This window comes from Streptomyces sp. NRRL F-6676 (assembly GCF_000725625.1).
Taxonomy (GTDB): Bacteria; Actinomycetota; Actinomycetes; order Streptomycetales; family Streptomycetaceae; genus Streptomyces.
The window spans coordinates 1-57,307 of sequence record NZ_JOHS01000042.1 but is presented as its reverse complement, the minus strand read 5'-3'; the positions used below and the strand labels follow the sequence as shown (position 1 = coordinate 57,307).

Genomic DNA, 57,307 nt, shown 5'->3' with positions numbered 1-57,307 from the left:
TACGCATGCTCTAGCCGGGATGAACGTTTCAGCCTGGCCTTCGGCAGTTCAGGGCCACAGCCGCTCACCGTCGAAGTAGGTACCTCGGGGCAAGCTCGTGTTGGGGAGAATGCCCGAGACGACCGGAGAGGAAAGACCGGGGACATCGACGAGTGCGGTGTACCGGTCCAGAGCCCGGGCGGCCACTCGCGTGTCGCCCCACTGCTGCTGTACCGGATTCAGAGGACCGAGGGACACGTTCAGGTCGTCCATGATCGTGAAGCCCAAGCCCTGGTAGTAGCTTTCCAGCTCAGGGAAGCAGTTGAGGGTCAGCAGTCCGTAGCCGGCGCGCGTGAAACGGCGCACCGAGTGCCGGACAAGTTCGGCTCCGATGCCGCGCCCGCGCTGCTGGGGCAGCACGGCCACTGCCGTGATGGTCGCGATTCGTTCCGCCAGGCGGTGTGCCAGGACGGGATCGACACCGATGTGGCTGAAGAGCCAGAGCGGGACGCCTCCGATGAGGACGCCGAGGATCTCGCCTGCATCGCTTAGTGCCACGACCATCAGGTTCCGGAAGTGCGAGAGGGGTCCCTCCTGCGGCAAAGACAGGTTCGGCTGGACGTCCTCGAAGGCGTCGGGATCGCCGGGGTTCACGTCGGCGAGGAGTCGCATAACGGCGTCCGCGTCGGTGGGCGCCACGTCGCGGAGCGTGATGCCGGGCAGACGGGTACGGGTGGTGCCCATGATGGCTCCTGGGTGTATGAGACGCGGTGCGTCGCCTTTGGGATGGCGGAAGGGAAGAGCTGTGGAGGGGTTCCAGCGGCGGCCTTGGCCAGGCTGGATTGCGTTCGGGCTTGGGACCGGGCCGACCGGAGTTGAGACAACTGTCGGGCGGCCCGGTGTCCTGTGCTGAGGCGTCAGTAGATGTGGCGGCCGTCGGGCACTGTCCGGCCGATCAGGCGCCAGGGCGGACCGTCATTCAGCACGCCCATCGGGCACTGATCGGGTCGGTGCGTCGCCAGGTCGGCCTCGATAGCCGTGTACCAGTGCTGCGCGAGCGGGCACCGCGTCCCGTGTGCGCACGCGGGACGTTCCGCTGCGAACACGTGGTACACGTCCGATGTAGCGGGGAGAGAGAGACGGAACCTGGCCGAGAAGCGCTTACCCTTGGCCGACTGGCTCCGACCCCATGTCCAGAACCCGTAGACGAACTGGGTCTGGCCGTCGCGGTCGAGCCGCCAGCGCAATATAGAGCCGTCGTAACGCGGGTCGTCGGGGGACGATTCGTCAGCGCCCGCGGGCACGGCTCCGGTCATGTCGAGGACGGTCTGGCTGGTCCCGACGAACGCCTGAGGCACGGCCAGCACCCAGTGGCCAGTGGACCTTACCTGCCACCGGTACGGCCTCCGCCGCATGTACTGCGTTCCCGCCTTGCGGCGCTTTATGAGCGGCTTGTTCCGCTTCATCTGTATCAGTCCCCGGATGCGCTGAGACGCCGCGACGCCTGGAGCGGCGCTCGTCAAGCGGTTTGGCGAGGCGGGGCGTTGGCCCGACCTGAGAATGACAGTACACATTGAAACGGGAATACGCAACATCTAGGCGGTGTCGCCTCCGTCGCGCCGCGCGAGGTCCGCACCCGCTTGGAACCGGTCCCAGGCCAGCCGGCTGTCGACCGCTTCCTCGATCGCTCTCCAGACCAGCCCTTGCGCGGGGTCCTCTGGAATGTGCGGCTCCCCGCGGTTGCCCCGGACCACCGTGACCGTGTCGCCGACCGGCGGACGGGCTCGGTGAACGAGGATGCAGGTGGGCGTCCCGTGACCGGGGATGTAGGCCCCGGAGGTGTCGATGATCCAGCGCGCGTCGAAGCGGGGAAGGAACTCGGTGACGTACCGCCTGCCGAACTCCCGCTTCATGAACGAGTTCGCGGTCAGCTGCGCCACGAAGCCGTCCGGGACGGCCAGGTGCTCGAGCATCAGCGCGGTAAAGGGCAGAGCCAGTGAGTATTTGCCGGCCGCAACCTGCGGGTACGCGGCGCGGACCTGGTCGCGGACGACGGGGTCCTTCGGGGTGATGTAAGGCGGGTTGGCTACGCACGCGTGGTACGTGCCAGCGGCCAGCAGGGGCTCGGTGCGGTCCAGCAGGGAGTCGGCGGCGGTCACGTTGACGGGCCACGACGCCGGGACGCGGTCCAGGCTCACGCCGAGGACGGACGCCGAGCTGGCCAGAAGGCGGTAGGCGGTCAGCGCCACGGCGTACGCGTCGAGGTCCACGCCCGTCACCGCTGCCAGAGCACGCTCGACTGCCTGCGGCCCGTGCCCAACCGGGGCGGGCCGGCGGCCGCGGACTGGCGGAACGCGGGTCATGTGGAACGCGGCGACGGCGATGTGCCCGGTCCCGCAGGCGGGGTCGATCATCCGGACGTTGGCCGGCCCCCACTCCTCCATGGCAGGCTCCAGCGACAGACGCAGCAGGAGTCGGGCGACCCAAGGCGGCGTCTGGCACAGGGCCCGCCCCTTGCGGGCCTCCTCGGACAGCAGCTGGTAGGTGTCGCCGAGGGCGTAGCCGTCCGCGCGGTGCTCGTCTTCGAGGGCGGGGTGCCGATCCCAGAACTCCTCGATGGCGGCCCAGGCGGTGGCGCCGAGCGGCTGCTCCCACAGCGGCAGTACGGCCGGATCGGCGAGCGGGGCCAGGGAGGGGTGGCAGTCGGCGAGGCTCTCCAGGGACTTGAGCAGGCCGTCCGGGCCCGCCGGGCGGTCGTCGGTCGGGGCCAGGCCGTGGTCATGAGCGTGCCGGACGAGGGCCGCAGCATGGGTCCAGAGGGTCGCCGTGCGCTGCTCGCCAGTGTCGCGCCCGACCGTGGCGGTGACCTTGTCGTAGGCGGCGGGGGGCAGGGTGCGCGTGGTCATCTCTCCTCGCAGGGGCGGTGGTCTACTGGCCGGCGGTCATCGCGGCCCACACTTTGGCGAAGCCGTCGCGGGCCTTGTCCTGCACGCCAGCCGGGGCGGTCACGTAGAAGTCCTCGACCGTGCCGTAGACCTTGGGGTCCGGGCGGACGCGAGTGCGGACGCGGTCGATGCCGACGCCGTGGGCCTTCGTGGAGTGCTCAACCGGTCGGTTGAGGGCCGTGGCGGCGTTGTGCAGGAAGGTGCCGACTTCGGCGCGGCTGCCGGTGCGGACGGTTTTCACCGACCGGTAGACGGTGCCCTTGAAGCTGCTGTCGCGGCACTCCGGCTTGGCGCAGCGGTTGCCGTGTGCGGTCTTGCACTCGGGTCGACGGCCAGCGGTGTAGGCGCGCTGCAACCGGTAGACCGCCCACGGCTCCTCGTCCAGCCGAGCCTTGAACCGACCGATCGCCTCGGTGTTCTGGTCGTCGGTGACCCGCCTGAACAGGGTGTCGTCCTTGTAGAGGGACATGTTGTCGTTCAGGGCCATCGACAGGTACTCCAGACGCAGCACGCGCGCCGCGAGGCCGGGGTACTTCCGCAGCCGCTTCAGGTGATCCGGCTGAGGTGAGCACACCCCAGAAAAAGGGCATACCGGACAGTATGACTTGGCCATGTCAATCCCGAGGCGGTTCTTCACGTAGCCCTGCACGTCCTGACGAGACCAGCCGAGCCTGAGCAGCGGGTAGTCCAGGGCGAAGGTCTCGTAGCCCGCCGTCTGGTTGCGCTCGGCCTGGAACTTGTTGGCCTTGACCGCGCGCTTGTGCTCGTCGGCGTTGTAACCGAAGAGCTTGCCGACGGTCTGCCCGCCCGACCGCTTGAGCTGGAGGCGGTCGATCGGGAAGGCCTTGTGCTTCTGGCTGCATACGTGACCGCCGGCGTACTGGGGGACCGTGCCGTTCTCCTCCAGCTCGTCCATGAGCGTCCACGGGCCCTTGCCGAACACCTTGCCGGGGTTCGTGGTGTCGGAGAGGACCTCGACGCCTGCCGAGTCGTGACGCCCGGCCCGCGCGACCTGCGTGTACCGGATGCCCTTACTCCGGAGCAGCGGGAGAACGTGGCTCTCGACGTCGGCGATCGTGTCGGGAAACTCGAACCCGGTCATCGCCGTCACGATCGAGAAGTCGGAGAAGTCCTCGGCGATCCCGAAGGCGGTTGGATCGTCGATGATCGCCAGGACCAGGGCCGTCGAGTCGACGCCGAGACCGAAGTTCAGCGACTTGTGCTTCGTCGCGCGGAAGGATTGCAGAGCCTCCGCGGAGGCAACCTCGGCCGGAGCCGCCCCGCCGGGCGACGTTGTGAGGCTGGCCTCGTCGAGGTCGGGATCGAACAGGGTGAGGGAAGTCATGGGCGCGTACCTGCGGAGACCAGGGCGGGTGCGGCGGGGAGGCCGCACCCACCGGGGGAGCGGGGGATCAGGGCTGGGGTTTCGAGGCGCGTGCGGCCTCGACGCCCGCCGGGGTGAGGAAAGGCCGGTGCTTCGGGCCAGTGCGGCCGTCGTCGCCGTCGGTGGGCTGCGGGGTGCCGGTGGCGTCCCGGTACTCGACGAGGGCGAGGCGGGCGAGGGCGGCGGCGGTGGGCCAGCTGACGTTCCGCAGCGCGCCGTCCTCGTCAGCGGAATCGATGGCCGCCAACTGCGATTCGTTCAGGATCGCCCGCCGCCCGGCGCCGGTGATGACGTACGGTCCGACGCCGTGCGCCTGCGCCGTCTCCGCTGGCAGCCGGTAGCCGTCGGCGTCGTTGCGGTAGACCAGGCCGTCGTCCAGGTAGGCCTGGAGCGTTGCACGGCTGCCGTGTGACGTGAGGTGCCCCTGAGGGTGAGCGCACGCGGCCCGGAGGTGCTTGGGTGCCGGCGGATAGGTCTTGACGGTCATCGCGGTCCCTCCAGCGTGAGAGTCGGCGCCGGGAGTGCGGCTGCCTGCGAATCGATCGCCACCGCCTTGGCCTTGCGTCCGCAGCCGGGGCGTGCGCACCGTTCCGTCGCCCGCGGGTTGGGCCACCGGCACCTCGGGCAGCTCCACATCAGCCCCGCCGAGACCGCCAGCGAGTAGACCACCGCTTCCTGCTCCGGGTCGGCCGCGTCCAGGAGCTGCTCCAGCACAGGGGGGTGCGGGGCGTGGTGGTTGCTGTCGTCGAAGACGACGGTGTCGTCGACGACGACGCGCAGCGGCACGGTCCCGTCCGGCCGGACGACGTGCTCGGGGTCGGCGCTGTCGGTGTGGACCGAGACCCGCACGACGCCGTCCTTGGCGTCCAGGTAGCCGAAGACGAGTACGCCAGCCACCTCGCTGCACGACGGTCCGTCGTCGTCGGCGGCGTAGAAGACCGCGCGGCGGTTGAGGGCCTCGGCTGTCACGTCGTCGGGAAAGTGGAAGTTCAGGGGTACTGTCCGCGAGCGCTGCTGCCGTCTGATCTCGTCGGGATACAGCTCGTAGCCCTGATCGGGCACCGCGTCGCCGTCGGGGCCGTAGTAGAGGTCGATGGCCTCAGCGTCGTCGGCCGGAGGCTCTTCCGGCACGTCGCCCTGGCCGCCTACGTTGTCCCAGCTGCTGCGCACGTGCGCGGCGAGCTCCGCGAGCGCGGCGCCCTTCGTGGCGTACGGCTCCGTGGTGTCTTCGTGGCGGGTCCAGATGCGCAGCATCCAGACCTGCTCGCCCGGGCGGGGCCCCAGGAGTGCGGAGGAGGCCGGGGACCGGCGGCCGGCGGCTTCGGCGACGATCTCGGCGTGAACGCGCTGGGCGAGCTCACGGTAGTGCGGCGGCAGTTCAGCCGCGGACGGTGAGTGGGCCAGGGTGCCGGCGATGCGCACCAGGCTTTCGATGTCGGAGGGGCGGAAGCGCTCAGCAAGCATGGTCATCCTCGTTGGTGCAGCGCCCGGCGGGCATGGGCGGGCCCGCCGGGCATGGAAGGGGGAGGGCTACGCGCCCAGTTCCAGGAGCGCTGTGATCAGGGCAAGGCCGCGCTCGCGCTCGGGGGAGATCCGCACGCGGCGGATGCGCTTGGGGTCGGAAGGAAGCTGGATGCCCACGGCGGTGCTGTGGGCGTCTCGGCGCAGCTCGTACTGGTCTGCTGAGAGCATCCAGGCGTCCCAGTCGTCGGCCTTGCGCCCGGCCCGCACCTGGGATTCCGCTGTGGGGGCCGTCGCTGGGCAGGAACAGGCCGGGTCGTCGCACGGGCGGCCCGCCGGGTGCTGGGCGATGACGCCGCCCGGCCGGTAGGTGGCGCTGGTGCCGTTGAGCATCGGGCACGCCTTCTCCGAATACATCAGGCACGGCGGGTGGAGTCCCGGTTCTGGCGCGTGCCCAACGCTCACGTCCATTGGACGGACCAGCACGTAGAACCACCGCCCGAGAGGGCTTTCGCAGATCTGGCACAGGCCGTTCTCGAAGGCCCGGGCTCGCTTGCCCGGGTCGAGGCCGCCGAAGACCGGCAGTCCGTTGTGCTCGAACGAGACGTACGGGACCACCAGACCCCCGTGGGTGGGGCGGTGCGCGCACGTTGCGGGGATCGCCGGGGCGCTCACTGGGAATCACCGCCGGAGAGCTCCCAAGAGGGGCGGGCGAGTTCGACGAGGAAGGTGTAGGCGGCGGCGCTGGCTTGGAGTACACGCACGACGGGGAGTTGCCGGTACCGGCTGAGGAACTCGCCGATGGTCAGTGCGGTGTGGTGCGAGTCGTCGGGGTAGGCGCCGTGTTCGAGGGGGACCAGGCGGTCGCCCTGGTGCTGCGGCCAGGTGTACGCGGCGAGGAGCATGGCCTGGTCCCAGTTGTTGGGGTTGGCGCGGACCTTGATGAGCTCGGCGCCCGGCACCAGTTCTCTGAGGGTGTCGAGGGGCGGCGTCCGGCGCGGGTGGGGGCTGCTCATACCCATGGCGGTCTCCCAGTACGAGGCGGGCGATTCGGCGGCCCGGGGCGGTGAGATGAGGCTGCGGGATTCGCCGCGCGCCTGTGTGGTGGCCTGGCGGCCGCCCTCATGGCGCCGGCGAGGACCGACGTACGGGCTGTGAGGGATGATCGGCTGATCAACCAGACAACACCACACTACACATTGAAAACTAGATACGCAACACGATGGGGCGGGGTGCCCTTCCATTTCGTTCGGACACGGTGAACCTGGCTGACAGCAGCGCCGCGCAGAGCGCCCGGATTCCGCCCCGCTCCCACAGCTCCTGAGACTCGGGCAGCGACGCCGGCCACCACTGCACCGACACTTCTCCGTTCACCACGTCGACGGCGACTCCGTAACCGTCGTTCTTGCTCCAGTCGGCCATGCGTACGTGCGGTCGCAGCGTCTCAACTGCACTTTCGTAGAGGCGGATCGCCTCCTCTTTGGCGCTCCGCGCTGCCTGCCGCAGTGCATTCGCCTCCGCTGCGGACACCGGTCGGTAGACGGTGCTGGTCTCCTCGTCCTCGGCGAGGAGAACCAGTGCTCCGCCCTGCGCCGCGAGCACGCGGTCACGGCCGGCCCCGGTGATCAGCTCAAGCAGTTGCTCCGCTGAGACGGTTGTGGCGGGTCCGCTCTCGGGAACGGTGGTAGCTCGGTAATGCCCGTGCCGCACAAGGTCTATGGCGTGTTTGACGTCCAGCATGGCGCGGGCCAGCTCGGTGGCGCCGGGCTGCCCGTTCGCGGCGTCGCGGGTCAGCCGCTGCTGGACTTGGGTCGCTTCGCGCTCGTCGGGTTCGTCGAACTGGCTACGGACCACCTCCCGTACGGCAAGATCGATCACTTGCGCCAGGTACCCAGCCCTGAAGGACCTGCGGCGGAGCAGGCGAAGTGCCAGCTGCTTGGGCGAGTTGGTGCGCACGGCGGCTGAATCCTCGGACACGAAGGGAGTCCTCCTCGCTTCGCCGGTCACGAGCCGGACTGGTGGATATACGCGGTCCACGCCTCGTACTCGGCGGCGGTGAGAACCGGGGGCGGGTCGATGGGGGCGCGCCCGAAGCACTGGTCACAGGCGTGTGCGTTCAGTTCGGCGCCGGTGGCGTCAGTGCCACGGCCCGACAAGACGGTGCCGCAGATGGGAAGGTCCGCTGAGAACGGGTCAAGTCGCAGGTGCAGGTCCTGGCCGTGGAGGACCGGCCGGACAACAACGGACTCCAGTTCGGGCGCGGGGCCGAAGTGCCCCGCCAGGAACCGTACGACAAGGGCGTGAGCTGCCTGGGCCCGCTCGTCCAGGGTTCGGGTGTCGGCCGGCAACAACTCGACGACCCGCAGGGATTCCTGCATCTCCGCGGTCAGGCGGTCGATGAGGGCCCAGCCCTCGGCGAGGAACTGCGGGGCGTCGCCGCGAGGGTCGTCGCTGCGCTTGCCGACCCAGATCCACGACAGGGGCACGAACGCGGCGAGCTTGCTGAGCAGCTCGTAGCAGCGGCTCACGGCCCACGTGGTGTAGGTGCCGCATGGGCTATGACGGCAAGAGCCGGCCGGGGCCTGGCAGGCGCGCAGTTCGAAGCGGAAGCCGAGCTCGGTCGCGTCGCTCCGAAGGATGCCGAGCTCAGCGACACCGCCGTTGCGCCGAGTCCGCGACCACCAGGCCGGTTCGCCGTCCAGCAGTGGGCCGGGTTCGGTGCTGGACCCGAGCTCCTGCTGCTCCGATGAGCGGGCAGAGGCCAGAGTACGGTGAGCAGAGACGACGCGGGCGCCGTCGATCACGAGGTAGTTCATCAGGATCTCTCCGGTCCGGCCGGGCGCATCAGCGCCCGGCCGTCGAGCAGGAACGCCGGGAGGGTGGGACCCGGCAACGGCTGATCAGGCGAGCGCCTTCTTGGAGAAGGTCTTGACGGGCTTCTTCACCCCGGCCTTCATGGCCGGGCCCGTCTTCTTGGCCGCTGCTCCGGCGTTCTTCGGGGTGGCCTTCTTGACCGTTTCCTTCTTCATCACGGCGGGGGCGCCGCCGGTGAGGCTTCCCTTGGGGGCCTTCTTGACGGAGACCTCGCCCTTGGGGAGCTTCTTGGCGCCGCTGACCAGGTCCTTGAAGCCCTGCCCGGCCCGGAAGCGGGGGATGGAGGTCTTCTTGACCAGCACCCTCTCGCCGGTCTGGGGGTTGCGGGCGTAGCGGGCCGGCCGGTTGACCTTCTCGAACGAGCCGAATCCGGTAACGGAGACGCGATCTCCGGCAACGACAGCGCGGACGATGGCGTCGAGCACGTGGTCGACAGCGTCGGCGGCCTGCTGGCGGCCGCCCATCTTGTCCGCGATCGCGTCGATGAGCTGGGCCTTGTTCATGGCGTAACTCCTGTGAGTTGGCGTGCACTTCGATGCCGGACATAGGGCCGCTGACATTCAGGGCGCGGTGCCGACGAAAGGAATGGGGGCGCGTCACCCAGGACGGTCTGAGCGCCTCCGACAGCAATCACAGTACACATTGAAAAGAGAACACGCAACGCTAATCGTCATGTTGACGAAAGCTGTTCGGCCGTGCCATTCTGACGTAGCGACAGCGGGTTTGAGCGCGAAGCGAGTTGACGCCGCACTCCCCGCCCCCGCCCTTCTCAGACCACGCACGCAGCACATGACCTCGGGAGAACACCCGTGAAGACGAAGCCCGTTGACTCCATGACCCCCACCCTGGCCCCGGCGTCGCACCCGCTCAACGTCCACGCCACCGACCGCGCAGCCGGCGTCCTCCTCGGTGCTGCGTGCGGTGACGCCCTCGGCGTGCCCTACGAGTTCGCCCGCCGACTGGGCGCCGAGGAACGGCCCGCCATGATCGGCGGCGGCCTGGGTCCCTACAAGCCCGGCGAGTACTCCGACGACACCCAGATGCACGTGTGCATCGCCGCCGTCGCCTCCACCGGCACCGACCTCACCAGCCAGACCGCACTCGACCAGATCGCCCGCAACTTCCACCTCTGGCGCGACGGGGGCGCCACCGACATCGGAAACCAGACCAGCAGCGTCCTTCGCGCCGCGAAAACCCACAAGACGGGCACGCCCGCCCAGGCCATGACGGCGGAAGCTGACGCCTACACCGCCCGCACCCGGTTCAGCGCGGGCAACGGCTCGCTCATGCGGACCGGCGTCGTCGCCCTCGCCTACCTGGACGACGTGGACGGAATGGTCAGGGCCGCCACCATGATCAGCTCCCTCACCCACAGCGACCCCGAGTGCATCGAGGCGTGCATCCTGTGGTGCTCAGGCATCCGGGTCGCCGTGCTGGAAGGAACCTTCGACGGCGTCCGTGACGGCATCGCGCTGCTTCCCGGGGACCGGCAGGAGATCTGGCACGCGAGGCTGGACGAGGCGGAGGCGAACCCGCCGCACCACTGGGACCGCAACGGGTACGTCGTCACCGCCCTCCAGGCCGCGTGGTCCGCCATCACCCGCACGCCCGTTCCCGAGCTGGCACCGGAGCGTGGATCGTTCCCCGCCCAGCACTTCCAGCTCGCCACCGAAGCGGCCGTCCGGGCGGGCAACGACACGGACACCGTAGCCGCGATCGCAGGCGCCCTCCTGGGCGCGCGCTGGGGCGTCTCGGCCATCCCCCTCGCCTGGCAGCAGGCCGTGAACGGCTGGCCCACGATGTCCGGCCCCGATCTCGTCCGCCTGGCCGTCCTGACCGCCCGCAAGGGCATGGACGACGGTGACGGCTGGCCCTCGGCCCCGCGCGTCAAGATCCCCGGATACGCCGGAAAGGGCTACGTCGCGCGGCACCCCGCCGACCCTGGCGTCCTGATCGGCAACCTCCCCATGACCGAGACCGAGTTCGCTGGCGCACCGCCCGTCGATGCGGTCGTGTCGCTGTGCCGCGTCGGACAGGGGCCGATCTTCTCCCACGCCGCCGTCGAGCACGTCCGCGTCTGGCTGGTCGACAAGGAAGGCGAGAACCCCAACCTTCACTACGCCCTCGACCAGGCGGCACGCCAGATTCTCCGCCTCCGCAAGGAGGGCAAGCGGGTCTTCGTCCACTGCGTTGCGGGCCGCTCGCGCACCCCCGCCGTGGCGGCCGCCTACAGCACGCTTCTGGGAACCGACCCCCGCACCGCCCTGACGGAAGTCTGGGAGGCCCTGGGCAAGCACTGGTCCCTCCTGGCGCACCCGCAGCTCCACAACGCCGTCTACGAGCTGGCAGGGCAGCCGCCGAACACGCCGAAGCCCCGCCCTCGCCGCCGCTTCTTCCGGAAGCGCACCTGACCCGGGGCGCCATACCGCTGGGCGTGGCCTCCACCCGGAGACCGCGCCCAGCGGTGCCCTATGGGCGACGTCCCTGCCAAGGACAGAAACTGGCGACGGTCACCCCGAGCGGACGGGGACGACGCATGAGGCAGGCCGCGAATGGATCCACCGCATCACGGCTCTTGCCGAGCCCCCGTCGGTACGCACGACATCGCAGCCGTGTCCCCGATCGGACCTCACCTTGGCACGGCCGCATGCAGCAGTACGCGAAAGCCGAGAGCCCGCCAGTCGTCTGACTGGCGGGCTCTCGCGCTTCCAGTGGCCGTCTGCCCTGCCGGCCGGGTTGCCAGGCCGGCTCAGCGACCCGGTCACGAGCAGGTAGACGCTCCACGGGACAAGGCCATGGAGGCTTCCTAGCTCCTGGGGCCGAAGCGGCCGGGCCCCCTGCGGCTGAGGACGAACCTGTAGACCGTCTCCCGGTACCAATGATCTTGAAAGACCCGAGGCTTCTTGCCGTCTCCCGCAGTCCGGTCGGCGAACGGGATTTGTCCCCGGGAGTGGTAAGCGTGGACCGTCTCGCGTACGAGGGCCTCGCCACGGGTGGCCATGCCCAGCACCTCGGCGAAGTCGTCGATGTCCAGCAGGTCCCGTGGATCCCCTTCGGGCAGTTCATGGACCAGCGCCGGCCCGGTTCCCTTGAAAGCCGCCCAGACATGCGGACGGTGCTTCTCGACCCACGCGTCGACCTCGCGCGGGTCGTACATACGCGGCTGCGTACGCCGCGGCGCCGGGAAGGCCTGGCGAACGACCTTGCCTCCCTCGCGCTTCTCCTTGACGTTGGTCCATTGGAGGCCGGTGTACTCGGAAACGCCATACCGCGGACCGATCATCTCTGCGGTGAGGTGCGCCTGCTCGCCCTGCGCCGCGGCGGCCGGCTCCGCCGAGGCCGTCGGCTCGGCGAGCTCCCTCGAGACGGCGGCGTCCTCGTCGGTTGCCGATGATCCGGCCCACGCATGGCCGGACAGCTCTGCGCGGCGCTGGGCCTTGGCCCAAGTCCGCTGGCGGTTCTCGCGCATCCACTCGTCCACCTCGGCCGCGCTGTAGCCGAGTTCGTCGGCCTTGGGGAATCCTGCAGCGCGGATCCACCCCCGGGCCGTCTGCCCGCTGACGCCGTACGTGGTCGCGATGGCATGGGCGTCCAGGTGCCCCGTGCGCGCGGTGGCTGAACGGCTGGGCAGCGCGCTGCCGGCTGCAGGGGTCTGCTCGCCGGCCGGCGGTTCCTCGGCCTTCGTCTGCCGGCGCATGCGCCGCGGGCGGTTCACGAACGCGTAGGCCGTCTCGCGAAACCACATCCGCTCCGTGACCTCCGGCGTTTTCCCGTCTCCGGGCACGCGGTCAGGGCCGGGCATCTTCGGCGGCTTCTTGGACATGTAACTGCGCAGGGTGCCTTCCGGCACTGGCTCCGTCCGCCCGAGGGCCTTGCCCTCCCAGGCACAGATGTCCGACAGAGTCACCAGGTCCTTCGGGCCGCCGGCGGGCAGGCCGAACGGGTTGTCCGAGTCTTGCCCTTTCGCCCAGTGGACCGGAAGGTTTTCCTTCAACCAGGCGTCCACCTCAGCCGCTTCGCGCACGAGGGTCCGCCCAGGGCCGGCGGGCCAGCCCTCTGGGAAGCCCGGGAGCGTCGTCCAGTAGGTCACCGTGGCCTCGTTGGCCTGGTACTTCTCCGCGATGTCCTGTGTAGTCACCAGTTCATCTGCGTCGGCGGGAATCACCGTTACTCCTTGTCGGACCGGCAGTGGACCCGCAGGCCGTGGTCATGGTCCCGCACGTGGGGACCTGGTCGGTCGAACTCGAGGTGGAGCCAGCATCATCGGTTCGAAGACGGCGCCGGCCTCGATCGCGCAGGGGGAGGCACTAAAGTACATCCCGAGAGAACAATACGCAACGTGCCCGCGTGCCGCCGCACGCCGACGGGGGTGTCGTCGGGGCCGGGCGTATGTCCACCCGGCCCCGAAGACACCCCCGCGGGATTTAGTGCGCCAGCGTGAACCTCTGGCCCGCACGTTCGTTCTTCGCGCGCAGCTTCTCGTCGCGCGCTCGCTGAAGACTGCCGAAGGTCTCCCGCCCCTGTTTCTTGAGAAGGTGAGGAATCCGGTTCGCCGGGATTCCGACGAGAGGGGACTCGCTGAGGACCGACAAAAGGTCCGACTCTGTCTGGTCGGTGTATTCGGCGGCGATCAGCGCTTCTACGTCGGGGAAGACGTCCGCATGTCTTTCGGTATTCAGGTCGATAAGGTGATCTTCCTTCCCTCCGAGGCTGTAGCACCAGAGGAAGTTATCCGGCGCGTCGTTCACGACGAGCCGCTTGAAACGGCTGATCTCCTTGGTGTAGCAGTAGAAGCGCACGCCCGGTGAGTTGCGCATGATGCGCATCCAGGTGAGAAGGTAATCGTCGGAAAAGAACTCGCCTGAATCGTGTACACGAATCCACTTGCCGGTGTACCGCTTGTGTCTCAGCTCCTCCGTCATCTGCCTCTCGAACTCCTCCGGAGTGTCCCGACAGAGAAGGAGATTCCGAATGTGTGCTGCGCGTACGTTCTTGAACCTGTACGTGCCGACTCTGGCGTAGCACAGCTGAGCGCATACACCTGCCTGAGGGCAGACGTTGAAGTGGCTCCCGTCGGGCAATTCGATGACGAATGCGGGAAGCGTCCAGTTGAAGACGCCGATCCTCCTCAAATCGGAGTTTTGAGTGAGGAGCCATTTGCGTGTGGTGCGGCCGGTCGCGCTCGTGCTCTCAGGCATTGTGATCATTCCTCGTGGGCAGAGTGGGGTGGGCGGGTGAATGGCCGGGGCAGTCGAGGTGCGGGCGGACGCACGCGTGGATCCCGAGCGCGGTCACTCCGCCGTCGGCCCGCGCGAGCACAGCGAGCCCCTGAGCAATGGCCGTGCGCGCGCTGCGCTGGTGGTGGCCGCCGTACTGGGCGTCGTCACCGTGGCTGGAAATCAGGTCGACCGCCCGCGCCGCGAGGCGCTCGATGTCGGGTTCCGAGACCTCTCGCAACTCGGCGATGCACAGCGGGACCATGAACAGCAGCCACGTCACCCACGTCGATGACGCCCCCGTCGCGGCGTTTCCGGGGGCGGTGACCACCCGGCCGAAGGGGCCGTGCGAGTCAGGGACGGGCTTTGGGCCCGGTTCGGCCCGCCCGGGCTCATCGTCGGCGCCGGCGGGAGGAATGGTTGTCGTCATGGTGAGGGACCGCTCCATGCAGGGCGCCCCCGGCTGATACAGCCGGGGGCGCCAGGGATAGGGGAAACGCGGTCAGTTGCCGCGCGCGAGGCAGTCGGTGGCGTGCGCCGGGGAGGTGCGGAGGCGGGGGGATCCTCCGAGCGTGTCGCGCGCCTGGAGGAGGTAGTCGCCCAAGTCCTCCAGGGAGTTGATCTCCTCGGTGGGCACCGGCTTGCCGCACTGGGCGCACGGGGCGATGACGTCGAAGGTGAGGCGGCCGCGGTCGTTGTAGGTCGCGAGAAAGTCCAGCGTCCTGTCCGCGAAGGGGATGGTGAGCGCGACCGCGGGGAAGTGCCGGCCATTCGCGACGAGCGGATGGGTGTCGTCGTTCTGAGCGCGGATGCCGACCGGGCGGTCGAGGGAGTGGAGCGAGAGGCGGTGGCGGAGCACTGCCTCCACCCAGCGCAGCTCGGCGTCCTCGCTGTGGAGGGCCGGGTCCGGGCCGACCTGGCCGGCCTGACCGGTCCGTGCGCGCTTCATTGCGGCCTGTACGGCCGCGGTCTCGACGTAGTTGAACGGCTTCCTCATGGTGCTCGGCATGGGGTCTCCGAGAAGGATTGGGCCCGTGGATTGCACGCTGGTACGTGCGTCGTGGTCACAGGGGCTTGATTCGAAGGCCGCGAACAGCGGCTCCGGTCGGCGGCATCGCCCGCCCAACAGGAATGACACTACACATCGAAATGCGAATAAGCAACACTCGGGGGGAAGGGGTGGCCGGCCAGTCGCTGCGCCTAGGGGGAGTCGTACAGGTAGGCAGCGGCATGGCCGGCCGGCTCGGTGCGGACGTGACCTACGCGGGCGCGGCGGCGAGCTGTCCGACCTTGTCGAGCAGGAGCTGAGCACGGGCGAAGGCGGCCGTCTTGTGTCCGTACGAAGGAACGACCAGGTGCATGGTCTCGTGCGCCAGCGCGCGATCGGCCTCCTCGCGCGTGGTCACCAGCCCGAGGTTCATGGCCATCAACGGAACCTTCAACCGTGCGGACTTCGGGCCCAGGTACACCTGGGCGGCATAGTGCGAGAGGTAGGGCATGCCGCTGACCGAGGCGTACGCCGCGAGGTCAGTGACGAGGTGGAACTCGCGCCCGGACACGGCCGAGAACATCTTGGCGCGCCGACGCAGCCAGTGCACGTCGACGGGAAGGTCGCGCTCGTGTTCAGGCAGCGGGCTCCGCAGGGCAGCGTGCCGCTGTTCAGTCACCGGATGTGCTCGATCTGCCATGGTTCTCCTCCTCTCGAGTGCGGTCCGGCACATGCGTCTACATCGTCCAGCCGGCCATCCCGGCACCGGGGCCGGCCGGTCATCTCTCGGCTGTCGGGCCGCGAGGACATCATGCCAACACGCCCCCCGGCCGCCCTTCGGCAGCGGCGACGAGGCCGCTCACGCATAACGTCCGTGCCAGGAGTCGGCGTCCAGCCGCTCGAGTGCGGCCTCCTCCTCGGGGGTGAGACGGTTGGTGAAGTCGTCCCAGCGAATCAGCTCCTGAAGCTCAGGGCCGTCGGCCGGCTCTATCCGCGCCTTCTGCCCCGAGGCCAGGTCTATCTCCACCCCGTCGGCCACGAGATCGGCCCGCACCACCGGAAGAGATCGCCGCCGAGTCAGGCCGAGGTTGAACAGGTATCCGCCCCCGGTGTCCTGGCCGCCGACCAGAGGCCTGATCCACACGACCTGGTCGCCGTCGTCCTCGAAGCGGTGGTGGCGAGCGAGAGCGGCGCGGAAGACCTCCGTCCCGTCGGGGTCCGACACGACCAGGCGCGCGCCGGCGTCTACCGGGTCACCAGTAGGACTGTGGTTGCCGGCGATGAGGTCCGAGAACCGCTGGCGCCACTGCTGCTGCGTTGCTGTCATCAAGTCGCTCCTGATCAGCTGTAGTAGTCGGCTTCCGTGCACAGGACATCCTCGACGGGCTTCCCGCCCAGCTGTGTGATACCCCGAGAGGTGAGGGAGGCGAGGATGCTGCTGCGCTCCGCGGCGGTGTGGCACACGATCCGGCTGGGGGCCTCAGCCCCGAGCAGGTCGATCCCGTTGCGGAACATGATCTCGTTGCTGCTGCCGGTGAACTTGGCGATCTTCATCGGGTCCCGGGTGATCGCCCCCGCGTTGTAGTGGCCGTGCGCGGGGTTGATGGCGCCGTAGTGGTCGCCGTTGTAGGCGTAGTAGTCGCTGCGCTGCATGAGCACGCTCGGGTCGTCCCAGATCAGCCGTCCGCCGCCCGGCTTGGAGGGCGTCTTCTTGACGCGCAGGAACACCGAGTTGGCGCCACCGGTCATCTTGTCGGCCTGCTCACTCATGCCGAGCCCGCCGCCGATGCCCATCACGGCCCGCTTCTCAGTGGAGGCCAGGACCCCGGTTCCGAGGAGGCTGGCGAGATCGCCGCCGTTGAGATTGTGGGTCAGAGACCGGCCCTTGAACGCCTCCTGGACTTCGGCCTTCTTACCGGTCACGTCGAAGCGCGACCAGGTCAGCCACTTCCCTCCGGTCGAGGGCGTCGGCTCGTAGCCCGGGCTGGCCGCCAGTTCGGCTCCGCTGGCGAATCCGGAGGCCTTAGCGACGGCGTCCCGGACGACCTCGACCTTCATCGGCAGCACCTTGTGGGACGCCTCCAGGTGGATCCTCTTCATGGCCGTCTGCAGAGCGTCGCTGTCGAGACCCATGAGGGACTCCATGCGCTGGTGCACGATTTCCTGAACCTGGAGATCCTGGAGACCCTGAGCCGTTTCCATGGCGGCCTTCATGCCGGGGGCACCCTCCAGCCCCTGGGCCTTGATGTTGTTGGCCAGGTACGTCCACTCGCCCTCGGCTGCGGTCATCGGCTTGTTCATCAGGTGCAGCTGTTCCAGCCGCTCCACGAGGTCCTTGCCGTGGCCGGCGCCCGCAGGGGCATGGACCTCGAGCTGCCCCCGTAGCGAGTACTCCGTGGTCTTGGGATCGTTCTCCTTGTAGGGGCGATAGACAGCCTTCCAGCCATCGCCCATGTCGATCTCGTACTCCGTGCCGTTGGCGGAGGAGCGGGTGACGCCGTCCCACGAGGTCTGCCCGGTTTCCGGGTTCAGGTTCGCTTTGATCCGGCTGGCCTTGCGGACCGTCGCGGCGAGCGTGCCGGGTTCCGGGTCCCCGTTGGGCACGGGTATCTGCTTGGTGACCATCTTGGTCGCGGTCACCTCGTACGCGTCCATCCACGGCATGGGCGCCCCGCCGTTGTCGATCTTGTCCTTTACGACGTTCAGCTGGTCCATGTAGTGCTGGGCCATGGCCTTCTCGTCGTCGCTGATCGACGGATCGTTGAGGACGGCGGAAACAGCGTCGACGGCGGCCTGGTGCTTGGCGATCGACGCGTCCGACATCGGAGAGCCGGTCTTCAGCTTGTGCTGCACCGAGCTGACCGCGGTCTTGGTCAGCTCGGCCAGCTTCTTCTCTTTGTCGAGGTCGAGGCGCTCCTTGACCTCCTCCTCCACCTGGATCTCCTCCATGTGCGTGCCGGGGATGCTCAGCGCGTCGAGGAGCTTCTCTTCGGCCTCCTCGGAGATGTGCGTGAGCAGCACCTCCCGCGGCCCGTCCGGAGAGTCGTAGGCGACCAGGGTCGCTTCGGAGTTGATGAAGTCGTCGCCGCCCACCAGGATCGGCGTGCCGGTGGGCTCGCCGACCGGAGGCGCCGCTGGCACCGGTGTCAGCGGAGGGTCCGTTTCCTCCTCTTCCTCCTGGACCTCCTCGATGTCCTCGGCCTGGAGCAGCACAGCCTGGTCGGCCGGCGGCTCCTCACCGCTGCTCTGCAGCTCCTCTTCGGCCACGACACCCTCTGCCTCGGCAGACGCCTCCTCCACTTCGTCCTCAGGCGGCGGCGCGGACACGACAGGCTCGGGAGCAGATTCAGCGCCGCCCAGGAGCGCGTCGAGATTCGCCGGCGGAGTCTCGTCGACCGGAAGTTCCGCAGGGGGAGCCGACTCGACCTCGGGGAGCTCGGGCACCTCGAACGCCTGGCCCCCCGCGGCCGCGCCCGTGAGGTCAGTCCCCTCGCCCGTAGCCGGCGCGCTGGTGATGTCCAACGGGGCGGCAGGGGCCTCGGCGAGCGCGGTGGGGCTGACCGCGTAGCTCTGGTGGCTCGACTTGGATCCGGTTCCCATCAGTTACCACCGCCGTGCTTGAGGGAGGCGCCTGAGGGGAGGCCCAGCTGCTTGACGAAGAAGTCGGAGAAGTTCTGGCGCAAGTTGTTCTTCCTCTCTACGGCGTGGTCGAGGAACGCCGTGGCGATCTGGTCGTGCGTGACCTGGGACTGCGGGATCTTCAGGGCCTTGGCCGCTCGGCTGCGCATGTGCGGCACCCACGCCACGCCGGCCTTGGCGCCCTCGTGGGCGGTGGAATGCAGGATGGAGCGCAGCTGCGCGTCCGGCATGGACTCGAATTTCTTGATCACCGGGTGTGCGGCAGCCGGGTTGATCTTGACCCCGTTGGCGAGACCACCGCCCAGGGCCGCCTGGTAGAGCTTCTGGTGGACGGGGGTGAACCCGCCTCCGCCGCTGGGGGCGTAGTCGACCGACAGCTTGTCGGCGCCGAAGTGCTTGAAGGCCTGGCCGCGGTCGATCTGCACGAGCCCGCCGGAGGGCGTGGCCAGCCAGTTGTCCTGGTGACCGTCGTGCTCGCCGACGAGCCACGACCCGACGTGCGACCGGACGATCGCGTCGACCTGGAACTGAGTCCACTGGCTCGGGCTGGACGTGAACGGCTTGGCATCCTTGAGTAGCGGCTGGATGGAGCCAGCCGTGCCGTCGGCCTTCTTGTGGTGGTACACCGGCACTGCCGGTACGCCGCCCAGCGACAGGACGTGAGACGCGGCGGCTTCGGTGTGCCCCAGAGCACCGCCGTGGTTGTGGTCGGCCTTGAACATCCACTGCGAGCCGTCAGGGCCAACATGGACGGTTTTGGCGTACGTGCCGCCCAGGTTCGACGCCTTGGTGCCAGACCCGAAGTTCCAGCTCGCGACCTCCTTGGCGTCGACACGGGCCGGCAGGTCCTGACTGGTCGCCTTGGCGTGCTGTACCGCTGCCATCATGGCCTGGACGTTGGCGTTGAACGACCCCGGCTTTGGGGCCTTCGCTGGCTTCGCCTTGGCGCCGGTGCTGTTCGATGGCAGTTTGCTCGCCAGGGCTTGGACCGCCTCGTCGGAGGCCAAACCCGCATCGGGCTTCGCCGCAGGCGCCGCCGCGCCCGCTGCCTTGGCGGCCTTGGCCGCCTCCTTCTTGGCGACGTCCGCGGTGACCTTGTCCTTGATGGCCTGCTGGTCGTACTTCTTGTTGAAGCTCGCGGCGATGTAGTTCTGGACCTGGGCCCGTGTGGCCTTGGCGTTGTTGTCCATGCCCAGCTCGGCCGCGACGGCGCGCAGGTCGGAGAGCTTCTGCTTCGCGGCCCACGCCTTGAAGTCGCTCGTCAGATCGCCAGAGTGGAGGTGCTTCCCCGGTCCCAGGGCCGGGTGCTCGGCGTACGGGGTGTCGCTGGCGCCCCCCTGCTGGGTGTAGGCGTACCAGCCCTTCACGTCCATCTGCATGTCCTGGACGTCGCCGGCGTTCTTCGCCCACGCGGCGATCGCCTGCGGCGCGCCCGGGTCGCCAGCCGACGGCAGGTTCAACGGCTGCCCGCCCTCGGGAGCCATCGCAATGTGAGCGGCGTAGCCGGCGTCGAGGTTCGCCAGCTGCTCCTGCCGCTTGACCGCCAGGGCCTTCAGCGACTCCACTTCGCTCTCGGGCGTGTTCGGCCGCATCAGAGCCACAAGCTGGTGGCCGCCGAGATGCATCGCCTCGGTCTCGCTCAGCTGGCCCGAGGCGAGAGCCTCCTGCACCGAGGGCTGGACCACCTTCGGGTGCATGTACGTGTGCGTGAGAACCTCATCGACCGCCAACTTGGCCTCGGCCTTGGTCTTCGCCAGGTCCTCGCCGAGCTCAGGACAGTCGGCTGAGGCCAGCTTCTGCTCGGCCGCGAGCATCGTTTGCAGGGCCTCGGCCCGCTGTTCCTGCCACTGGGGCCCGTAGGTCTTCGACGCCTCGTTCCAGGCGTCGATCGACGCGGTTACTGCCTGGGCGGAGGCCGCGACGTCGTCCGGCGTGGCCTTCCACGCGCCGCCACTGAGGGGCGGCTCGGTGCCCTCGATCTCGTGCAGGTCGGCGAGCGTCATTCCGCCGACCGTCTTGCCCGCGAGCAACTCGTTGTACCGGTTGAGCGCCGCGGCCTGGATCTTCTCCTTGGACGGGATGTCGCCCGGGTACGCGGGGTCGAGCCAGTGGACCAGGGGATGCTGGCCCTTGCCGGACAGGCCCACCAGCGCAGGGTGCTCGAAGCCCTTGGCCTCGGCGATCTCGCGCAGGTCATCCTCGTCGAGCGAGTTCAGGTACGCGAGCGTCTGCGCCTTGAGCGCCTTGGTGTGGGCCTCGATCTCCTCCTCGGAGGCGCCTGCTTCCTTCAGCTTCTCGATGGCTTCCTGAGCCTGCTCGACCTGGCCGACGAAGAGGTCGTACCGCTCCACCGGGTCGGTCGGGACTGCGTCCTCGAAGTCGATGGCGAATGGAGGGTCGGCGATCTCCTCCATGAGGTTCATTGCCATCAGGAGGTCGGCCTTGGCTTGGACTTCTTCCTCGGACATCGCCTGCGCTGGCGCTTCGGCCACTACGTCGTCTGCTTCGGACGCCGTGGTGGGGCCCACCGCGTAGGAGGCGTGGGAGGACTTGCTGCCCGTGCCCATCAGCCGTCACCCCGCGGCGGGAGCGCAGGGATGACCTCGGCGAGCAGTTCGTCAAGAACGAGGTCGGCTGCGTGTGTGAGGTCGAGCGCGCCTTCCGGGACGTCGGCCGGCTCGAGCGAGCACGCGCCGCCGGAGTGCGCGATCCAGCGCTCGATGTCCTCGCTGGTGGTGGTCTGGCCCAGGCGCTCGCGCCAGGGGTCGGCCTGTTCGTAGACGAGGGGCACCCAGCGCACGACACGCTCGGCCGGCTGTCGGCTCTCGTCGAGGCCGAGCACGGCGACGGGATCGACGGGGAGGCCGAGGGTGGGGTGCCAAACGAGCAGAATCCACAGTCGCCAGGCCGGAGCGGCCGTCGACAGCTCCGCGGTCTCGGCGATGGTGGGGTTGGGTTCGGTGTTCACGGGGGCTCCTCCCAAAGGTCGCTTCACCTGCTACAGGTGTGGGAGGAGCCGCCGGTGTGACAGTGCGGGCGAAGAAGTTTCAGCGGCTCGGCAGGAGCGAGGCCATGTACTGGACCGTCGCGGCGAAGGCATCCTCGGTCCGGGCATGGACGTCCTCGCGGCCGTTGGGGGTCATGATCGCGCCGTGCAGGGCGTACTGGTGCGGGTTCTGGGAGATCAGCGTCAGCCGGGAGCCGAAGATCTGGACCATCTCGGCGATCCGGTTGGCCCGGGACAGGCCGGTGAGGATGACCGGCAGGTCCTCGGGAAGGTTCTCGGCAAGCCAGTGCAGGCCGGGCCGCTCCCAGCTGTCCCAGTCGGCGTTGTCACGGACGGTCTGCACGTTGATGGCAATGGCGGCCGGCTGGGTGTCCTCGATCCACGAGAGGTAGCGCTGGAGATCCTCGAGCCGGAACCAGTACACGTTCGGCACGACGTTCACACCGGCCTCGGCGAACTCCTGCGCGAGCAGGAGAGATCGGCGCATGTTGAGCAGGTGCTCCGTCCGCGGCCAGTCGCCATAGATCGAGTAGTTGCAGGAGAGCACCAGGTCCCATTCCTGCTCCGCGATGCGTTCGACGAGCCTGTCGCGTCCGCGGCGAGTCCAGAAGGCTTCGACGAGCGGGTCCTCGCCGTAGCCGACCAGCACGGCCTTCTGGTGGTCCCCGAGCGCCAGGGCCTGGCGGGCGGTCTGCTCGGTGAAGCGCTTGTAGAGCGTGTGGGTGTCGGGCGAGAACACGCGTCGCAGTCCGACGCCGTAGGCCGGCCAGTTCAGGCTGGCGTCGAGCTTGGTGACCGCGGAGCCGTCGGTCATGGGGATGAAGGATGGCAGGCCGTCGGGCAGCGTGCTGTCGACGCTGATGTCGTCGAACGTCAGGGTGCCGCCCACGTCGGCCATCCACCCGGCTATGTCGGTACGGCTCCCGCACCGGATTGGGCACTTGCGGGTCACGCACGCGTTCGCCGGCGCGTCCGCCTCGGCCGCCGAGCACCCGCAGAACCGGCAGTCCGAGTTCTGGCCGGTGCACAGGGGCTCAACGGTCGCCGGGCCTCCCCGGCCGTCGGGTCCGGCGTAGAAGGCGCAGCTGTTGCAGTCGCAGCCGCGGCCCGGAAGGGGCACGCCGACGGTCGGGATGGGCAGGGAGACACTGGTCATGCTGCTTCGCTTCCTTCGCTGATTGCATCGTGGTCCGTCGCGCCGTCGATGGGGGCGTCGTCGAGGTGGGTACTGAGTTCGCGCAGGGCGAGGAGCAGCGAGCCACGGTCGTACCGCGCGATCTCCTTGCCGGCCCGGACCTCGGCCAGCAGCCCCCGGATCCCGTCCAGCGCGGTGCGGATCGTGTTCGACTCCACAGCCGGTCGACGCGGGGGCCCGTCGGCGGGCATCGCATCTGCGGCCGCTGCTGGCGCCGCGGGCGCCAACGGATCGCCGGGCTGTGTGACCTCTGGCACCGTGCTTGGGCCGAGTGCCGAGGGATCTCCAACGCCCTCGCCGTCTTCGGGTTCCGCCTGGTCCTCCGTCTGCGTGGGCACCCGGGTGAGCTTGGCCCGGCGGCCGGCGTTCGCCGTGTCCTGCCGCTCTTCAGCTTCGGCGATGATCTCTTCTGGTCCGAGGTCGGGGTCCTCCAGGCCGACGTTCACGGCGGTCGGCAGCAGGTGGAGCCGCTTGGAGGACTTCAAGGCGGCCCAGATGCCCTCTGCAGCCTGTGCCCGGCCGTTGCGGAGCTCGGCGAACCGGATCCGGGTGTTCAGACGGATCGCGGCTTCGTCCATCGCCTCGGTGAGGTCCCGGGGCAGCGCGCGGAAGGCACGTACGAGCTCGCTGGCCTTGCGTTCGTTGAGCTGCAGCCCGAGGCGGTCCAGCACCTCGCTCCAGGGGGCGGCGCAGGAACTGTCGGTGCCGCGAATCTTCTCCAGGGCAAGGAACCGCTCGGCCGGGTCGGGGATCGCGTAAACCTCCTGTGGCACGGGCTTGCCGGCCTTGAGGAGCTTGCCGACGAGAATGGCGCACCGCTGGTACAGCAACGCGGCGGCCTGCTCCCCGGGGCGGAGGGGCTCGCGGGCGAAGTTCTCGACGAAGCGCCACATGTGGCGCTCCTCCTCGGACAACGGGCCCGGGCAGACCACAGCCGGCAGGGCCTGGAAGTGCGGGTTGTCCGGTCTGTTAACGGCGCCCCAGCGCATGGCGCGCAGGCGGCGCTCCCCGGTGACCAGGCGGATCGTCGGCGCCTTGCCGTCGACGACGATCTCCTCGGCCAGGACCGGCTCCAAGAGGCCGATGACGGACATGGAGGAGATCAAGTCGGCGAGTTCGGACGGCGGCAAGGAGTCGGAGGGGTTGCGGGCGTGGGGCTCGGTGAAGGGCGCGCCCTGGCCGCGCAGCGGCAGCATCTCGAATCGCCGCTGCCGCAGCTTGACGCTGCGGTGCAGGATCTCGGTGAGCCGGATCATGCTCCCGCCGTCGGGCGGGACCTCGAGCGAGGTACTGGTCATGGCGCTGCTTCCTTCAAGACCGCGGGGAGCGGCCGGTCACTTCGAGGCGAGGTAGAGGTCGGTGGGGGCGGGGCGGGCGGACGGCGTGCCACGCAGCAACGGGGTGAAGATCGGGGCGAGCGGCCCGTGCTCCTGGAGCTGCTGCAGGGTGGTGACGCCGATGTTGATGTCGCCCTTCAGCCGGCTGAGACGGACGTCCGCGCCGGCGCGCGCGTACAGGTCTTCGGTACGGGCGGCAAGGCGCTGGGCCCGCCGGTCCGGCTCCCCGGCCTTCGGGGGCGCCGCGTCGAGGACCACCAGGACGCGGGGAAAGACCGGATAGTTGTACATCCACGCTGGCCGGGTCGCGTTCGAGGTCCGGCGAGCGCGGTCCGCGCTCTGTGGAACGTACTCGTACAGCCGGCCGTACGCTTCGAGCTTCGCGGCGAGCCGCGCGGAGGTCATCGTGGCACGGTCGAACTCGACGAAGAAGCTGAGCATCGTCCGGCGGCCGCCACGCTCTACGTGTACGTAGTTGAGGACGGCGTCGCTGATGACGTGGTCGTCCTCGAATCGACGCTGACCGTCGCGGATCCGGTTGGCGACCTCAGGGGTCCAGTCCAGCGGCCCACACTCGTGCCCCAGTCGGCGAGCCCACTCGACGAAAGCGATGCCGACTTCGTTCACACCCAGCGTGTGCGCCTGGCGAGCACCGGCGACGGACTCGGGCGTCACCCGGTATGGCCGCGGGGGCAGCTCACCGGCCTCCTCCACGGACTCGGCACCGGCTTCGGTCAGAAACCACAGGAACGGCTGGCTCTGTAGCCGCCCGCGGCCACCGGGCCCCTTCGCCCGGATCCGCCCGACCAACCCTGCCTTGTGGAGCTCGCCGAGCTGCCGACGCAGGTACACGGGGCGGGCCGGTCGCTTCTCGGGCGGGGTGAGCAGCACGTGCAGTTGCTGAGTGGAGAGCACCCGGTGCTGGTACAGCAGCTCCAAAACCTCGCCGCTGATCGCGTGGAAACTGCGCGTGAGCGCTGCCGCGGCGGTCGCTTCGACAGGGGGCAGGTTCATCCGATCCTCGACTGGTTCTGGTGGGGGTTGATCGGGTGGACGTTGTCGTGGGCTTCATCGGCCGGGTCCGGCCCACCGCTGATGACGGTGCCTTCGCTGTCGTGGACGCGCGGCTTGGCCTCCCCGCCACCGGACGCAGTGCCGCCGGCCGGTCCGTCCGGCCCTTCGGGGTCGCGCGGTGCGGTCTCGTCGGATTCGGGCTCGTCGGCCGGCAGATCGGCGGCGGCGGGCTCGTCGTCGTCCGGCGGGACGGGGAGGGTGACGAGGAACCGGCGCAGCCGCGGGTCCAGTCGGCGCAGGTCGGTGAGGATGTCGCGGACTGAGCGGCGCTGGAGGTTCTCGTCGATGGCCTGCGTCAGGAGTTTCTCGTTCTGCGGCCGGTAGTAGTCGCCGTAAAGGTCCTCCACCGAGGCACCGCGGACGCGGAACGGGTCGGTCGTGCCGCCTTCGAGGGTCACGGACATCACGTAGCTGTACCGGTTGAGCTGGACGATCGTGTCGGGGGCAACCTTCTTGCCCCAGCGGCGGGTGACCAGCGTCGCCTCGTCGACGTCGGACGCGGTCGTCGACAGGATGGACAGGTTCTGCAGCAGTCCCTGCCGGGTGGTGGCGCTCAGCCGCTGCGCCATCTGCGTCATGGCGAGCAGCTTCACGTTGTACTTGCGCAGTTGCTCGGTGATCTGGGCGAGCGTGCCCTTGGAGGCGCCGTCCACGCTGGTCAGCTCGTCGATGAAGGTATAGAAGTCGCGGCGCTGGTCGGGCGGGGTGTCCCGCCGTGACAGGCCGGCCCGGAAGAGGTCGTAGATCAGCAGGGAGCTGATGATGCGGTCGACATCGCCGGTGCCGGCGGGGCAGACGAAAACGATCTTCCCGGTGTCCATGGCGTGCCGGATGTCGTACGTCGACCGGCTTGACCCGAGGAACGCCTTGATCGCGTTGCTGGACGAGAGCCGTTCGATGATGTTGGTGACGACCGGGATGGCTTCCTTGCTGTAGCCCGGGAAGACGTTTTCCCAGAAGTCCCGGATGTCCTTGGGCAGGTACGGCAAGACGCTGGTGCGCCAGACGGCATCGGTGAGGATCGTGCGGATCTGGAAGACGGTGGGGGCCAGGTCGGGCCGGCCGGCGCGGCAGACATGCCAGGAGAGGTACACCAGTGACTCGACCGCACGCGTGAGGATGGTCTTCGCACGTCCGGCGGAGTCGGACCAGTTCAGGGCCGCGGCGAAGCCGGTGACGATGTACTGGACGATGTCGGGGATCTCGGACTCGCGCCGGCGTTCCATGGACAGCGGGTTCCAGGAGCCGACCATCTTGTCGAGCTCGGGGCTCGTGAGGTCGATCTCCCAGATCCGGTCGGCCAGTTCTTTGTGGGCCAGGTAGGGGCGAGCGCGTACCCAGCCGTCACCATGAGGGTCGAGAAAGAGCACGCCGTACCCGCCGTGGGCGATCGCGATCGCCTGCACGAGCGACATCTCGGTCTTGCCGAAGCCGGACTTGCCGAGGAACAGGGCGAAGAGCAGGTACTTCAGCGGGACGCCGGCGAGGCGCTCCCCGCCGCCGGACTTGGCCACCCACCCCAGGGGCAGCAGGCCTCGCTGTCCTGTCCACGTCGGGAGCGCTGCGGGCGGCGGTGGGACGACTCCGCCCGAGCGGGCGATGTTCGGGGCCATGTTGTGCTTGGTGGGCGGCTTGAGCAGCCCGGCAATCTCCTGGGCGGTCACCCAGGAATGCCGACGCGGCATGAAGAGCCCGCTCTCGAAACGGCGGTCGAACTTGCGCCGGTGGAGCCAGTGGTCCGCCCGGAGGCGGGTGACGCCGAGGTGGAGCCCGACGGGACGCAGGTGGTTGTCGCCGGACCACGGCTCCAGGGCAGCGAGGACCTGGTCCAGCAGCATCCGGGCCCGGTACTCGTCGCGCGCGCGGGTGCGGACGAGCAACTGCATGGAGAAGACGGGCTCGGCGCCGGGGGCGAGCTTGCCCATGGCGGCCTTCATGTCCGTGACGCGGTGAGCGCGCTGCTGGTGCTGCCGTTGCCGGGCACCGCCGCCCTGGTTGCCCTTCATCTCGGTGGCAATCTCGGACAGCACCTGGCCGAGGTCGAAGCCGAACCGGTTGCCGCGCTGCTGCGGCATGCCGGGTATGGCCGGCCCGTCGGTGGGGTTGCGGCGGGCCTGGGCCAGCAGGCGCCGGCGGCGGCTGCTGACACGGTTCGGGGCGACGGGAACGAGGTCCAGGACGACGTCGGCGCTCTCGCCGAGGTCCTCGCGGACGTCGGCTACCGCGTTGGCCAGGGCCTCGAGCGGATCCGGGGTGAGCGGCACTTCGCGCAGGGCGAGGTGGTCAGGAAGGGCCAGGGCGAGCTCGGCGCGGGCGTAGTGCATCTCCTGGGTGGCCGGCTTGCCGTGGTCATCAGCTTCCGGCTTGGCGAGATCGACCGGCGGGGCGGCGGTCGGGTGTGGTGCGGTGGTCATGATCTACCTGTCTGTGGTGTCCGGCGGTGCGTCAGGAGCCGAGCCGGATCTGTGGACGTTCGCGCGCGGCACGCCCGTCGGCCTCGATAGGCCGCATCTCGACCTGGGCGTAGCCCTGGTGGCGCAGAACCGACATCGCTCGATCCGGGCCCTCGACCCTCATGGACAGCGACCCGTTGGAGCAGGTGAACCGGATGCGCAGAGCATTGGTGCGGGCCGAGGACACGAGCCAGCGCGACACGCTCTTGTGCGCGCGGGCCATCTGGTGCCCGAAGCGGACGACCTCTTCCGGCTTCGGGTCGAAGCCTGTGGTCGGCAGCACCTCCAGAGCCGTTCGCTTGGACATCGGGCCACGGGACAGGGCCCAGCGGACCGCGGCGGCTACCCCGCTGGCTGCCAGGGCGACCAGCGCAACCCACCAGGCGTTGGCCATCACCGAGTCCGCCAGGCGCTCGACGTGGCCCGGGAGGTCGTCGACGAAGCCGATTGCGCCATCGATGAGGTCGGTCGTGGTCATCGCCCACCGTCCGAGGACGAGGCGCACGGCGGCACCGCGGCGGCCGGAGCGGGCACGGGGGAAGTCGGGAGCATGGCGGCACCTCCGAAGAGCAAACGGGCCTTTCACCTGCTACAGGTGTCGGGATCCGGCTCGGTGTGACACTCCGCTCCGAATTTCTTCGCGGTATGGCGTCGGCCGGCGTCATGCCCCTGCGGGAGAGCGTGACGCCGGCCGGCAGGTCAGATCTTGACGCCGTGACTACGGAGGTAGGCCAGTGGGTCGATGTCCGATCCGTACTCCGGGCCGGTGCGTATCTCGAAGTGGAGGTGCGCACCGCTGACGTTGCCCGTGGCGCCGGAGTACCCGATCCGGTCGCCGCCCTTCACCTTCTGGCCGACGACCACCGCCAGCGAGGAGTGGTGGGCGTACTGCGAGTACATGCCGTCGCCGTGTTTGATCACTACCTGGTAGCCGTACGCGTTGTTCCAGCCGGCCGTCACCACGGTGCCCGGGCCCACCGCGCGGGTCGCAGTTCCGGTGCGCACGGGGAAGTCCACGCCGGTGTGGTAGCCGCTCGACCACATCGATCCGAAGACCCGGTACCCGGTGCCTACGTGATCGTCGGCGACAGGGGCGACCCACGTGCCTGAGGTGCCACCCGACCCCGGCTCGGTGTAGTTGGGCCGTTTCATGATCAGGATCCGGCCCTTCCAGAAGGACAGGGGCTTGATGCGGACACGGGCGCCGGTGTGCGGCGCGTCGATGACCTCGCCGCCCCCTATGTACATGGATACGTGCTCCGGGCTGGACGCGCTGCCGCCTGAGAAGATCAGGTCACCGGGGCGCAGGTCGTTCGCCGACTTCACCTTGGTGCCGATGTCGACCTGGTCGTAGGTGACTCGTGGAAGGTTCACGCCGACCTTGCTCCAGGCGTACTTGACCAGGCTGGAGCAGTCGCATCCCTTGGCTCCCTGGAACGGAGGCTTGCAGCTGCCGCCCAGGACGTATGGGGTGTTGAGCGCCTCTTTGGCTGCGGCCACAACCTTGGACAGTCCGCCGGAGACCTTGCCGTCCATCGGCGCGGACCACTTCTCCGCCCGGTCCCGGATCTCGCGGACGTACTTGCGCGTCTCCTCGTACGGTGGGATGCCGCCGTATTTCTTCACCTTGTTCCCGCCGGCGTTGTAGGCGGCGAGCATGTTGTCGACGACGTCGCCCGGCACGCTGCGGATCTCGTCGGCGAGCTTGCAGTCGTAGGCCACCATCGACGAAACTGCGTCCTCAGGGTCCAGCGGGTCCGCGCCGCCCTTGTTGTTGGCGTCGATGCCTTCGGTCGCCCAGGTGGAGGGGATGAACTGGGCGATGCCCATCGCGCCGGCTCCACCGTCGGGCGGGTTCTTGCGGAAGGTGGACTCCTGGTAGAGCTGGGCGGCGATCAGCGATGGGGTGACCTCCGCACAGCCGTACCTCGCCACAGCGTCGAGGATGATGGGACGCAGCCAGTCAGGGATCTCCTTGGTGTCCGACAGACCGCCGCCGAAGCCCGCGTTCTCCAGTGCGCTGCTGGTGTTGTCCTCGCCGATTGCCGACGACAGCGCCAGTACGGCACTCAGGATCAGGCCGAATCCAAGCAGGCAGGAGAGGATCGCCGCGATCAGCACGTTCCGCAGGGCCTTGGACTTGCCCTGCTCAGACATTGGGCAGTCCGACGACGCGCCAGCTTCCGTCGGCGCCGCGGCGGAGCTTGAGCGCCACGTGCTCTTCCGACTCGCTGGCAGGGCCCTTGGCTGGCGTTGCGGTCAGCTTGTAGATCACACGCGCGAAAGCGGAGTCCTCGCTCGGTGCGGGCGCTCCGTCCGGCAGTGACACCCGCAGGACCGCCACCGCCACCTGGACCTGATGGTCCTTCCAGCTCAACCACTGCTGCGTGGCGGCGCTGCCGCTGGTGTGAGTGCGCAGGTCCTCGGCAAGATCTCCGGCAGCGTAGATCGCGGCCCGCCGGGATGCGTCGTCGTACGAGTTGTCCCGGCCCGGTCGGGCGTCGTGGCTGGCCCACGCGGTCACGAAGGACCGGGCCGCCTCCTCGACCGGCGTCGGCACCTGCCTCAGGCCCAAGTGCTCAGGAGACGCCGACGGTTCCGCCGCGGGGGAGGCCTCGGCCGGGCGCGTGCCGCCAGAGCCGCTGCCGACCGCAGGGGCGGAGGAAGCGGCCGTGACCGGAGTCGAGTCGGTGGCAGGACGGTCGGCCTCAGGGAGGCCGAACAGGAGGGTGACACCGACAGTTGCCAGGACGGCCGCAGCGACGAACAGCGCGATCGTCGCGCGCTGGGCGCGGGCACGCGCGGCATCGGTTTGAGGCATGGGGGTCCCCCGTCAGGTGGTTCTGGTGCGGTGATCTGGGCGGCCGGGACCTGTGGAGTCCCGGCCGCAGTCCGGCTACGGCCGGGGCTTGGGCGGGCCGGGCGGCCGCGTGGCACGCCGGATGGTCCGAGGCGGAGCCGGCGGCTTGGCCGGCGTCGACTTCTTCGCAGCCGGGGGCGTCGCCGGCGCAGGGGTGGGCGGGGTAGGCATCTTCGGCACCGCGGCCGGCCCGGCGGCCGGGGGCTTCACGGAGCTCGGTGTCTTCGTGCCAGCCGCCGCCGGCGCGCCACCGGGGGTCTTCGGCGCGACGGCACCGGCCCGGGGCCCAGGAGGATTCCCGGCCTTCGGATCCGGCTGAATCTCGGCCAGACCGAGGTGGACCTGGGCCTTCGTTCCCTGCTTCGCGACGAACTTGCCGGCCGTGACGACGTTGCGCTTGTACTCGGCTCCGAAGTCCTTGGCCTCCTGGACCTTCCTGTCGACGGTCCGTGCCTTGACGGCCTTGAGCTGGTCGCGCACCTGCCCGGCACGGGCCGTTGCCGCGGCAGCGCCTCGCTTCGTCGCGGCGACTCCCCGGGGAATGCCCACCGGCGCACCCACCGTGGCCATGAAGGCGAACTTCGTCGCCTTGGCGCCGTACTTGGCGGTGGCGGCGGCCGCCTTGCCGGTGGCCATGGTGGCCCTGCCGCCCCGGGTCTGGGACATCTTGTTCGCGGCCGCCGTGGCCAGCCGGTTCTTCAAGGTCTGCTTGGCCGCCTGCTGCGCCGCGACCTTCGCGGCCGCGCTGGCGCCGCCGGTGCCCACAGCCGCGGCGGCGTTGGTAGCAAGTCGGGCCGCGGTCCGCAGCCGGCTGGCCTTGCGGTTGGCCTGCGGCGAGCCGACCCAGGCGTTCTTGGCGGTCTTCAAGCCCTGGCCGACGGGCCTGCTCACGCGCCTGGCCTCGCCGCGGGCCTCACTCCACATCTGCTTCAGGCCGGGGGCGGTCTCGGCGTACCGGCCAGGGCTGCTGAACACGGAGCGGCGGCCAGCCCCGCCTACGCGGGCGTTGGCGAGCTTGCGGTTGAGGTTGACCGCGATGCTCTGGGCAGTCTGCTTGATGCGCTTGTGACCGGCCAGGCCGGCGATGGCAGTGACGTCGATGACGATGAACTTCACGGCCAAGATATCGCCGGTGTCCGCGTCGGTCAGGGCCAGGACGATGAGGATGAAGATCGCCAGGAAGAGAATGGCGATGATGATGCCGAGGACGGCCTTGGTGATTGCGGAGCACCAGCGCCACAGGGTGGCGCGGCCGCCGCCGGGCAGGATGCCGGCGGTCAGTGCCCAGTGGCCGCGGATGGCTTCGAAGGCCAACCAGCCCTGCGCGGTGAGGAACGTGCCGGTGACAAGAACCATGAGGATCGCCACGATGACGGCGGCGATGGCGACAAACAGGGCGGAGAAGGCGAGGTCCGCGGAGGCACGCTTGGCCTTCGGCTTCACATCCCCGCACGCGGCCTCGAACTTCTTTGCGTTCTCGTTGAGCTGCCCGATGAAGTTCGTGTCGTACATCGAATCCATCACCATGGCGTCCCAGTAGTTCATCCCCAGCTGGTTGAGGTTGAACTCGGCGAGCTTGAATTGTCGGAAGGCCTTGTCGCACTGCCCGTCGAAGGTCTGCCCGTAGACCATGAGCTGGTTGGGCTTGACGATGAACGCCTCCACCAGGGCGTCGGTGATCGGCTTCGCCACGTTGTTGGGGTCGGCACTGCCCTGGGCGCTCGCGGGATCGTCTGCCAGCACGATGCTGGCGACCTCGAGGGTGAAGTCCTTCGACTTCCCCAGCAAGCCCTCCTCGGAGAGCAGCATGGTGGAGCCCTGTGCCTGCGGCTGATCGTGCTGGCCGAGCAGCACCTGGGCCGGCGAGACGAGCACGGTAGTGGTCAGCGCGGCGACGACCAGGGAGACCCCGATCTCGGCGAAGCCGCGCGAACGCTCCTTGAAGAGGATCAGCCAGCCGCAGTAGAAGCCGGCGAACGTCAGGAACAGGCCCGGCAGGCCGAGCCGGTCGATGACCTGGGACTTGAGGGTGCTGGAGATGTCCTCGACGGGTCCGACCATGACCTTGGCCAGGCCGAAGTTCAGCGCCCACTTGATCAGCCAGCAGGTGAAGCCGATGACCCACTTCGAGACGCCGAAGAACAGCTGGGCGACGATGTTCCAGATCTTGAGGTCGATGTCCTTCCAGCCGCCCGTGTCCGTCTTGACGGTGTAGGAGCTGATCGGGACGCCGTCCTTGTCCGTCACATTGAACGGCTGAAGGAGGCCGTCGCTGCCGTCCTTCGGCTTCTGGTTCAAGTTCGGGGGGCCGGCTGCAGGAGCGGACGTGCTGGGCGACGGCGCCGGATCTGCCATGGCGGCAGGGGCCAGCACCACGCTGAAGAGGGCCAGCAGGACGGCGATGAGCCCCAGGCGCCGCTTGACGCGCCCTCGCTGTATGTGGCTCATGCGAGGGCTCCGTCCGCCTCGGCGAACAACTCCACGGCCTCGTCGTCTTCTTCGTCGCGCTGCCCAGGCGTTGTGGTGATGGCGGCGGCCGCGTTCTCATCGGCGGGGATCAGCACCTTGATCCCACCGATGCGCTTGCGGAGGTCTCGGTACAGGCCCTCGCCGGCCCGCAGGGCGCGCTCGGTCTCGCTGACGTTGAGCGGGCTGAGGTTCTCGGTGATGACCTTGAGCATCTCGTCGTCGGTCGGGTCGAGGTCGAGGAACTCCAAGCAGCGTGCGGCCAGCGCCTTGCCGCGGTGGCGGAAGACGAAGATGTGGGACAGCAGCGCCCGGATCTTGTCGCCGATCTCGGACTTCGGGCCGATGTCGTAGGGGTCGTGGCTGCCGGCGAAGGCGCCGGCGTTGTGCTTGCGGCCGTCGGCGATGAGCTCGAGCAGCAGGTTGGAGCCCTCGGCGGACGAGGTGAGCCACCAGCACTCGTCGAGGAAGACGCCGGCGAACTCGTTGGGGTCGGCGAACGCGATCTCGCGGCAGAGCGCGGTCATCAGGTACATCAGCCGCCAGCCGAACCGCTTTTCGACCTCCAGGCTCGGGAGGCGGTGCTCGGAGAGCTCCTCCTTGGTGGGCAGGCCCAGGCGGTCGACGGCGAAGACGATGCTGTCGGCGTCGGTGATCCGTACGACCGGCAGCGTGGGGTCGAAGATGACGCGGCCGAGGTCCTTCTTGGCCAGCGACCGCAGCTTGCGGACGAGTTCGGAGGCGGCGGCACGGACCGCGGCGTCGTTCGGCTCCTCCGGGTCGGGCGTGCGGGCCCGGTTGGCGAGCGTGTCCATCAGCGCGGTCATGCTCGGCTTGGGGCCGAGCCGGGTGGCCTCGATCGCCTCGGCGAGGGTGATGCCCTCGATGCTCATCGAGCCGATGTCCAGGAGCGGGGTGAGGAAGGACTCGGTGTAGCGGGCGGCGCGCGGGCCGCGGAAGACGCGCAGGGGGTCGAGGGAGACGCCGGCGTTCTCGTCGACGTTGATGATCTGCGTGGTGCCGGGGCAGGCGTTGGCGAACCGCGACCACTCCTGCTGCGGGGTGCGGTCGATGACCAGGGCGCGGCCGCGGGAGTTCCTTTGCCCGGCCCGGTGGCCGGTGGTCAGGATGCTGTACATGGCGCACTTCATCGCCACCGACTTGCCGGAGCCGAGCTCGCCGACGAACGCGGCGGACGCGGAGGCGTTGACGCGGGGGCCGTGGGAGAAGTCAACGAGCACGGGGCGTACGCCGCCGCCGTTGAGCTGGAGGCCGAAGAGGCTGCCGGAGTCGTCGCCCAGGCCGGCGCCGCAGAACGGCATCGACATCGCGAAATCGCGGGCCAGGAGGTACTGGGTGTAGTCGAGCATCGGGCCGGGCGTCTTGGTGCCGGGCAGCATGCCGTGGAAGAGCGCGACCTGGTCGCCGGTGGGCCTCACGAGCGTGTAGTCGTTGCCGCCGAAGTGGTTGGCCAGCGACGTCGCCTTCTCGTCGGCCTCCTCGGGGGTGGTCCCCCACACGCAGGTGGCGACGGTGGCACGGATCTCGACCTCGGTGGAGGAGGCGGTGAGCCGGTCGCGGTACTCGTCCAGGGCGAGGGACGCCTTGTCGAGGGAGGCCGGCACGCCGGAGGTCTCGCCGTCGTACTCACCGCGCTGGTGCGCGAGCTCGCGCTGCTGGCGCCGGGACTTCGGCTCGGCCTTCGAGCCGGACTCGACGTGCAGACGGACGGCCCAGTCCACGGGGAAGTTGAACTCGTCCAGCGCCGCCAGGTACTCGCTGCCGGGGAACCGGAAGGCTTCCGGCATCTCGGAGAGCACGCAGAACGCCTGGTAGGAGTCGCCGTGTTCGCTGGTGGCGCGCAGGTAGCGGCGCTTGAACGGGTTGGTCGGACCCTTGGAGGCCCGGGTGCCGCGGCCGCCCTCGTCCAGGATCACCTGAGTGTGGGCGGTGACCGTGTGGCCGCGACCGCGAAGACCGCGCGGTGCGCCGTCCTCGGGCAGGAGCGGCTCGCTCAGGCCCCGGCGGGCGCTGTGCCCGTAGATCCACAGGATCTCCGCCTCGGTGGCAGGCCGCATCTTGATGCCGGAGGGCCAGCCGGCGGCCAGGCGGGTCGCCTGCTCCAGGCGCTGGCGCTCCTCGGAGAGCGATATCGGGGCGACCGGCAGACCGAGCGTGCCCATCACCTCCGCCTGGAGGGAGGAGAGGACCGCCCGGGCGCTCTGCTTGAAGTCGAGGTGGGGCAACGGGACGGCGAGGAAGTCGACGCGGCCGGTGAGCTCGAGGTCCTGGAGCTGGTCGAGGACCTTCAGCGCCAGGTCGACGTACTCGGGGGAAGCGTCGAGGTCGACGCCGGCGGTCATGCGGGTGACGACCGACGCGGCGTCGACGCTCGGGCACAGGCTGAGCAGGAGGGCCTCGCCCCGCAGGGACTTGAAGAGGGACTCCAGTGCGTCCAGCCGCTCGCGCTTCGTGGACTTGGAGGCGTGGGTGTAGTTCTCGGTGTCGACGCGCCACACCGCCCACACGGTGGCGGCAGTGGTCCAAATCAGGTGGCCGCTGATGTGCCGGACGGGGAGACGCATGGGGTTCTTCTTTCTGTGCTGGTGGTGACGACGGGGCGGCTGGTTACTCCTCGTCGAGGGAGGCGAGGAGGGCCTGCAGCCCGGTCTTCGGCTCTGGCCGGCTCGCTGCGGCCGCCGCTGGCACAGGTGCCGGGCGGGCTCTGCGCCTGGCCCCGGGTGCGGGCGCTGCAGCAGGCTGCGGGGCCGCCGCCGGGGCGGGTCGCTCGGCGGACCGGACGCGCACCGTGCAGGTGGCGGTCGCCAGTCGAGGTCGAGCGACCCGCTGCGGCTTGCCGGCCAGGCGCCCCTGGGCCGGAGTGGAGGAGTAGATGAGCAGGCTGCGCACGGCGCGTGCCGGATCGCGGCCGTCGAGCCGCGCGTACCGCAGCACCCAGGCCAGACCCCAGGGGATCAGCGCCATGAGGATGAAGTTCATGGCGCCGAAGTGGGCCCACAGATCCTTCGTCATGACGAGGAGCCCGAAGGTGACCACCATGGTCATCACCTGGGTGATCGTGTAGGGCCCTCCCGGGAGCCGGCCGGCTCCCGGGAGCTTGCCGATGACGAGCGGGTGCCGACGGGCTCGCGTATACGAGTGCCCGATCAGTTCCTCCTCCGAGGCGCTCACGAGACCCGCCGGCCCTCACCCGCCAGCGCGGGGGCGTCACCAGCGACGTGGACGACAACGACAGGGGCCGCGTCGTTGATCTCGGAGCCGACCTTGGTCTGCAGGACGTTGAGGTTGCTGATCCCCCAGAGCACGAGGGCGGCCAGGACGAAAGCGACGAGGGTGCCGACGAAGGAGCGGGTCTTCCACCAGGCCATCAGCACGGCGATGATCGCCATGAGGGCGGCCACGGTGAGAACCAGCGCGCGGACCTGCCCCGTCTTGGTGTTGGCCCAGTCAAGGACGTCGCCGGCGAGGACAACGTGGTCGGGGTTGGCGGCTGCCAGGATGCGCATGAACGATTCCTCTTTCTTCAGGAGTGCGACGGCGACGGCGAGTCAGATGCCGTAGCTGCGTCGGGGCTCGTGGTGGTGTGCGGCGCCGCCGACGGCGGACTGCTCGCGCGGATGGCCGGGGCGTCGTCGACGGACGCGACCTCCCAGCGGCCGGCGCGGGACTTGAGGGTGAGCGCGTAGCTCAGCGAGACCGGACTGCCGGCCTGGTCCGTGGCATCGACCTGGACCAGCTGGTGCAGCACCGTGCCGTCGGCCGGCACCTTCTGCTGACCCGAGCCGGACGAGTCGTCCTGGACACCGGTCACCTTCACCGCGGCGTACGGCGCAGGGGTGATCGGCTGCAGCCGGGTGCCGGGCGAGGTGTAGCGGTCGAGCTCGGTCGTACCAGTCAGGTAGGCGGCCAGGAACCCGCGCGCGGTCTCGACCGACGGGTCCGCACTGCTCGACCCGCGGTCGGTCTCGTACGCCAGGCCGCCCGGCTTGAGTGCGGCAGGCGCGGCCACCTGCGCCGGCAGCGACGTCGCCACGTAGCCGGCAGGGGCAGCGCCCTGCGCGGTTCCGCCGGCGCCAGCCGGGCCGGTGGCCTGGATGCCGACGCGGAAGTACTGGACGCCCAGCCGCGTGGACTTGCCTTTGTCGTCGTAGGCGGTGACGTCGGCGGCAACGGTGATGGACCAGTAACCCGGCTGAACCTCGCGGGATGCGATCACGGTGGACTGCGTGGCCGTGCGGGTCCCGGGCTTTACGGCGAGCGCGACGGAGCCGGAGTAGTACGGCGCCAGGTCCCGCTCGGTTCCTTGGCCAGCCTGCAGGTAGGCGGCGACGAACAACTCGGCGAAGCCGGCCGGCCCGACCGGCGACGCCGACGTCGCCGTGGCGACCGGCTTGGCCGCGCCCTGGGCCGGAGCGGACGAGGAGAGGAACGCGAGCGCGCCGAGGACGGGGCCGGAGACAACGAGCACCCAGACCCCGGCGCGGACCAGCCGGGAGAGGCCGGCCATCTGTGCCGTGCTGGTCTTCCACCCGGTCTCGTCCGGCTCGTCCGCCGATGTCTCCTGGGGCTCGTCGACCTCCTCGTCCCAGGCCTCCGCCTCGACGAGGTGCTTCTTGGCCGCCTTGTGCTGCCGGCGCGGCCGCTTCACGAAGCCCTCCGCAGCGCCTGGACGGTCAGGACCGTCGAGATGCGCTCCTTGAGCTGGTCCGGCGTGCGCTGCAGCAGCACATCCCACGACGCCAGAGAGGCCTCCGACTCCCTGTCGAGGAAGGCGCGCATCTGCTCGTGCAGGTCACGGTCCATCGGCCGGCTCACCAGAGCAGCGGCGATCTTGGTCAGCTCGCGCGAAGCACGGGCCACACGGGCCTCATCGGCGTCGAGCAGCTGTCGGCCGGTGTCGGCCGGGGACATCGTGGTCACGGGGGTTCTCCCGGAGTCGAGAAGAGTGGGGGTGGATGTTCAGGTGGGGCTGGACCGATTTGGCGGCCCTCTCGCCTGCTACAGGTGTTGAGGAAGGGCGCGGTGTGACAGTCGGGCTGAAGTTTTTTCGAGCGACTTCCGTCGGCGCCTGGTCCGACGGGCGCCGGCAGCTCTCAGGCCGCGGCGCGGTACTGCGAGAGGTCCGACTTCGCGCGCAGCGTGCGTACGGCGCGGCTGGCGTGCTGCCGCAGCAGGTCTCCCTCGTGGCCCATGGACCGGGTGGTCATGTGGCGCTGGTCGGGGCGCTGCGAGGTGGACAGGTAGTACCGGGCGATGCGCTGCGCCTCGAGCTCTTTGAGCGCTCCGACCTCCACCGCCCACAGCAGCAGGTCGAGGACCTCCGTCCGTGTCTCGTGACGCGACAGGGCCGGCTCGTCGACGTCGACGAGCTCCATCTGGGCGGCCCGCATGAGCAGGTCGGCGAGCTCGACCGTGCGGTGGGGGGTGTCGGGGTCCTCGCTGGAGACGACGTGCGTGTATCGGGTGTGGTGCTCGGCCGCGGCCAGCGGGGCGACACCGGCGGCGAACTCCTGAAGCTCCTCGATGTCGTCGAGACAGGCGGCCAGGGTGCGGCGGGCGAGCTGCAGGGTGTCGAGGGCGAGGTTGTTGAAGATCCGCCGCGGCCGCCGGTCGAGCGGGTAGGTGCGGACGACCTCGAAGGCGGCGCCGAACACGGCCGCGCACACGTCGTCCCACGGCAGGCCGGTACGGCGCTGGGTCTTGGCCATCAGGATCGCCTTGGGCAGCAGGACCCGGACCGTGATCCTCCACGCGAGGTGGGCATCGAAGCCGACCCCGGCGGCCCGCTCGACCAGCAGGTGCATCACGCGGTCGTGCTGGTCGAACTCGCCGCGGCGGTGGAGGTCGGAGATCTTGTCCACGACATCCTGGGGAGTTGCTACTCCGACGAGCTCGGCGTCCTCCTCCGCCCAGGCGACCACCCGGTCGGCGGCCCTCAGGTCGCGGCAGAGCACGTCCCAGTCGCGGTTCATCAGGGAGATCGTGGTGTAGCGGGTCACGGACTCGGAGGAGTCGGTTGCCGGGGTGTGCTGGGTGGTGGCCACGTCCGTGTCCGTCCTTTCGCGCCATCTGGTCTCGATGGCGCTCACACTCCCGACACCCCCCTTGACCGCGGTCTGACCGCTCTCGCGGCGCGACGAGGTCAAGGGGAAACGGGCCCCGGCACCTGAGTGGCCCAGGTGGGCAAGGGGGCCGTGGTCAAGGGGTGGGCGGAGTGGTCAAGGGGGGACGCCCACCGCGTGGGGTGGACGGAGGTGCGCGCCCCACTCCGGCCGGGGCCGGGGTGGAGTGGACGAACTTCGGCGCCGGCTCCATCCACCGGATCGGATGGAGCCCACTGAATGGATGGACCGCGCCGCTCGTCGCGGAACTTGCGCACGTCCACGCAGTGGCCACCCAGTGGGCTCGGCGCTCCCACCCATCCACCCATCGCCATCGCGATGGACCCCATCGCCAGCTCGGGGGGGAGACCCGCGGCCCGCCGTCACATCCGGACGTCGTTCCGTACCGCTCCGTGCGCGAAGGGCGAGACACTCCCGGCCCCATTGGACCGGCCGCCCGCCCGTGCCGGTGCAGTGCGCCAGCCTCCGCGGTTCTGGGTTGGGAACGCCTCTGCTGTTTCCCCTTGACCTGGGCCGAGGTCAAGGGGAAACAGCAGAGGCGCAGGCCTGTGGTCAAGGGGTGGAAGGGAGGCCGGTCAAGGGGGTGGGAACGGCAGAGGAGGCATCACCAGAAGCCGCCTGCCTGAGACCCACTCCGGGTGGGGGCATATGCCGCTCCCCGCCTCGTCCACCGTGCGTCATCGATGGACGCCACCGGTGCACCGGGTTGGATGGAGCCCACTGTGTGGGTGGGCAAGACCCGGCCCATGCGGTTTCGTCGACCAGGTGGTGCGGGCCGATGGACGACACCGCGATGGGCGGGTGGCTTTCCACCGAGTGGCTCCATCAGACCGCGGAGCACTGGATGGAGCCCACTCAGTACGCAGTGCCCGCGGTGGGAGTGGACCCCGTGAGTTGCCGGCGTGGTCCCCCGGAACGTGCGGAGGCCCGCCCCGATGCCAATGCCGGGGCGGGCCTTCGTCGGTTGTCCGCCATTCACATCTCGGCGGCGTGCTTCTCACCCTTCGCCGTCAGTTCGACATCCAGCTCGTCGCTGCGGCGGGTCACGCTGACCAACTTCTCCTTCGAGAGCTTCTCGATGACCTCATCGGGGAGCTGCGCCTCGCCGGTCGAGGAGCCCTTCAGCTCCACCACGATGGCACGACCCTCTCCGCTCGTGACGACGAGCTGGCCCCCCTGCTCCGCCCAGCCCACGGTCGCGCGGGAGCGTGCGGCCTGTGCATCCCGGAGCGCCGCAAGCAGAACCTTCTCCGCCTCGGTCAGGACGACGGGCTTCGCCGGACGGCCTCCCTTGCGGTCCCAGCGCTGTCCGAAGGCCTGTACCTGCTCCTTCACGTAGATCGGTCCGGACTTCAGGATGGCGACCGCAGGGGGAAAGTCGTCGCGCTTGGTGAGCTGTCCAGCGCGGCCCCGGGTGACGCCGAAGAGTTCGGCGATCTCGCCGACGCCGGCGAGTGCCGGGACGTCCTTCTCGGCGTTGCGGCGGTCCAGTTCGGCTTCGGTGATGGCTTCGACGCCCACAACGGGGGCGGTGACGCCGAGGTCCTTCAGGGCAGCGGAGACGGTCTTCAGGCCGGTGTCGACGGCCTGCCGGGCGGTGGATGCCTCTACGAAGATGCGCACGGACAGGTTGCCGTTGGGAGCGGTGCCGACGGCGGGATGGGCGGTGGCAAGCCGGTCGTGCAGGTCGTCGTAGAGGTCGTCCGGAGCATCGCAGCAGCCGAGCTCGACGTAGATGCTCCATGCCTGGGTCATGATCGTCTCCAGTTCTCGGTGGGGGCGGTTGGGGGGCCCGCCCGGTTTGCCGGGCGGGCCCCGTGGTCTACGGGGTGTATCCGTGCCGCTTGAGGGCGGCGATGCAGTTCTTCAGGCTGCGTGGGTCAGACGGCGTGCCCGGCAGTGTGGTGACTCGAACGCTGCCCTTCTTCACCAGCCAATGGCCGCCCTTAGTCGGGGTGGCCTCGAAGCCCTGAGCCTTCAGCTTCTTGATGAGCTGCCGGACGTCCTTGCTGTTCATCCAACTTACCCCAAATCCCTAAACACCGTCTAGAGATACTCTGGCGTAAACCCTAAACGATGTCAAGGGTTTATGAGTCTAGGGCTCGGCCCGCTCCGGGTGTCTGGGTGAGCAGGAGGGCCATGGTCAAGGGCGGGCGGAGTGGGCAAGGGGCGTCCACTGGGCGGGTGGATGGGGGTGTGGCCGCACTCCGACCAGGGGCAGGAGTGGAGGCCACTGGCAGTGGATGGAGCCTACCGAGTGGATGGACCGCGCCTCTGTCGCGGCGCTCGCGTACGTCCATGTGGTGGCCACCCAGTGGGCTCGGTGCTCCCACATCCACCCATCCACCCATCGCGATGGACGCCATCGAAGGCTCGGGCTGCCGCCATCGCCGCCGGGGCGCTCGGTGCGTGCCGGGGATGAAGCCCTGCGGCCACGATGCTCATCCGCAGGTTGGTCCCAGCAGATCGACCCACGGCTCGCGCCGGGTTTCCCCTTGACCTGGGCCGAGGTCAAGGGGAAACGGCAGGGCCACGGCCGGTGGTCAAGGGGTGGAACGGAGGCCGGTCAAGGGGGTGGGGAGCCTGCGCAGTGCAGGTGGGCAAGGGCGGCCGGAGGGCGCCGTCAGCAGATGCTCGCTGGGGGCCGTCTCGGTGTGTGGCACGCTCCGCTTCACCTTCCACCGACACTTCGGGCGGCCTTCCGCTTTGGCCTCTCGCGACCGGGCGGAGCCCACTGTGTGGGTGGGCGGCTGGGTGTCGCCCACTGGGGTTGGCTGGCCGGTGGACGACACCCGATGGCGCGGCCGGCTCTCCATCGGGTGGGCACCAAGGTGTGCGCGGAGCCCCGGATGGAGTCCACCCTCCACTCTGTGGGTGGACTCCGGCGCCGGTTGCCCACTCCGGTCCACTGGATTGGATGGAGTACATCGAGTGGATGGGCCGGCCCCATCGCGGGGTGCTCGGGTCCATCCGCACTCAGGCCTCGCGCTGCGCCGTCCACCCACACTTCGGTCCATTGCGATGGACGCCACCGCGAGGTCGTGCTGAAGCCCCGGACCCCCATCACCCCTGCACGGTGTTCCGCCCGCCCCGGTGCTCGCCCGGGAGGAAGCCTGTCCGCACTGTCGTTCGTCCGCTGATCGGCTGGCCCCGCCGGGTTTCCCCTTGACCTGGGCCGAGGTCAAGGGGAAACGGCAGGGCCACGGCCGGTGGTCAAGGGGTGGAACGGAGGCCGGTCAAGGGGGTGGGGCAACCTGCGCGAGGCAGATGGTCAAGGGGGCGAGAGGGCAGAGGGGCTCTGACAGAGGGTGCCGTCGGCGGACGTCCTGGACGGATGCTCCCGCTCTCCACGATCCCTTCTGTGCTTCGGGCATTCGTCGTCTCTCGCCTTGTCCGCCGGGTCCCATCGGCGGGTGCTACCGGTGCGAGGGGATCCGGGGGCATCGAGTGGAGGCCACTGAGTGGAGACCGGGCCGGCCGGTGCATTGGGTGTCGTCCACCGGGGGGAGTGGCCGATGAGCGACACCCGATGGCGGGGGTCGGGCCTCACTCCACTCCACTGAGTGGGCTCCACCGCGCACACGGTGGAGCCCACTCAGTGCGCGGCGGCGGGCGATGGATGGCGGTTGCGCGAGTGGACCGGGATGGATGGGGCCGACGCATCGGCCTCGGTGGCGTCCACTCATCCGGCGGCCGCGACCCTCGGCGCCACTCCACGATGGTGACTTCGAGGTGCTGCGGCACTGGACGGTCAGGTTTCCCCTTGACCCGGACCGCGCGTCAAGGAGGAGCCCGGCGGGTGGGGAAGGCCGGTCAAGGGGGCCGTGGCGCTACGAGAAACCTTGGTCCGGTGCCGGGACGTCGACCATGCCCGCGGCCCCGATGTCCGGAACGGCCGACGGCGCTGCGGTGCGGTTGATGCCGAGCTCTGCTCCTTCGGCGCCTGCGGAGTGGGACGCGTTCCGGTGGAGGTGGCCCGGGGCGACCCGGGAGTGGTGAGTCTCGACGGGTGAAGTGGGCGGCTCATGATGCGGCCCGCTCCATCCGGCGGGTCCGGCATCGGACACAGAGGCCGGTGGAGCCGAGGGCCGGACGGGTGCATCCACTGCCGTCCCATCCCGCGCACACTTCGGGGTGTGCCGACGGGGGCGGACCACTTGCCCGTCCACCCTCGTGCTCCTCTCGGCAGGGCTTGCACCGGGGGGCTGGCTGGGCGCGGTTCAGCACCAGGACGGCGCAGCCGCACTCCGGGCACCGGCCCCGGGGAGCCGCGAGAGCGGACGGCTGGACGGGAACAGGAGCAGGGACAGGATGGACGATGGCGGGAGTGGGCGCCTCGGGCTGAGCCGTGGCGCGGCGCCGGTCACGGACGATCTCCTCGCACACTGAGCACCGGCGGCCGCTGCTCCACAGGACGCCGGCTTCGCAGTCGAAGATGCCGCAGCCCCAGCGGGGCAGGCCGACACCGAGGATCCACCGGCCGGGATCGCGGATCTCGTCGGTGAAGGTGCGACAGACCCGTGTCTCCAGCCGCTGCCGCAGCCGGGCGTCGTCGATGCCGGAGCGCAACTGGCGGCCGACCTCCCTGGCGATGCGCCGCTGCATGTAGACGCTGGTCTGCCGGAAGAGCCAGTGCACCGGCTCGAGGACGGCGTGGACCCGGGCGCTGACGGTCAGCCCGGGCCCGTCGTAGGAGCCGCTGGGGTTGGTCAAGGGGGTGGTCAAGGGGGTCTGGTGGTCATCCGCGCGCAGCGCGAGGCCGTCTTCGCCGGAGTCGTGTGGCAGTCGAGCACAGCGGTTTTCCACACCTTCACCTACCTGTACCTCGCCTACGGCGGGTGAGAAGAGTGCGCGCTCGTCATCAGGTCGGTCAGTCCTAGGTTCTTCCTTAGTCGCGAGTGATCCCGCACCAGCCGAGGAACCCGATCCCTCACCAGGAGCAGAGGTGGAGGAGGGCGCGACGCCCGTGGGGGACGGTTGTCCACAGGGCAGGTCCTGGGCGGCGGACGGGATGTCGTGAGCGATGAAGTGGTGGCGGCCGCGCACGCCGGCCCGCCGCTCCACGGTGATCCACCGCGTTGCTTCCAGCTCGTCGACGATCGCACCGGCTGCCGCGGTGGTGAGCGGCTGTCCGGCCCGCTGGCCGCTGTGGTGGTGGAGCGCCCCTGCGATTTCCGACTCGGTGAGCGGGATCTTCTGGGCCTGGGCGTAGGCGATGAGCGCGTACGCGCGCAGCTGGCGCGGGGTGAGGTCCTCGGCCGCGGCCACCGGGATCCACACGAATCGCTCGGTCGCGGACAGCGGCCGGGTACGGCGCACCGCCGAGGTGCCGCATCCGCCGGGCAGGGAACGGCGGGTCGAGGACAGCTCGACTACGCCGTCGGGCCCGGGGCGCATCAGCTGCGTCATGCCGCGTTCGACGGAGGCCTTCGACAGGCCGACGTACTCCGCGATGGTCGCAGTCGCCGCCGTGCAGCCCTCGGGACGTGAGGCCAACGCGGCGATCTTCACGTACGTGGTCACCGCGACGTCGGCGTAGTGCGGGTTGGTGACGAGGCGCAGGGGCACCTTGACCCGCTGGCGGCGCTGCGGGCGCGCCTGATCGCCCGCTGGCGGCGGGCTGTTCGGTACTGCTGTTGTGCGGGGCACGCTTCTCCTGGCGCACCGGCGCCGCGGGGCGGCGACTCGTGTGCGCTGGGTCTCGACGGCGTCCGGCGGGGACGCGCGGTCTGGGGTCTGGCCAGAGGCACTCGGGCGGAAGCTGAAGGAAAGGGCCCTTCAGCTGCTACGGGTGTCGAAAAAGCCGACGGTGTGACAGTCGGGCCGAGAAAATCCCTGGCAAGCCTGTGACCTGCGCGTCAAGGGGGTGTCCGGGGTGGCGGCGGGCCCCCTTGACCAGCCCCTTGACCAAGCCCGTGAAGGGACATCGGCCAGCTGTGGGGAGCGAGGCATCGGCCTTGTTGGTCAAGGGGTGCCGGCTGGAGCTGGTCAAGGGCCGGCCACTGGACCGAGCTGGGCCACGACGGATCCCGGCGGGAGCGCTGGCCGCGAGAGTGGGAACGGAGCGTGGCGTTGGCGTCACGGACGGGCGAATAACCATCGCGATCGGGTTGCTTCGGTGGCGTCCGAGCTGACAAAGGGCATGGGTGTACTGCAAGATGGACCCCGTTCTCCCGGGTTGCCCCGGGAAACGACAAACCCCTTCGGGGGGATTGCTGCTGGAGGCAGTGATTGCCGGACCATTCGGTCTGGCCCTCGCTCAAAACTGGGCCGCTAACCCAGGACTGAGCGGTGACGGCCGGCAGAGGAGCCGCTAACTCCGAAGCCGGTGGAGAGGGGCGAGGAGCAGCCTTTGCTAGAGGTGCCCGCCCGGAAGGTCTACGACATCCTCAACTCCCCCTTCCAGGGGGCTTTCGCATCTCTGGGCCCGATCGCGCCGGACGGCGCCCATGGCAGCATCGCGCCCGGGGCGGCGGAGCCGCTCAGAAGCTGTGCGGTGCTGCTCATGGGAGAACCGCCTTCTCGGTTCACCGGGCTCATCCTCGGCGCTGTGCACCGGGGGCCCGAGGTGAGGCGTATTGGATCAAGCGAAAGTCACCCTATCCCCTGACAGCCGTCGCGCACACGCTGTCGGCGCGTTCTCCGCTTGGCGTCGAAAAGTACTAACAAAAAAGGGCAGTTGGGGCAGAGGGCTACGAACTGGAGCTTCCCGTGAGGATGGTCGCTCGATCTGCCCGTACGACCGTCAACAGGTATGTATTGGGGCGTTCCTCGACGTATCCGACTCTGCGGACCTCCAGGACCGTCAGGCTGTGACCCCGGAGCAGCCGGTTCTCCTCGGCAGTCGCCGGCCGCGCGGACCAACGGCTGCTGTGCCCGCTCTCCTGTCGCGCGCCACCGGTGACGAAGGGGGCGACGGTGACGGCGTGGCCGCCACTGTCCGAGTTCAGCTCGGTCGCGGTGAACAGCGTCTGCCAGGCCCAGGGGGTCCCCGTGTGGAGCAGGACGGCCTGGCGCTCGAAGAGCCGCGCGCCGGGGGGGAGGAGGAGTGCTTCCGCGGCCTGCTGGTTGGCGACTCTGGCGCCGGCGTGAAGGTCGGTATGGCCGAGGCTCTCGCTGTCGACCGGCCAGAGATGGCCGGCGTCGGAGACCTGCACCTCCACCTGCGGGAACGACTGCAGCACCCGGGTCCGGCGGCGGGGTGCCATCTCGACCAGCCCCTCGGCCTCCAGTAGGCGCAGCGCCTGTCCCATCGTGTTCTGGGCGACGCCGTACTTCTCCGCGAGCTCCCGCTGCCCGGGCAGCGCCTCGCCGGCGGCGAACGTTCCCGCCGTGATGTCGGCGCGCAGCGCCGCCGCGGCGCGTTCGTGCGGGTGATGGGACGTCATGCCCACATCTTGCCGCACCAGCCACAGCTGCTTCGTCACGTGATCGACCGCCCTCTCCTTGACGTGATCGGCATCGCCATGCATGATCTGACTCAACTGACGCAGTCAGTTAAGTCAGATGGGGCGTGAAAACGCAAGCGGCCCCCGGGGCTGGTCCCCCCGGAGGCCGTGAACGCGCCTCATCCACCCACCAGAGCGTCACAGGAGATGAGATCGCGTGAACACCATGATGGCAGCCCACCCGCCGACTTCCCGCCCGAACCCGGGCTCGGCCGAGGCGAGCATCGCCCAGTTCGTCGCCTCGACCGGCCCGCTCGACAGCCTCGTCGCCAGCGGCTTCCTTGATCGGCAGGACGGCCACTACGTCGCACAGGAGCTGCGCACCCCGCAACTGCGCCAGGCGATGAAGTACTCGGTCTGCCTCACCGCCGAACCGGACATCGGCCACTTCTACCAGGGGGACGGAGAGCCGGACACCGACTGGCGCCGCCGCCGTGCCCAGACCGTCCGCGACCACTGCTCTGTGTGCCCGGTGCGCGCGGCGTGCGCCGAACTCGCCCTCCGTGAGGGCGACACCGTCGGCATCCGCGGCGGGCTGTCCCCCGAGAAGCTCAAGCGCCGGCTCGTCATGGAGCGTGACCGGCTCGACCAGGCCCTCGCTGAGGACCAGCACGCCGCCCAGCAGCAGCAGGCCCGCATCGCCGCGGCGCGCGAGGTTCAGCGGCTGGCCGGTCAGTACCTCGGCACCTCCGGCAAGCGCGAGAAGCGCCTGGAGAACATGGAGAACATCCGCGAGGCCGCCCGGCGCCGCGACGAGCTCGTCGCCGCCCACCGCCGTTCCGCCGGCTGGACGGTCGCCGCATGAACCCCGCCGACGACGCATACGCCCTCAACCGCGCCCTGGTCAGCGCCCTCGCCCGCCGCGACGACGTCCTCTTACTCCCCGTCCTCGTACCGGCCGGCACCGACGTACCGCCCGTCAACCCGCTCACCGCGATGCTCCTGGTCCTGCTCGGTCAGGTCACCGCCGAGCGTGACGCCTTCAGGACCTGGGTCACCCAGGACCCGATCCAGCCCAGTGGCGACCCGCTGCGCGCCCGGGCCGCCGATGCGGCCAGCAACCTTGCCCGGAGGGACTCCCCGTGACACCCGACCTCGCCCCCCAGGGCGCGGACCTCGCCGAGCTCCTTGGCAGCTGGCAGTTCGTCCTCGGCACGCTCGTCCTCACCCTCGGGCCAGCGATCGCCCTGCGCCGGCGCCGCCTGGCCCTGGCCGAGCTCACTGACAACGAGCGGGCCGCGGCCGCCGACCGCCGCGGGCGCCGGTTCGAGGACCTCCTCACCGTCGTCATCGCTGCGGCTGCGGCTGCCCTGTCGGCCACCGGTCTGCGCCGGGTCGGCCACCACCAGATGGGCCTGGATGCCCCCTTCGACCTCCTGCCCTTCGTCGCGCTCGACGTCGCGGCGATGGTCTGCGGCCGCCGCGCCCGCCGCCGCGCCCACGACGGCGACGGACCGGGCCTGTCCGGAGCACTCTTCTGGACCCTGGCCGGCATCAGCGCCGTCTTCTCCGCGTCCGAAGCCGACTCCGTCCTCGGCGGCGCCGTCCGCGCGGTGTGGCCAGTCCTGGCCGCCGTGCTCTGGGAGATCGGCTCCCTCGAGGAGCGCCGCGCCGCCCGCAACAAGGGCGGACGCCCGGACCGCCGCATCGCCCTGGTGCGCCTGCTCCACCCCGTCGAGGCCTTCCGCGTCGCGCTGCTCCTCGCCGCCCGCCAGGACCTGGCTCAGGAGGAAGCCACCACCGAGGTCCGCATCTCCCGGGCCGCCTACCGCTGGTACCGGCTGCGCCGCGCCCAGGACGCGGTCAAGAGGAGCGGCAGGATGACCCACTGGGCATACCGCCTCGCCGAGATGCACGCCGACGCCCGCGCCCAGGATGCCAGCGAACGAGCGGGATGCTCCGACCCCGTCATCCTGAAACGCGTCGTCGCCCGGCTCCAGCTCCGTGTGCGCCAGGCTGACATCGCCGGGATGAACCTGCGCAATCCCGCGGCGTTCGAGGGCATCCTCAACACCCTGATCGGCACCATCCCGACCATCCCATCCCAGGCAACTGAACCTCATCCTGCGCCCTCATCCCACCCCGCCGACGGCGAAGAGCCACAGGTCAAGGCCAGGATGACCGAGAGCGGTGGGCCCGAGGACGCCAGCGATGACGAGAACACCGCCTCGCCGCACCCGGACGTCGACGCCGAGCAGGATGAGACCACGGCTGCGGAGCGGAAGACCGACGAGGAGGTCATGGCCGCCTTCGTCGAGATCGTCCCGCGCAAGGATGACGGCACGTTCGCCTGGGGCATCAACAAGTGCGCCGAAGCCCTCGGCATTGGCAACCCGCGGGCCGAGAAGTTCCTGAAGACGCAGGCCGAGTGGCTGCCCAAGGCGCTGGCCGCCCATCCCGCGGCGCACGGCGCCGACGGCGAAGAACCGGACCACTTCGACCAGGCCCTCGCCCTCGCGAACGAGCCGCCGCAGTCGGCCGCCGGCCGCCAAGACCTCCATTCCGACCCGGCGCCGGCTGGCCAGCAGCCGCTCCTCGACGAGCTCTTCCACCTCGACCCGACCGTGGGCGACCACTTCGAGCAGCACGACAGCGGCCTCCTCGTCCCCGCCGCCGGCAGCCGACCCTGACGCCCCGCTCCGCAGGGCGCTCAGGAGGGCTGCCCGCGAGCACGACCGTGAGGACCACACATGTCCGCCACCACCTTCGACCAGCACGTCAACGAGGCCCTCGCCCTCGTCGCACCGGCCCGCCGGCCCGTCACCGCTACCGGACCGGCCGGGTCGGCCAGCGCCCCGCAGCGCGGCCGGCCCCGCCTCGCCCTCGTGCGACGCCCCATCTCCCGAGAGGTGAGCGAGCAGTGAGCACGACCCCTTCCACCCGCGGCCGGAGAAACCGGACGCACTCCAACACCTCTCAGGGCGAACCGCCCCAGACCGCGGAGGCGGAGAGCGGCGTCCCGGACGACGAGACGCAGCTGCGTCGCCTCTTGTCCCGCATCGGTGTCCGGCCCCTCGGTCACGCCGAGCAGCCCGTCGACGAGGAGCCCGAGCCGGCCGCGGCCCGCCCCGAGCAGGAACTGACGTCCGCCGGTGCCACCCGTCGGATCTCGATGTCGCCCGGCGGCCGGCTGCCCGTGCCCGGGCAGACCATCGACCTCACGGACATCCCCGAGCAGCAGGCCCCGGCCGACGAGCCGATGCCCGCAGAGGGCCAGGACGCCACGGCTGAGCCGGCCGGGCCCGCAGAGGCGCAGCCCGCGGGTGAGCCGGCGAAGAGGGTGTGGCCACCTCGTGTTCCCTGGCGTCGACACAAGGACGACGACCAGGCCGAGGGCGCGGCCGCCTCGGACGCGGACGAAGACCTCCCGGAGCTCGAGGGCGACGAGCCCGACTGGTTCCGCGTACAGAAGACCGCCGCTCCGCAGGCACCAGACCCGGACACCTACGAGGTGCATCACCACTACTACGGCACAGGCCAGGAGCCGCCGGCACGCGCAGGGGAGGGGACCGGCCCCGGCCGCAACCGCAGCTCTCTCACCGCCTGGTGGGTGTCGCTCACCCCGTTGCAGCGGTTCATCCTCCACAACGGAGCGGCCGCGACCGCCGGCGCCTGGAGCTGGGGTTTGTTCACCGCCCAGTGGAACACCGGCCTGCCCCAGTGGACGCTCGCCGTCATGCACGACGCTGCCGCCAGCAGCAACGAGCCCACCACCCCGTTCATCGTCGGCGGCGGCGTGATGCTGATCGCCGCGGTTGCCGGCGGCGCCATCACCGCCTTCGTGGAGAAGTGGCTGTACCGCCTGCCCTCGTTCTGCGCCGCCGTCCGCTTCCTCACCCACATCCCGGTCGCCTCCGCCGGCATTGCCGTCCTGCTGTTCCTGCCCTCCACCTTTGAAGGACACCCGTGACCACCCCGCTCGCCGCCGCGGCCGGAACCAGCGCCCTCGGCCCGATGTCCGCCACCGCCGTCAGCATCATCCTGATCGTCACCCTCATCTACGGCATCTGGGGCAAGGGGAAGAAGAAGCTGGCCCGAGGCCCCGCCCAGGCCATCGGCTTCTTCGCCGAGCTCGCCTTCCTGCGCGCCGACAGCTGGCCCCACGACCTCGGCATCGCCGTCCAGGACATCCCGCGCCAGGTCGCCGCGAACCCAGACCTGGGATCCATCGGCATGACTGCCGTGGTGATCATCCTGCTTGTGCTGTCCGCCTTCGCCCCCATCGTGCCGTTCACCGGTGCCCTGTGGGGAATACTTACCGCGGCCGCCATGGCCGCCGCGCAGGGCTCCATCTGGCGGGCGGTCATCTCCGTCGCCACCGCCGCACTGTCCCTGGTGGGCGCATGACCAGGCAGCCGGACAAGACGAGCACCACCAAGCAGGAACGGCGGAAGATCAGGCTGGAGCACATCCCGTTCGTGCGCGAGGTCCCGGTCCTGGTACGCGCCACCATGGTCGCGCTGCGCTACGTCGGCGCCTGGCTGCGCGCCGGCGACCAGGAACGCGGCGGGTTCCTCGTCCGCCTCACCGCACTCGGCCTCGCCGGCTACGTCGCCCTGCACTTCAGCGAGAAGCACCCCGGGCTCTGGTACGTCTACAGCGCCACTGGGCTGGTCGTCGTCACGACCGTCGCCGTCCGCACCGGCCTGTCAGCCGGCCGCACAGTAGAGGCCCTGGAAGCCGCACATGCCCCATCCGAGGAGGAGCCGCAGGGGAGCGACAGCGTAAACGATCATGAAATGGCGGGGGAGCGAGGCCCTGAAACGACTCCCCAGGCCACTTCGGCCGAAGCCGACGCCGCCTTCGCAGTGTTCATTGAGCACAGCGTCGCCTTCGCCGTCCGCCAAGGCCGCAAGGGCGTCCACACCGACACCCTGCTCAAGCGGATCCACCAGGAGCACATGCTGGCCGACTGGACGGAGCCCATGCTCAGGCAGAAGTGCAAGTCCCTTGGCATCCCCGTCCGGACCCAGATGGGCATCCAGGGGAGGAACTACTTCGGTGTGCATGTCGAGAACCTCGAGCAGGCCCTCGGCAGGCCCCTGAGGATCCCCGCCCAGCTTGTCCCCGACCTCACCCCGAACGCCCCCGCCGCGCCCCCTGCCGAGCCTCCCGCTCCGCCCCCCGAAGTGGCCTTCCTCAAGGCTCCTGCAGAGGCCGACTGAACCATCCGCCCGGGAGCTCCCTCGGCCGCCGGCCAGAGGGGGCTCCCGGGCGTCCACAAATGTCCTCCGGCCGGCTGCCACTCCCCTCCCCCACAGGGGCTCGACCAGCCATCTATCGGTCACATATACGACCGCCTGACCTGCGGATCTACCCCAACGCTAGATGCATCTATCACCCCCATCTACCGTGCCCTATCAGCCTGTTCCCGTCCCGTAGAGCGCGGCCGCCCGGTACCGTCGAACCACAACCGCAAGACCAGTGGAGGGGGCCCGCGATGGCATGGCGGTACGAGTGCGGCCCGTGCGGGGTCACGACAGGATGGCTGCCGAAGGACCAGGCCTCCGCCAAGCGGGACGAACACCGGAACACCGCCCACCCCGGCATGACCCCAACGGCCGAGGTGTTCGAGTCCAACGCCAAGTCGATCGCTAAGGACCCGTCCGCCCTGCGCATGTGGGCGGCCATCGCCGTCGTCTGCCTGCTCGCCTGGATCATCCAGACCATGCACTGACCGATCGTCCAGCCGCGCTCCCAGGGCCAGGGCTGCTCCAACCAACACCGCGCAGCGCGAGCTGGCCTATCCCTCAACTCGATGTTGCGTATTGGAATTTCAATATGTACTGTGGTGATCGCGGAGAAAGTTCCGCCTCTGTGTCACACGCCGCTCGCGCACAACACCTGTAGCAGACGAGCGCACCCACACACCTCCTGGAGCCCAACGTGCCCACGCCCCGCACCCTGATGATCGGAACCGCCCTCGCGAGCACCGCCCTCATCATCACCGGCTGCACCAACAGTCCCATCAAGCACGGCGAGGTCATCGACAAGCGCGGCTACGCCGGTTCCTGGATTGACCAGTACGAGGACGTCTACCGCGACAACTGCACGACCATCCGTACCAGCTCCTTCACCACATCCCTCGCCGCCCGCCCGGGCGGAACCAGCGGCGGCAAGAGCTCGGGCCACAGCACCGGCAAGGGCAACACCAACGGCGGCTCCCAGCCGGGCAAGGCCGTCACGTCCGGCGGAACGTCCGGCACCACCAAGCCCGACTCCTCCGGCTCGGACTCGGCCACAGGCGGCACGAAGCCCACCCAGCGGTGCGAGCGCCAGTACGTCGGCCGCAAGAAGACCGGCCAGCGCTGGCACCCGGGCACCTGGGAACTGAAACTCCGCGACGGTGACCGCACCGGCTGGATCAAGGTCTCCAAGGACACCTACGACCGCACCGACCTCCACGACCGAATCTGACCGACCACCCGACGGAGACCCCACGCCCCCACTTCAGCCCGGCGACCCCCCCGGAGCCCTGGTGAACCCACCCGCACGACTCCCCCTTCTCCCCGGCGACCCGCTGCCACGCGACCAGTTACCCACCCCCAGCACCACCCGCCTCCGCCTACCTCGATGCGGGGCCACCACCCGGTGGCCCCGCATCATCCAATGGGAGACACCAGATGCCCCTCGTTCTTGGGACCGTCCTCGGAGCCACCGCCACCTTGCTCGCTCTCGCCCTCGGCCGGCGCCTGACCCGGCGACCGCACTGTCCTTGGTGCGCGCCACATCCTCGGCCTGACCTATCGCCCAGCACGCCCCCTGCACCGCCTCGGCCACATCCACGCCGGCGCGAGCGCCTCCGCGACATCGCACACGGCCGCCCGGTCCCGAAACCGAACCCCTGGGGTTACGCACACCTCCTCGACGAAGAACGGCTAGCCGGAGCGCAGGGGCAGCTTCCACCCGCCACCACGCCTCTTCACCGTCCTCGACCAAGGCCGCGTCTCTGCACTGCCCAACGCCCCCGCCGGAGCCGCGCACCGTGTCCTCAACGCTGTAGCGCCGGAGGACATCCACCATCACCGCCTGCCCGACACCATCGTGCCCCCGCCTTCAACGCCCCCCTCACCTCACCCCGTCACCCTGAAGGGAACCCCCGTGCCCGTCGGCCTCCACCCCGAACACGCTGTAAGGGCGTACCGCGACGAACGCCCGTCCATCACCCGGCTGATCCTCGAAGCACGTTGGGCGCACTATCGCCTTACCGACGCTCTCGAGCACGCCCCCGACAGCAACGCCGTCCCCGCCCTGCGCCGCTTCAAGCTCCTGCACACCGGCGCGCTCGTCGACATCCTCGCCCTGCGCACCCGAGACCCCGACCTTTACGAAGCCGCCCGCGACCACGGCGACCTCCTCCGCGAGGTCGACGGCCTAGCCCTCAACGACCACCCCCACAACGGCCTCAACCACCTACGAGCCCAATACGCCCGACTCCACCACCACACCCACGGCGACGCATGCCGAGCGCCCCAAGCCACTGACGACTCTCGGCCGCCCCAGCGCACGTTCCGCCGATCCGGCCCCCGGCTGGTTCGCCAAATGCTCGACACCTACGCCTGGGCCAACCTCGGCCGCACCCCCCGATTCCCCGCCGTCGACGTGGCCAGCGAACAGCGGCTACACATCATGACCCGCGGACTCCTCCTCGACTGGGCCGCCACCGCGGCACCGACCGACAACGCCACAGCGGCGGCCGCCGCCAACGCCGGCCACGCCCTGCGGGCCTTCGACCGCCGACCCACGCTGAGCGACCCCCGCGCCCGCGCCTACCTCCTCGACGCCTTCCGCGACTTCGACGACCAGGACGAAGACGTCGACCCACACCCCCACGACTGCGCAGGGCGCTGCGCCGGCACCGGCGAAGTCCTCACCGTGCTCACCTGGGAGCACCACGGCGACGACATCTACACCGCCGTCCACCAGGAACCGATCCTCTGCTACGGCGCCCCCACCACCCATGCCCTCGACTGCGCTACCTGCGAGGGACACGGCTTCACCTACACGCCCGGCTACCGCGAACTCTGCCTCGACGGTCGCATCCCCGCCTCCGAGCCGGCCACGAGCAGCGTAGTGCCACAGGACGCGTGAACCCGCTGCACCCGAGCGGCGCAGGGCCGGCAGACACCGAGGTGCCTGCCGGCCCTGCGCGGCCGCCAGCCGCCCGGGACTGCACCCTTGGGACTGTGATTTCTCCCCCCTCCCGCGAGGGGGAGAAATCTCCCCCCTCGCGGTACTGAGAAATCTCCCTCCCCGCGCGAGGGAGATTTCTCCCCCCTGAAAGAGCCAGCTTCGGGGGGTGATTTCTCTCCCCCTAAGAAGAGGGGAGAAATCACCCCCCCATGACAGACCGGTCCTGACTCTGCACACACGGCCCGACACCAGGTTGCCCTACAAGTTGCCTTTCAAGTTGCTTTGCAAGTAGCCCTACAAGTTGCCCTACAAGTTGCCCCCACACGACACCCTCAACGCGGAAACTTGCACTTCAGCGGCACAGTCAAGGGGTCCTGAGCGCGCCGACTACTTCTCTACGAGACCCCCAAGGGCACTGAGGACACTAGCGAAGAGCCACAGACGAACGACAGGAGGGAGGAAGCCGGCGGGAAGCGAGGAGCAAGCGACATGGATGGGAGAGCAGCAGAACAAGAGGAAAGAGGGCAGTGAGCAGCGAGAGCAGTTAGACGACAACAGCAAGCGAGACGAAGAAACCAGAAGCGCAAGAGCTGAGGAGATAGAGGACAGCCGCAGGAGACAACGACCACACGAGAGACAGACAGAACACGAGACCGGAGACGGACAGAGGAACGGGAAACGCGAAGGACCACGAGCCACAGGAGCCAGGAGGCCGAGACGGGGTCCGAGGTTCGAGTGGGCCGGGGAGTTGAGCCGTCGTAGATCGGCGCGGAACGCAAGCGACCCCGCCCAGCGAAACGCTGAGCGGGGCGCGCGCAAAGGAGGTGGGGGAGGGGCGCGCGTCAGGAGGGGCGGGGGTCGGGCAGAGGGGACTACCGGTCCGCGCGGATCATCCGCAGAGCGGCAACCCGTGCGCTACAGGTGACGCGATCCGCCGCGCGGGCCCGGACCGCCCGCGCTCGCAGGAACGCGGCGGCGGCCTCGGCGTCGCCGTCAGCCGCGCGGGCCAGCAGGTCGGTGAGCTTGTCGGTGGCCATGGGGTGTCCTCTCCATCTGCAAGGGATCTGTAGCGGTCAGGGGCCGCCCGTGTCTGTCGCCTGCACTGCCCGGAGCCCGTGGGCGTGCGGGAGCGACACGGGCGGCCTGTGGGAGCCGATTCCCGGTGGGAAGCGACCCCCTATCGGCAGCTGTGTCCCGGGGGAGCGACAGCGCCGAAGTCCGGCATGGCGCGCACAGCGTCCATAGAGACCTGGAACGCGAACCAGGTAAGGCCAAGGGCGATGCCCCCGAGCAAGGCACCCAGAACGATTCCGGTCCTGCGTCCGATCTTCCGGTTCATCAGTGCTCCCAGGTAGGCGGGTTGGTGGGGCGGGGCCGGTGGTGGGGTGCGGGCGGCCCTTGGGGATAGGGCCGCCCGCACCGGGCGGGGACGAGTCAGAGAGGAATTCGGGGGGACTGCGCGTTCAGCCGCGCCATGAGGCAGTCGGGGCAGAGGTCGGACCCCTCCGTCTCGTTGCCGCACTCCTCGCCCCACCCGGGGCACGTCGGCTTCGGCCCCAGATGGCGAATCTTGAAGCTCAAGGCTTCAAGTTCCGTCTCTGCCTCATCAGTGAGCGCCTCACCCGCTATCTCACTCAGCGCTCCAAGCGCTTCATCGAGGAGTTCGAGTTCTCGGGTGGTAAAGGAGGGGCGGGTCATCGGGGGCTCCTTGCGTGTACCGCGCGTCTGTTGGTGTGGGGTGCCCGGCCCTGGGCCCTGGTGGAGGGGGGTGTGGGGGCCGGGGGCCGGGCGGTGTGGGGCCCGGCGGCCCTGGGGTGGGGGGTTGGGGCCGCCGGGCGGTTGGTGGGGGCTCAGGCGGCCTTGTAGCGGTTCAGCTTCTCGACCAGCGCGGCGCGCTGGATCATGAGCGCCTGGACCCTGCCGTCGAGCTTGCCGATCTCGGCCTCGACGGCCTCCGCGCGCTTGCCGTTGAGGAAGTTCTCGTACGCGGCCTCGCGCGCCTCGGTGTCCTTGTCGGCCTGGTAGACCTTGACCAGACCGGTCACCAGGTCCCGGACCTTCTCGAACGTCTCCTGGCTCGCGCTCTCGGCCGGGGAGTTGGTCGGGAACGCCGCCCCGAGCATCCGCTTGCGGAACTTCAGCAGCGCCGCGCCCTCGCCGTCGGTCTCGGCGGTCAGGTCCGCCGGGTTGACCAGGTGGGAGCCGACGACGTACGGCAGATCGCCGTCACCGAGCATCGGGAGGTCGGTCCGGCCGTGCCGGTCCTCCGGGCTGCCCTTGCCGAACTGGACGTTCAGCAGACCCTTGACGGCCGGGAACAGCTCCCAGTTCGGGTGGACCACGACCGAGCCGATCGGGAACACGCCGTCCTGGAAGACCTGGGACAGGTCGTAGACGGCCTCGCCGTTCTCGCCGGCCTCGACGGTGTAGGCGTAGGTGTTACCGGCCGGGGTGGTGAACGTCTGGGTGCCGGACATGAAGATCCCCTCCAACAGGGTTCAGGTGGTGTGGTTCTCGGCCGGTTCTTCGTTCCCCCGACCTCGTGATAACTACAGTACACATTGAAACGCGAATACGCAACACCCGGAACGGGAATCACCCCCACACGCTCAACCAAACCCGCTCCCAACTAGAAACCTCACCCCGCCGCCCCACCTCTCGGCGGTCACCCCCGCCCCCACCCGGACCCCCCGCCACCGCCTCAC

At 69.6% G+C, this 57,307-nt stretch carries 51 protein-coding genes and 1 pseudogene; 11 read left to right on the top strand and 41 right to left on the bottom strand.

The window, feature by feature from the left end; genetic code table 11:
- Window positions 1–48 precede the first annotated feature (48 nt).
- The 11 genes and pseudogenes from IO29_RS23500 to IO29_RS23450 form a co-directional block, all read right to left on the bottom strand.
- Window positions 49–723, bottom strand: coding sequence for a GNAT family N-acetyltransferase (locus IO29_RS23500; protein ID WP_030381423.1), 675 nt, complete (start codon window positions 721–723; stop codon window positions 49–51).
- Window positions 724–896: 173 nt separating this feature from the next.
- Complete coding sequence (locus IO29_RS23495) at window positions 897–1,445, bottom strand: hypothetical protein (RefSeq protein WP_030381422.1); 549 nt, start codon at window positions 1,443–1,445, stop codon at window positions 897–899.
- A gap of 129 nt (window positions 1,446–1,574) precedes the next feature.
- Window positions 1,575–2,885 carry an Eco57I restriction-modification methylase domain-containing protein gene (locus IO29_RS23490; RefSeq protein ID WP_030381421.1) on the bottom strand — a complete coding sequence of 437 codons (1,311 nt, stop codon included), beginning with the start codon at window positions 2,883–2,885 and terminating at the stop codon, window positions 1,575–1,577.
- 22 nt (window positions 2,886–2,907) lie between these two features.
- The gene (locus IO29_RS23485; RefSeq protein WP_234307600.1) at window positions 2,908–4,269 is read right to left on the bottom strand and encodes a hypothetical protein; all 1,362 of its coding nucleotides are present in this window, start codon (window positions 4,267–4,269) and stop codon (window positions 2,908–2,910) included.
- 67 nt (window positions 4,270–4,336) lie between these two features.
- A complete protein-coding gene (locus IO29_RS23480; RefSeq protein ID WP_033226252.1) occupies window positions 4,337–4,795 on the bottom strand; it encodes a hypothetical protein in 459 nt (152 codons plus the stop codon).
- Window positions 4,792–5,772, bottom strand: a complete 981-nt coding sequence (locus IO29_RS35675) for a hypothetical protein (protein WP_051718287.1) — start codon at window positions 5,770–5,772, stop codon at window positions 4,792–4,794. The genes IO29_RS23480 and IO29_RS35675 overlap by 4 nt, the downstream gene beginning before the upstream one ends.
- Window positions 5,773–5,838: 66 nt before the next feature.
- Window positions 5,839–6,162 carry a hypothetical protein gene (locus tag IO29_RS39650; RefSeq protein ID WP_234307599.1) on the bottom strand — a complete coding sequence of 108 codons (324 nt, stop codon included), beginning with the start codon at window positions 6,160–6,162 and terminating at the stop codon, window positions 5,839–5,841.
- 278 nt (window positions 6,163–6,440) lie between these two features.
- Window positions 6,441–6,785 (bottom strand): hypothetical protein, encoded by a 345-nt coding sequence (locus IO29_RS23465; RefSeq protein WP_030381416.1) that lies wholly within the window; start codon window positions 6,783–6,785, stop codon window positions 6,441–6,443.
- Window positions 6,786–6,975: 190 nt separating this feature from the next.
- Entirely contained in the window at window positions 6,976–7,746 is a 771-nt protein-coding gene (locus IO29_RS23460) for a hypothetical protein (protein WP_030381415.1), read from the bottom strand.
- Window positions 7,747–7,772: 26 nt separating this feature from the next.
- Window positions 7,773–8,585 (bottom strand): hypothetical protein, encoded by an 813-nt coding sequence (locus IO29_RS23455; protein ID WP_030381414.1) that lies wholly within the window; start codon window positions 8,583–8,585, stop codon window positions 7,773–7,775.
- Between the two features lie 87 nt (window positions 8,586–8,672).
- A pseudogene (locus IO29_RS23450) lies at window positions 8,673–9,146 on the bottom strand (HU family DNA-binding protein); the annotation flags it as partial.
- 306 nt (window positions 9,147–9,452) lie between these two features.
- Here IO29_RS23450 and IO29_RS23445 point away from each other — a divergent pair.
- Entirely contained in the window at window positions 9,453–11,054 is a 1,602-nt protein-coding gene (locus tag IO29_RS23445; RefSeq protein ID WP_234307598.1) for an ADP-ribosylglycohydrolase family protein, read from the top strand.
- Between the two features lie 395 nt (window positions 11,055–11,449).
- On the opposite strand, the gene IO29_RS23440 is transcribed toward IO29_RS23445, so the two are convergent.
- The 27 genes from IO29_RS23440 to IO29_RS35655 form a co-directional block, all read right to left on the bottom strand.
- On the bottom strand, window positions 11,450–12,808 hold the full coding sequence (locus IO29_RS23440) for a hypothetical protein (protein WP_030381411.1): 1,359 nt from the start codon (window positions 12,806–12,808) through the stop codon (window positions 11,450–11,452).
- Window positions 12,809–13,067: 259 nt separating this feature from the next.
- Window positions 13,068–13,841 (bottom strand): GP88 family protein, encoded by a 774-nt coding sequence (locus IO29_RS23435; protein WP_030381410.1) that lies wholly within the window; start codon window positions 13,839–13,841, stop codon window positions 13,068–13,070.
- Window positions 13,834–14,307: a hypothetical protein gene (locus IO29_RS23430; protein ID WP_030381409.1), complete on the bottom strand. Its 474-nt coding sequence runs from the start codon at window positions 14,305–14,307 to the stop codon at window positions 13,834–13,836. Before IO29_RS23430 ends, IO29_RS23435 begins: the two co-directional genes overlap by 8 nt.
- Before the next feature lie 54 nt (window positions 14,308–14,361).
- On the bottom strand, window positions 14,362–14,868 hold the full coding sequence (locus IO29_RS23425; protein WP_030381408.1) for a hypothetical protein: 507 nt from the start codon (window positions 14,866–14,868) through the stop codon (window positions 14,362–14,364).
- A 250-nt stretch (window positions 14,869–15,118) separates the two neighbouring features.
- A complete protein-coding gene (locus IO29_RS23420; RefSeq protein ID WP_030381407.1) occupies window positions 15,119–15,547 on the bottom strand; it encodes a hypothetical protein in 429 nt (142 codons plus the stop codon).
- A gap of 159 nt (window positions 15,548–15,706) precedes the next feature.
- On the bottom strand, window positions 15,707–16,174 hold the full coding sequence (locus tag IO29_RS23415) for a hypothetical protein (protein WP_030381406.1): 468 nt from the start codon (window positions 16,172–16,174) through the stop codon (window positions 15,707–15,709).
- A 14-nt stretch (window positions 16,175–16,188) separates the two neighbouring features.
- Complete coding sequence (locus tag IO29_RS23410) at window positions 16,189–18,447, bottom strand: hypothetical protein (protein ID WP_030381405.1); 2,259 nt, start codon at window positions 18,445–18,447, stop codon at window positions 16,189–16,191.
- A complete protein-coding gene (locus IO29_RS23405) occupies window positions 18,447–20,915 on the bottom strand; it encodes a hypothetical protein (protein WP_158713250.1) in 2,469 nt (822 codons plus the stop codon). Before IO29_RS23405 ends, IO29_RS23410 begins: the two co-directional genes overlap by 1 nt.
- A gap of 137 nt (window positions 20,916–21,052) precedes the next feature.
- Entirely contained in the window at window positions 21,053–21,454 is a 402-nt protein-coding gene (locus IO29_RS23400) for a hypothetical protein (protein WP_234307597.1), read from the bottom strand.
- Window positions 21,455–21,533: 79 nt separating this feature from the next.
- Entirely contained in the window at window positions 21,534–22,649 is a 1,116-nt protein-coding gene (locus IO29_RS23395) for a DUF4417 domain-containing protein (RefSeq protein ID WP_030381402.1), read from the bottom strand.
- Complete coding sequence (locus IO29_RS23390; protein ID WP_030381401.1) at window positions 22,646–23,986, bottom strand: ParB N-terminal domain-containing protein; 1,341 nt, start codon at window positions 23,984–23,986, stop codon at window positions 22,646–22,648. Before IO29_RS23390 ends, IO29_RS23395 begins: the two co-directional genes overlap by 4 nt.
- 36 nt (window positions 23,987–24,022) lie before the next feature.
- A complete protein-coding gene (locus IO29_RS23385) occupies window positions 24,023–25,039 on the bottom strand; it encodes a replication-relaxation family protein (protein WP_051707857.1) in 1,017 nt (338 codons plus the stop codon).
- Window positions 25,036–27,513 carry a type IV secretory system conjugative DNA transfer family protein gene (locus IO29_RS23380; protein WP_030381399.1) on the bottom strand — a complete coding sequence of 826 codons (2,478 nt, stop codon included), beginning with the start codon at window positions 27,511–27,513 and terminating at the stop codon, window positions 25,036–25,038. The genes IO29_RS23385 and IO29_RS23380 overlap by 4 nt, the downstream gene beginning before the upstream one ends.
- A gap of 31 nt (window positions 27,514–27,544) precedes the next feature.
- Window positions 27,545–28,030, bottom strand: a complete 486-nt coding sequence (locus IO29_RS35670; protein ID WP_078618411.1) for a hypothetical protein — start codon at window positions 28,028–28,030, stop codon at window positions 27,545–27,547.
- A gap of 221 nt (window positions 28,031–28,251) precedes the next feature.
- Entirely contained in the window at window positions 28,252–29,709 is a 1,458-nt protein-coding gene (locus IO29_RS23370; RefSeq protein ID WP_234307596.1) for a peptidoglycan DD-metalloendopeptidase family protein, read from the bottom strand.
- The gene (locus IO29_RS39645; protein WP_030381396.1) at window positions 29,702–30,373 is read right to left on the bottom strand and encodes a Cif family virulence factor; all 672 of its coding nucleotides are present in this window, start codon (window positions 30,371–30,373) and stop codon (window positions 29,702–29,704) included. Before IO29_RS39645 ends, IO29_RS23370 begins: the two co-directional genes overlap by 8 nt.
- Before the next feature lie 75 nt (window positions 30,374–30,448).
- Window positions 30,449–32,860: a hypothetical protein gene (locus IO29_RS23360; protein WP_234307595.1), complete on the bottom strand. Its 2,412-nt coding sequence runs from the start codon at window positions 32,858–32,860 to the stop codon at window positions 30,449–30,451.
- Window positions 32,857–35,463, bottom strand: coding sequence for an ATP-binding protein (locus tag IO29_RS23355; protein WP_030381394.1), 2,607 nt, complete (start codon window positions 35,461–35,463; stop codon window positions 32,857–32,859). The genes IO29_RS23360 and IO29_RS23355 overlap by 4 nt, the downstream gene beginning before the upstream one ends.
- A 43-nt stretch (window positions 35,464–35,506) precedes the next feature.
- Window positions 35,507–36,070: a hypothetical protein gene (locus IO29_RS23350; RefSeq protein WP_030381393.1), complete on the bottom strand. Its 564-nt coding sequence runs from the start codon at window positions 36,068–36,070 to the stop codon at window positions 35,507–35,509.
- On the bottom strand, window positions 36,067–36,405 hold the full coding sequence (locus tag IO29_RS23345; RefSeq protein WP_030381392.1) for a hypothetical protein: 339 nt from the start codon (window positions 36,403–36,405) through the stop codon (window positions 36,067–36,069). Before IO29_RS23345 ends, IO29_RS23350 begins: the two co-directional genes overlap by 4 nt.
- A 17-nt stretch (window positions 36,406–36,422) precedes the next feature.
- On the bottom strand, window positions 36,423–37,547 hold the full coding sequence (locus IO29_RS23340; RefSeq protein ID WP_051707855.1) for a conjugal transfer protein: 1,125 nt from the start codon (window positions 37,545–37,547) through the stop codon (window positions 36,423–36,425).
- The gene (locus IO29_RS23335) at window positions 37,544–37,810 is read right to left on the bottom strand and encodes a hypothetical protein (protein WP_030381390.1); all 267 of its coding nucleotides are present in this window, start codon (window positions 37,808–37,810) and stop codon (window positions 37,544–37,546) included. The genes IO29_RS23340 and IO29_RS23335 overlap by 4 nt, the downstream gene beginning before the upstream one ends.
- Window positions 37,811–37,992: 182 nt before the next feature.
- Window positions 37,993–38,943, bottom strand: coding sequence for a hypothetical protein (locus tag IO29_RS35665; RefSeq protein ID WP_030381389.1), 951 nt, complete (start codon window positions 38,941–38,943; stop codon window positions 37,993–37,995).
- Window positions 38,944–39,996: 1,053 nt separating this feature from the next.
- Window positions 39,997–40,776 (bottom strand): hypothetical protein, encoded by a 780-nt coding sequence (locus IO29_RS35660; protein ID WP_051707853.1) that lies wholly within the window; start codon window positions 40,774–40,776, stop codon window positions 39,997–39,999.
- Between the two features lie 67 nt (window positions 40,777–40,843).
- On the bottom strand, window positions 40,844–41,038 hold the full coding sequence (locus tag IO29_RS23320; RefSeq protein ID WP_030381387.1) for a type II toxin-antitoxin system HicA family toxin: 195 nt from the start codon (window positions 41,036–41,038) through the stop codon (window positions 40,844–40,846).
- A 2,006-nt stretch (window positions 41,039–43,044) separates the two neighbouring features.
- Window positions 43,045–44,670: an SMC-Scp complex subunit ScpB gene (locus IO29_RS23315; protein WP_234307594.1), complete on the bottom strand. Its 1,626-nt coding sequence runs from the start codon at window positions 44,668–44,670 to the stop codon at window positions 43,045–43,047.
- A gap of 1,043 nt (window positions 44,671–45,713) precedes the next feature.
- Window positions 45,714–46,409: a GntR family transcriptional regulator gene (locus tag IO29_RS35655; protein ID WP_233435937.1), complete on the bottom strand. Its 696-nt coding sequence runs from the start codon at window positions 46,407–46,409 to the stop codon at window positions 45,714–45,716.
- A 226-nt stretch (window positions 46,410–46,635) separates the two neighbouring features.
- Here IO29_RS35655 and IO29_RS23300 point away from each other — a divergent pair, with 226 nt between their 5' ends.
- From IO29_RS23300 to IO29_RS36865, 10 genes are all read left to right on the top strand, one after another.
- Window positions 46,636–47,274 carry a WhiB family transcriptional regulator gene (locus IO29_RS23300; RefSeq protein WP_234307602.1) on the top strand — a complete coding sequence of 213 codons (639 nt, stop codon included), beginning with the start codon at window positions 46,636–46,638 and terminating at the stop codon, window positions 47,272–47,274.
- Window positions 47,271–47,555 (top strand): hypothetical protein, encoded by a 285-nt coding sequence (locus IO29_RS23295; protein WP_030381382.1) that lies wholly within the window; start codon window positions 47,271–47,273, stop codon window positions 47,553–47,555. The genes IO29_RS23300 and IO29_RS23295 overlap by 4 nt, the downstream gene beginning before the upstream one ends.
- Window positions 47,552–49,099, top strand: coding sequence for a DUF2637 domain-containing protein (locus IO29_RS23290; RefSeq protein WP_030381381.1), 1,548 nt, complete (start codon window positions 47,552–47,554; stop codon window positions 49,097–49,099). Before IO29_RS23295 ends, IO29_RS23290 begins: the two co-directional genes overlap by 4 nt.
- Before the next feature lie 60 nt (window positions 49,100–49,159).
- Window positions 49,160–49,333, top strand: a complete 174-nt coding sequence (locus tag IO29_RS39035; protein WP_167353438.1) for a hypothetical protein — start codon at window positions 49,160–49,162, stop codon at window positions 49,331–49,333.
- Window positions 49,330–50,379 carry a hypothetical protein gene (locus IO29_RS23285; protein ID WP_033226248.1) on the top strand — a complete coding sequence of 350 codons (1,050 nt, stop codon included), beginning with the start codon at window positions 49,330–49,332 and terminating at the stop codon, window positions 50,377–50,379. Before IO29_RS39035 ends, IO29_RS23285 begins: the two co-directional genes overlap by 4 nt.
- Window positions 50,376–50,816 carry a hypothetical protein gene (locus IO29_RS23280; RefSeq protein WP_030381379.1) on the top strand — a complete coding sequence of 147 codons (441 nt, stop codon included), beginning with the start codon at window positions 50,376–50,378 and terminating at the stop codon, window positions 50,814–50,816. Before IO29_RS23285 ends, IO29_RS23280 begins: the two co-directional genes overlap by 4 nt.
- Entirely contained in the window at window positions 50,813–51,634 is an 822-nt protein-coding gene (locus IO29_RS23275) for a hypothetical protein (RefSeq protein ID WP_233435938.1), read from the top strand. Before IO29_RS23280 ends, IO29_RS23275 begins: the two co-directional genes overlap by 4 nt.
- Window positions 51,635–51,909: 275 nt before the next feature.
- Window positions 51,910–52,146: a hypothetical protein gene (locus tag IO29_RS23270; protein ID WP_030381377.1), complete on the top strand. Its 237-nt coding sequence runs from the start codon at window positions 51,910–51,912 to the stop codon at window positions 52,144–52,146.
- A 209-nt stretch (window positions 52,147–52,355) separates the two neighbouring features.
- Entirely contained in the window at window positions 52,356–52,886 is a 531-nt protein-coding gene (locus IO29_RS23265) for a hypothetical protein (RefSeq protein WP_030381376.1), read from the top strand.
- 684 nt (window positions 52,887–53,570) lie between these two features.
- Complete coding sequence (locus IO29_RS36865; protein ID WP_078618409.1) at window positions 53,571–54,560, top strand: hypothetical protein; 990 nt, start codon at window positions 53,571–53,573, stop codon at window positions 54,558–54,560.
- Between the two features lie 914 nt (window positions 54,561–55,474).
- Here the strand turns inward: IO29_RS36865 and IO29_RS38610 are convergent.
- From IO29_RS38610 to IO29_RS23245, 3 genes are all read right to left on the bottom strand, one after another.
- Window positions 55,475–55,639 carry a hypothetical protein gene (locus IO29_RS38610; protein WP_158709366.1) on the bottom strand — a complete coding sequence of 55 codons (165 nt, stop codon included), beginning with the start codon at window positions 55,637–55,639 and terminating at the stop codon, window positions 55,475–55,477.
- 397 nt (window positions 55,640–56,036) lie between these two features.
- Window positions 56,037–56,300 carry a hypothetical protein gene (locus IO29_RS23250; RefSeq protein WP_030381373.1) on the bottom strand — a complete coding sequence of 88 codons (264 nt, stop codon included), beginning with the start codon at window positions 56,298–56,300 and terminating at the stop codon, window positions 56,037–56,039.
- A gap of 152 nt (window positions 56,301–56,452) precedes the next feature.
- Entirely contained in the window at window positions 56,453–57,079 is a 627-nt protein-coding gene (locus IO29_RS23245; RefSeq protein WP_024126899.1) for a DUF4200 domain-containing protein, read from the bottom strand.
- Between the last annotated feature and the right edge of the window lie 228 nt (window positions 57,080–57,307).

What these genes read in the sequence shown, in the direction of transcription:
- IO29_RS39645 (WP_030381396.1), bottom strand. Translation starts at nt 30,373, where the DNA reads ATGCCTCAAACCGATGCCGCGCGTGCCCGCGCCCAGCGCGCGACGATC.
- IO29_RS23385 (WP_051707857.1), bottom strand. Translation starts at nt 25,039, where the DNA reads ATGAACCTGCCCCCTGTCGAAGCGACCGCCGCGGCAGCGCTCACGCGC.
- IO29_RS35655 (WP_233435937.1), bottom strand. Translation starts at nt 46,409, where the DNA reads ATGACGTCCCATCACCCGCACGAACGCGCCGCGGCGGCGCTGCGCGCC.
- IO29_RS23425 (WP_030381408.1), bottom strand. Translation starts at nt 14,868, where the DNA reads ATGCCGAGCACCATGAGGAAGCCGTTCAACTACGTCGAGACCGCGGCC.
- IO29_RS23430 (WP_030381409.1), bottom strand. Translation starts at nt 14,307, where the DNA reads ATGGAGCGGTCCCTCACCATGACGACAACCATTCCTCCCGCCGGCGCC.
- IO29_RS39035 (WP_167353438.1), top strand. Translation starts at nt 49,160, where the DNA reads ATGTCCGCCACCACCTTCGACCAGCACGTCAACGAGGCCCTCGCCCTC.
- IO29_RS23355 (WP_030381394.1), bottom strand. Translation starts at nt 35,463, where the DNA reads ATGCGTCTCCCCGTCCGGCACATCAGCGGCCACCTGATTTGGACCACT.
- IO29_RS23435 (WP_030381410.1), bottom strand. Translation starts at nt 13,841, where the DNA reads ATGCCTGAGAGCACGAGCGCGACCGGCCGCACCACACGCAAATGGCTC.
- IO29_RS23480 (WP_033226252.1), bottom strand. Translation starts at nt 4,795, where the DNA reads ATGACCGTCAAGACCTATCCGCCGGCACCCAAGCACCTCCGGGCCGCG.
- IO29_RS39650 (WP_234307599.1), bottom strand. Translation starts at nt 6,162, where the DNA reads ATGCTCAACGGCACCAGCGCCACCTACCGGCCGGGCGGCGTCATCGCC.
- IO29_RS23345 (WP_030381392.1), bottom strand. Translation starts at nt 36,405, where the DNA reads ATGCGCATCCTGGCAGCCGCCAACCCCGACCACGTTGTCCTCGCCGGC.
- IO29_RS23270 (WP_030381377.1), top strand. Translation starts at nt 51,910, where the DNA reads ATGGCATGGCGGTACGAGTGCGGCCCGTGCGGGGTCACGACAGGATGG.
- IO29_RS23465 (WP_030381416.1), bottom strand. Translation starts at nt 6,785, where the DNA reads ATGAGCAGCCCCCACCCGCGCCGGACGCCGCCCCTCGACACCCTCAGA.
- IO29_RS23370 (WP_234307596.1), bottom strand. Translation starts at nt 29,709, where the DNA reads ATGTCTGAGCAGGGCAAGTCCAAGGCCCTGCGGAACGTGCTGATCGCG.
- IO29_RS23500 (WP_030381423.1), bottom strand. Translation starts at nt 723, where the DNA reads ATGGGCACCACCCGTACCCGTCTGCCCGGCATCACGCTCCGCGACGTG.
- IO29_RS23455 (WP_030381414.1), bottom strand. Translation starts at nt 8,585, where the DNA reads ATGAACTACCTCGTGATCGACGGCGCCCGCGTCGTCTCTGCTCACCGT.
- IO29_RS23360 (WP_234307595.1), bottom strand. Translation starts at nt 32,860, where the DNA reads ATGAGCCACATACAGCGAGGGCGCGTCAAGCGGCGCCTGGGGCTCATC.
- IO29_RS23395 (WP_030381402.1), bottom strand. Translation starts at nt 22,649, where the DNA reads ATGACCAGTGTCTCCCTGCCCATCCCGACCGTCGGCGTGCCCCTTCCG.
- IO29_RS23245 (WP_024126899.1), bottom strand. Translation starts at nt 57,079, where the DNA reads ATGTCCGGCACCCAGACGTTCACCACCCCGGCCGGTAACACCTACGCC.
- IO29_RS23415 (WP_030381406.1), bottom strand. Translation starts at nt 16,174, where the DNA reads ATGACAGCAACGCAGCAGCAGTGGCGCCAGCGGTTCTCGGACCTCATC.
- IO29_RS23320 (WP_030381387.1), bottom strand. Translation starts at nt 41,038, where the DNA reads ATGAACAGCAAGGACGTCCGGCAGCTCATCAAGAAGCTGAAGGCTCAG.
- IO29_RS23420 (WP_030381407.1), bottom strand. Translation starts at nt 15,547, where the DNA reads ATGGCAGATCGAGCACATCCGGTGACTGAACAGCGGCACGCTGCCCTG.
- IO29_RS38610 (WP_158709366.1), bottom strand. Translation starts at nt 55,639, where the DNA reads ATGGCCACCGACAAGCTCACCGACCTGCTGGCCCGCGCGGCTGACGGC.
- IO29_RS23300 (WP_234307602.1), top strand. Translation starts at nt 46,636, where the DNA reads ATGATGGCAGCCCACCCGCCGACTTCCCGCCCGAACCCGGGCTCGGCC.
- IO29_RS35670 (WP_078618411.1), bottom strand. Translation starts at nt 28,030, where the DNA reads ATGACCACGACCGACCTCATCGATGGCGCAATCGGCTTCGTCGACGAC.
- IO29_RS35660 (WP_051707853.1), bottom strand. Translation starts at nt 40,776, where the DNA reads ATGACCCAGGCATGGAGCATCTACGTCGAGCTCGGCTGCTGCGATGCT.
- IO29_RS23335 (WP_030381390.1), bottom strand. Translation starts at nt 37,810, where the DNA reads ATGTCCCCGGCCGACACCGGCCGACAGCTGCTCGACGCCGATGAGGCC.
- IO29_RS35675 (WP_051718287.1), bottom strand. Translation starts at nt 5,772, where the DNA reads ATGCTTGCTGAGCGCTTCCGCCCCTCCGACATCGAAAGCCTGGTGCGC.
- IO29_RS23390 (WP_030381401.1), bottom strand. Translation starts at nt 23,986, where the DNA reads ATGACCAGTACCTCGCTCGAGGTCCCGCCCGACGGCGGGAGCATGATC.
- IO29_RS23275 (WP_233435938.1), top strand. Translation starts at nt 50,813, where the DNA reads ATGACCAGGCAGCCGGACAAGACGAGCACCACCAAGCAGGAACGGCGG.
- IO29_RS23295 (WP_030381382.1), top strand. Translation starts at nt 47,271, where the DNA reads ATGAACCCCGCCGACGACGCATACGCCCTCAACCGCGCCCTGGTCAGC.
- IO29_RS23490 (WP_030381421.1), bottom strand. Translation starts at nt 2,885, where the DNA reads ATGACCACGCGCACCCTGCCCCCCGCCGCCTACGACAAGGTCACCGCC.
- IO29_RS23380 (WP_030381399.1), bottom strand. Translation starts at nt 27,513, where the DNA reads ATGACCACCGCACCACACCCGACCGCCGCCCCGCCGGTCGATCTCGCC.
- IO29_RS23410 (WP_030381405.1), bottom strand. Translation starts at nt 18,447, where the DNA reads ATGGGAACCGGATCCAAGTCGAGCCACCAGAGCTACGCGGTCAGCCCC.
- IO29_RS23250 (WP_030381373.1), bottom strand. Translation starts at nt 56,300, where the DNA reads ATGACCCGCCCCTCCTTTACCACCCGAGAACTCGAACTCCTCGATGAA.
- IO29_RS23485 (WP_234307600.1), bottom strand. Translation starts at nt 4,269, where the DNA reads ATGACTTCCCTCACCCTGTTCGATCCCGACCTCGACGAGGCCAGCCTC.
- IO29_RS23405 (WP_158713250.1), bottom strand. Translation starts at nt 20,915, where the DNA reads ATGGCAATGAACCTCATGGAGGAGATCGCCGACCCTCCATTCGCCATC.
- IO29_RS23495 (WP_030381422.1), bottom strand. Translation starts at nt 1,445, where the DNA reads ATGAAGCGGAACAAGCCGCTCATAAAGCGCCGCAAGGCGGGAACGCAG.